The 50,807-nt window shown below is 61.6% G+C and carries 47 protein-coding genes; 36 read left to right on the top strand and 11 right to left on the bottom strand.

Going from position 1 to position 50,807, the window contains the following annotated elements; translation table 11 throughout:
* The 4 genes from glcE to CFII68_RS11370 all read left to right on the top strand — a co-directional run.
* Positions 1-754, top strand: a 754-nt coding sequence (gene glcE, locus CFII68_RS11355; protein WP_018608745.1) for a glycolate oxidase subunit GlcE, incomplete at its 5' end; no start/stop codon positions are given.
* Between the two features lies 1 nt (position 755).
* Complete coding sequence (glcF, locus tag CFII68_RS11360) at positions 756-1,949, top strand: glycolate oxidase subunit GlcF (protein ID WP_018608743.1); 1,194 nt, start codon at positions 756-758, stop codon at positions 1,947-1,949.
* A gap of 88 nt (positions 1,950-2,037) precedes the next feature.
* Positions 2,038-3,414, top strand: coding sequence for a VOC family protein (locus CFII68_RS11365; RefSeq protein ID WP_018608740.1), 1,377 nt, complete (start codon positions 2,038-2,040; stop codon positions 3,412-3,414).
* Between the two features lie 298 nt (positions 3,415-3,712).
* A complete protein-coding gene (locus CFII68_RS11370; RefSeq protein ID WP_018608738.1) occupies positions 3,713-4,231 on the top strand; it encodes an Hcp family type VI secretion system effector in 519 nt (172 codons plus the stop codon).
* Between the two features lie 514 nt (positions 4,232-4,745).
* On the opposite strand, the gene CFII68_RS27720 is transcribed toward CFII68_RS11370, so the two are convergent.
* The 9 genes from CFII68_RS27720 to CFII68_RS11410 all read right to left on the bottom strand — a co-directional run bounded on the left by CFII68_RS27720 (position 4,746) and on the right by CFII68_RS11410 (position 15,155).
* On the bottom strand, positions 4,746-4,919 hold the full coding sequence (locus CFII68_RS27720; RefSeq protein ID WP_018608736.1) for a hypothetical protein: 174 nt from the start codon (positions 4,917-4,919) through the stop codon (positions 4,746-4,748).
* A gap of 31 nt (positions 4,920-4,950) precedes the next feature.
* Positions 4,951-5,193, bottom strand: coding sequence for a hypothetical protein (locus tag CFII68_RS11375; protein ID WP_018608734.1), 243 nt, complete (start codon positions 5,191-5,193; stop codon positions 4,951-4,953).
* 65 nt (positions 5,194-5,258) lie between these two features.
* Positions 5,259-6,332 (bottom strand): lipocalin-like domain-containing protein, encoded by a 1,074-nt coding sequence (locus CFII68_RS11380; protein WP_018608731.1) that lies wholly within the window; start codon positions 6,330-6,332, stop codon positions 5,259-5,261.
* Positions 6,322-8,790, bottom strand: coding sequence for an ABC transporter permease (locus tag CFII68_RS11385; RefSeq protein WP_018608730.1), 2,469 nt, complete (start codon positions 8,788-8,790; stop codon positions 6,322-6,324). The genes CFII68_RS11380 and CFII68_RS11385 overlap by 11 nt, the downstream gene beginning before the upstream one ends.
* Entirely contained in the window at positions 8,790-9,458 is a 669-nt protein-coding gene (locus tag CFII68_RS11390; RefSeq protein ID WP_018608728.1) for an ABC transporter ATP-binding protein, read from the bottom strand. Before CFII68_RS11390 ends, CFII68_RS11385 begins: the two co-directional genes overlap by 1 nt.
* 638 nt (positions 9,459-10,096) lie before the next feature.
* On the bottom strand, positions 10,097-11,767 hold the full coding sequence (locus CFII68_RS11395; RefSeq protein ID WP_018608727.1) for a bifunctional protein-serine/threonine kinase/phosphatase: 1,671 nt from the start codon (positions 11,765-11,767) through the stop codon (positions 10,097-10,099).
* A 9-nt stretch (positions 11,768-11,776) separates the two neighbouring features.
* A complete protein-coding gene (locus CFII68_RS11400; protein ID WP_014337339.1) occupies positions 11,777-12,988 on the bottom strand; it encodes a NarK/NasA family nitrate transporter in 1,212 nt (403 codons plus the stop codon).
* A gap of 365 nt (positions 12,989-13,353) precedes the next feature.
* Positions 13,354-13,929, bottom strand: a complete 576-nt coding sequence (locus tag CFII68_RS11405) for an ANTAR domain-containing response regulator (protein ID WP_003199539.1) — start codon at positions 13,927-13,929, stop codon at positions 13,354-13,356.
* 14 nt (positions 13,930-13,943) lie between these two features.
* The gene (locus CFII68_RS11410) at positions 13,944-15,155 is read right to left on the bottom strand and encodes a CmpA/NrtA family ABC transporter substrate-binding protein (protein WP_018608725.1); all 1,212 of its coding nucleotides are present in this window, start codon (positions 15,153-15,155) and stop codon (positions 13,944-13,946) included.
* Positions 15,156-15,335: 180 nt separating this feature from the next.
* On the opposite strand from CFII68_RS11410, the gene CFII68_RS11415 reads away from it, so the two are divergent.
* The 30 genes from CFII68_RS11415 to CFII68_RS11540 all read left to right on the top strand — a co-directional run bounded on the left by CFII68_RS11415 (position 15,336) and on the right by CFII68_RS11540 (position 43,207).
* Complete coding sequence (locus CFII68_RS11415) at positions 15,336-16,073, top strand: helix-turn-helix domain-containing protein (protein ID WP_018608724.1); 738 nt, start codon at positions 15,336-15,338, stop codon at positions 16,071-16,073.
* A 58-nt stretch (positions 16,074-16,131) separates the two neighbouring features.
* Complete coding sequence (sctC, locus tag CFII68_RS11420; RefSeq protein ID WP_018608723.1) at positions 16,132-17,727, top strand: type III secretion system outer membrane ring subunit SctC; 1,596 nt, start codon at positions 16,132-16,134, stop codon at positions 17,725-17,727.
* Complete coding sequence (sctW, locus tag CFII68_RS11425) at positions 17,724-18,830, top strand: type III secretion system gatekeeper subunit SctW (protein WP_018608721.1); 1,107 nt, start codon at positions 17,724-17,726, stop codon at positions 18,828-18,830. Before sctC ends, sctW begins: the two co-directional genes overlap by 4 nt.
* 23 nt (positions 18,831-18,853) lie before the next feature.
* Entirely contained in the window at positions 18,854-20,905 is a 2,052-nt protein-coding gene (locus CFII68_RS11430) for an EscV/YscV/HrcV family type III secretion system export apparatus protein (RefSeq protein WP_018608719.1), read from the top strand.
* A gap of 14 nt (positions 20,906-20,919) precedes the next feature.
* Positions 20,920-21,327, top strand: a complete 408-nt coding sequence (locus CFII68_RS0126065; RefSeq protein WP_033062704.1) for an invasion protein B family — start codon at positions 20,920-20,922, stop codon at positions 21,325-21,327.
* Positions 21,324-22,610 (top strand): type III secretion system ATPase SctN, encoded by a 1,287-nt coding sequence (gene sctN / locus CFII68_RS11435; RefSeq protein WP_018608715.1) that lies wholly within the window; start codon positions 21,324-21,326, stop codon positions 22,608-22,610. Before CFII68_RS0126065 ends, sctN begins: the two co-directional genes overlap by 4 nt.
* The gene (locus tag CFII68_RS11440; protein WP_018608714.1) at positions 22,594-23,049 is read left to right on the top strand and encodes a hypothetical protein; all 456 of its coding nucleotides are present in this window, start codon (positions 22,594-22,596) and stop codon (positions 23,047-23,049) included. Before sctN ends, CFII68_RS11440 begins: the two co-directional genes overlap by 17 nt.
* Positions 23,046-23,942, top strand: coding sequence for a hypothetical protein (locus CFII68_RS11445; RefSeq protein WP_018608713.1), 897 nt, complete (start codon positions 23,046-23,048; stop codon positions 23,940-23,942). Before CFII68_RS11440 ends, CFII68_RS11445 begins: the two co-directional genes overlap by 4 nt.
* The gene (locus CFII68_RS11450; RefSeq protein ID WP_018608711.1) at positions 23,939-24,862 is read left to right on the top strand and encodes a FliM/FliN family flagellar motor switch protein; all 924 of its coding nucleotides are present in this window, start codon (positions 23,939-23,941) and stop codon (positions 24,860-24,862) included. Before CFII68_RS11445 ends, CFII68_RS11450 begins: the two co-directional genes overlap by 4 nt.
* Entirely contained in the window at positions 24,855-25,514 is a 660-nt protein-coding gene (locus CFII68_RS11455) for an EscR/YscR/HrcR family type III secretion system export apparatus protein (RefSeq protein ID WP_018608709.1), read from the top strand. The genes CFII68_RS11450 and CFII68_RS11455 overlap by 8 nt, the downstream gene beginning before the upstream one ends.
* 8 nt (positions 25,515-25,522) lie before the next feature.
* Complete coding sequence (locus CFII68_RS11460; RefSeq protein ID WP_014337351.1) at positions 25,523-25,777, top strand: EscS/YscS/HrcS family type III secretion system export apparatus protein; 255 nt, start codon at positions 25,523-25,525, stop codon at positions 25,775-25,777.
* A gap of 4 nt (positions 25,778-25,781) precedes the next feature.
* The gene (gene sctT, locus CFII68_RS11465) at positions 25,782-26,576 is read left to right on the top strand and encodes a type III secretion system export apparatus subunit SctT (RefSeq protein ID WP_018608706.1); all 795 of its coding nucleotides are present in this window, start codon (positions 25,782-25,784) and stop codon (positions 26,574-26,576) included.
* On the top strand, positions 26,551-27,585 hold the full coding sequence (locus CFII68_RS11470) for an EscU/YscU/HrcU family type III secretion system export apparatus switch protein (protein ID WP_018608704.1): 1,035 nt from the start codon (positions 26,551-26,553) through the stop codon (positions 27,583-27,585). Before sctT ends, CFII68_RS11470 begins: the two co-directional genes overlap by 26 nt.
* Before the next feature lie 491 nt (positions 27,586-28,076).
* Positions 28,077-28,559, top strand: a complete 483-nt coding sequence (gene sicA, locus CFII68_RS11475; RefSeq protein WP_018608702.1) for a type III secretion system translocator chaperone SicA — start codon at positions 28,077-28,079, stop codon at positions 28,557-28,559.
* A gap of 2 nt (positions 28,560-28,561) precedes the next feature.
* Complete coding sequence (sctE, locus tag CFII68_RS11480) at positions 28,562-30,331, top strand: type III secretion system translocon subunit SctE (protein ID WP_018608700.1); 1,770 nt, start codon at positions 28,562-28,564, stop codon at positions 30,329-30,331.
* 24 nt (positions 30,332-30,355) lie between these two features.
* A complete protein-coding gene (locus tag CFII68_RS11485; protein ID WP_018608698.1) occupies positions 30,356-31,462 on the top strand; it encodes an IpaC/SipC family type III secretion system effector in 1,107 nt (368 codons plus the stop codon).
* Between the two features lie 13 nt (positions 31,463-31,475).
* Positions 31,476-32,582: an IpaD/SipD/SspD family type III secretion system needle tip protein gene (locus CFII68_RS11490; RefSeq protein WP_018608696.1), complete on the top strand. Its 1,107-nt coding sequence runs from the start codon at positions 31,476-31,478 to the stop codon at positions 32,580-32,582.
* A 19-nt stretch (positions 32,583-32,601) separates the two neighbouring features.
* The gene (locus CFII68_RS26895; RefSeq protein ID WP_074849611.1) at positions 32,602-32,892 is read left to right on the top strand and encodes an acyl carrier protein; all 291 of its coding nucleotides are present in this window, start codon (positions 32,602-32,604) and stop codon (positions 32,890-32,892) included.
* Between the two features lie 98 nt (positions 32,893-32,990).
* Positions 32,991-34,304, top strand: coding sequence for a hypothetical protein (locus tag CFII68_RS27510; RefSeq protein WP_139213087.1), 1,314 nt, complete (start codon positions 32,991-32,993; stop codon positions 34,302-34,304).
* 347 nt (positions 34,305-34,651) lie between these two features.
* Positions 34,652-35,911: a winged helix-turn-helix domain-containing protein gene (locus CFII68_RS11495; RefSeq protein ID WP_033062701.1), complete on the top strand. Its 1,260-nt coding sequence runs from the start codon at positions 34,652-34,654 to the stop codon at positions 35,909-35,911.
* Positions 35,908-36,372, top strand: a complete 465-nt coding sequence (locus CFII68_RS0126055; protein WP_033062700.1) for a transglycosylase SLT domain-containing protein — start codon at positions 35,908-35,910, stop codon at positions 36,370-36,372. Before CFII68_RS11495 ends, CFII68_RS0126055 begins: the two co-directional genes overlap by 4 nt.
* Before the next feature lie 129 nt (positions 36,373-36,501).
* The gene (locus CFII68_RS11500; protein WP_018608686.1) at positions 36,502-37,674 is read left to right on the top strand and encodes a PrgH/EprH family type III secretion apparatus protein; all 1,173 of its coding nucleotides are present in this window, start codon (positions 36,502-36,504) and stop codon (positions 37,672-37,674) included.
* A gap of 7 nt (positions 37,675-37,681) precedes the next feature.
* On the top strand, positions 37,682-37,942 hold the full coding sequence (sctF, locus tag CFII68_RS11505) for a type III secretion system needle filament subunit SctF (protein ID WP_018608684.1): 261 nt from the start codon (positions 37,682-37,684) through the stop codon (positions 37,940-37,942).
* Between the two features lie 58 nt (positions 37,943-38,000).
* Positions 38,001-38,309 (top strand): type III secretion system inner rod subunit SctI, encoded by a 309-nt coding sequence (gene sctI / locus CFII68_RS11510; RefSeq protein WP_018608682.1) that lies wholly within the window; start codon positions 38,001-38,003, stop codon positions 38,307-38,309.
* The gene (locus CFII68_RS11515; RefSeq protein ID WP_018608680.1) at positions 38,306-39,028 is read left to right on the top strand and encodes an EscJ/YscJ/HrcJ family type III secretion inner membrane ring protein; all 723 of its coding nucleotides are present in this window, start codon (positions 38,306-38,308) and stop codon (positions 39,026-39,028) included. The genes sctI and CFII68_RS11515 overlap by 4 nt, the downstream gene beginning before the upstream one ends.
* Positions 39,015-39,581 (top strand): type III secretion apparatus, encoded by a 567-nt coding sequence (locus tag CFII68_RS11520; protein WP_018608679.1) that lies wholly within the window; start codon positions 39,015-39,017, stop codon positions 39,579-39,581. Before CFII68_RS11515 ends, CFII68_RS11520 begins: the two co-directional genes overlap by 14 nt.
* Positions 39,553-40,260: an oxygen-regulated invasion protein gene (locus CFII68_RS11525; RefSeq protein ID WP_018608678.1), complete on the top strand. Its 708-nt coding sequence runs from the start codon at positions 39,553-39,555 to the stop codon at positions 40,258-40,260. The genes CFII68_RS11520 and CFII68_RS11525 overlap by 29 nt, the downstream gene beginning before the upstream one ends.
* Positions 40,250-40,687: a hypothetical protein gene (locus CFII68_RS11530; RefSeq protein WP_235862389.1), complete on the top strand. Its 438-nt coding sequence runs from the start codon at positions 40,250-40,252 to the stop codon at positions 40,685-40,687. Before CFII68_RS11525 ends, CFII68_RS11530 begins: the two co-directional genes overlap by 11 nt.
* A 47-nt stretch (positions 40,688-40,734) precedes the next feature.
* Entirely contained in the window at positions 40,735-42,090 is a 1,356-nt protein-coding gene (locus CFII68_RS11535; RefSeq protein ID WP_018608674.1) for a hypothetical protein, read from the top strand.
* Between the two features lie 97 nt (positions 42,091-42,187).
* Positions 42,188-43,207, top strand: a complete 1,020-nt coding sequence (locus CFII68_RS11540; protein ID WP_018608672.1) for a quinone-dependent dihydroorotate dehydrogenase — start codon at positions 42,188-42,190, stop codon at positions 43,205-43,207.
* A 289-nt stretch (positions 43,208-43,496) separates the two neighbouring features.
* On the opposite strand, the gene rmf is transcribed toward CFII68_RS11540, so the two are convergent.
* Positions 43,497-43,712, bottom strand: coding sequence for a ribosome modulation factor (gene rmf / locus CFII68_RS26885; RefSeq protein WP_003223300.1), 216 nt, complete (start codon positions 43,710-43,712; stop codon positions 43,497-43,499).
* A gap of 531 nt (positions 43,713-44,243) precedes the next feature.
* Between rmf and rlmKL the strand changes: the two genes are divergently transcribed.
* Both rlmKL and CFII68_RS11550 read left to right on the top strand, forming a co-directional pair.
* Entirely contained in the window at positions 44,244-46,514 is a 2,271-nt protein-coding gene (gene rlmKL, locus CFII68_RS11545; RefSeq protein ID WP_018608655.1) for a bifunctional 23S rRNA (guanine(2069)-N(7))-methyltransferase RlmK/23S rRNA (guanine(2445)-N(2))-methyltransferase RlmL, read from the top strand.
* A gap of 143 nt (positions 46,515-46,657) precedes the next feature.
* Entirely contained in the window at positions 46,658-49,042 is a 2,385-nt protein-coding gene (locus CFII68_RS11550; RefSeq protein WP_018608654.1) for a diguanylate cyclase, read from the top strand.
* 261 nt (positions 49,043-49,303) lie between these two features.
* On the opposite strand, the gene dacB is transcribed toward CFII68_RS11550, so the two are convergent.
* The gene (dacB, locus tag CFII68_RS11555) at positions 49,304-50,770 is read right to left on the bottom strand and encodes a D-alanyl-D-alanine carboxypeptidase/D-alanyl-D-alanine-endopeptidase (RefSeq protein ID WP_018608653.1); all 1,467 of its coding nucleotides are present in this window, start codon (positions 50,768-50,770) and stop codon (positions 49,304-49,306) included.
* Positions 50,771-50,807 lie beyond the last annotated feature (37 nt).

Below are 50,807 nucleotides of genomic sequence, written 5' to 3'. Positions count from 1 at the left end.
CATGGTCGCCGCCGGGCTGTCGGGGCCGCGCCGCCCATGGGCCGGTTCGGTGCGCGACTTTGTCCTGGGCACACGCCTGATCAGTGGCCACGGCGCGTTGCTGCGTTTCGGCGGCGAGGTGATGAAAAACGTCGCCGGCTACGACCTGTCGCGCCTGTTGGCCGGCAGTTTCGGTTGCCTGGGGGTGATCACCGAAGTCTCCTTGAAGGTCCTGCCCAAACCCCGTCACAACCTGAGTATCCGCCTGGAACTGGACAGCGCCGAGGCCCTGGAAAAACTCGCCGAATGGGGTCGTCAGCCGCTGCCCATCAGCGCCGCCAGCCATGACGGTGACTGCCTGCACCTGCGCCTGGAGGGTGGCGAAGGCTCGGTCAGCGCCGCTCATCAGCGTTTTGGTGGCGAGGTGATCGACGATCAATACTGGACGGCACTCAATGAACATCAGCTGGCCTTCTTCGATGAAGGCTTGCCGCTGTGGCGTCTGTCGTTACCCAACCATACCGGGCCGCTCGCCCTGCCCGGGGCGCAGTTGATCGACTGGGCCGGCGCCCAACGCTGGTTGAAAACCGAGGCCGACACGGTGCAAGCCCTGGCCCATGAAGTCGGCGGCCATGCCACCTGCTATCGTCAGGGGGCCAGCGACACGCCGTTCCAGCCGCTGGCTCCGGCGCTGCTGCGCTATCACCGGCAACTCAAGGCCCAGCTCGATCCCCTGGGGCTGTTCAACCCCGGGCGGATGTACCCGGAGTTCTAGCATGCAGACTCGGTTCAGTGAGGAAAGCAAAAATCTGCCCCGCGCCGAAGAAGCCGAACGGATCCTGCGCAGTTGCGTGCATTGCGGTTTCTGCAACGCCACCTGCCCCACCTACCAATTGCTCGGCGATGAACTGGACGGCCCGCGCGGACGCATCTACCTGATCAAGCAGGTGCTTGAAGGCCAGCCGGCGACGGCCAGCACCCAACTGCACCTGGATCGCTGCCTGTCGTGTCGCAACTGCGAGACCACCTGCCCGTCCGGCGTGGATTACCACAACCTGCTGGACATTGGCCGGGCGGTGGTCGACCACGCCGTGCCGCGCCCCGCCGGCCAACGCGCGCTGCGCCTGGGGCTGCGAAGCCTGGCTTCCAGCCCCGAGCGGTTCACAGCCTTGCTGCGCCTTGGGACAGTGTTCCGTGCGCTGCTGCCAACAAACCTGACCGCGAAGTTGCCGCGCCCTTCCCCGCCTCACGGCGAGCGCCCGCCTCTCGAAGGTTGCGTGCAACCGGGCCTGTCGCCCAACACCAATGCCTCGGCAGCGCGGGTGCTGGATCGACTCGGCGTCAGCGTGATCCCTTGTGCGCAGGCCGGCTGCTGCGGTGCGCTGGATTATCACCTCGATGCCCAGGCCTCCGGGCTGGACCGCGCCCGACAGAACATCGACGCCTGGTGGCCGCACTTGGAAAACGGTGCTGAAGCCATCGTCCAGACGGCCAGCGGCTGCGGCGCGTTCATCAAGGACTACGGGCACCTGCTGGAACATGACCCCAACTATGCCGCCAAGGCCAGACAAGTAAGCGAACGGGCATTGGACCTGGTGCAAGTGCTCGGCAAGGAACCGCTGGAACAGATCTGCGCGGCCAGGAACCAGCGCATTGCCGTGCATTGCCCCTGCACCTTGCAGCACGCGCAGAAACTCGGCGGCAGCATCGAGGCGCTGCTGACGCGACTGGGTTTCAACCTCACCGAGGTGCCCGACGGCCATTTGTGTTGCGGCTCGGCCGGCACCTATTCGCTGACCCAGCCTGCCCTGGCTCGGCAATTGCGCGACAACCGCCTCAATGCGCTGGAAAGCGGCCAGCCGGAGCTGATCGTCACCGCCAACGTCGGCTGCCAGAACCACCTCGACGGCGCCGGTCGCACGCCCGTGCGGCACTGGATCGAGCTGGTGGATCAGTCCCTGGCAGAATGAAGTCCTGAAGATTCTTCGTTTGCCGGGGCCGGCGAAGGCTGCGATCTTTCGTCCAACTTTCCCACAGCCCTCGCCAGGAATTCTTACGATGAGCTTCGTCAGCCCCGACCTGATCCGCCAACGCTTCTCCAGAGCGATGTCCGACATGTACCGCGACGAGGTGCCGCTGTATGGCGCGCTGATGAAGCTGGTGGAACACACCAACGCCCAAGTGCTGGCCGAAGACCCGGTCCTGGCCGCACACCTGCGCAGCACCGGCGAACTCGAGCGCCTGGACCTGGAACGCCACGGCGCGATCCGCGTCGGCACCGCCGCCGAGCTGGCGACCCTGGGGCGTCTGTTCGCGGTCATGGGCATGCAGCCGGTGGGCTACTACGACCTCACGCCTGCCGGGGTGCCGGTGCATTCCACCGCCTTCCGCGCCGTGCACGAAAGCGCGTTGCAGGTCAGTCCGTTCCGGGTGTTTACCTCGCTGCTGCGCCTGGAACTGATCGAGAACGCCGAGCTTCGGGCCTTTGCCGAGTCGGTGTTGGCCAAACGGCAGATCTTCACCCCCAGGGCCCTTGAGCTCATTGAGCTGGCCGAACACCAGGGTGGCCTGAGCGAATCCCAGGCTGAGGACTTCGTCCTACAGGCTCTGGAAACCTTTCGCTGGCACCACAGCGCCACCGTCACCGCCGAACAGTACCGGCAACTGAGCGCCCAACATCGCCTGATCGCCGATGTGGTGGCGTTCAAGGGCCCGCACATCAATCACCTGACACCCCGTACCCTGGACATCGACATCGTCCAGGCCCGTATGCCCGTGCACGGCATTACCCCCAAGGCCGTGATCGAAGGCCCACCCCGTCGCCAATGCCCGATCCTGCTGCGCCAGACCAGTTTCAAGGCACTCGACGAACCCGTCGCCTTCACCGACCAGACCCAGACCCAAGGCAGCCACAGCGCCCGCTTCGGTGAAATCGAGCAACGTGGCGCGGCCCTCACGCCCAAGGGCCGCGCGCTCTACGATCAATTGCTGAACGCCGCGCGCGATGCGCTGGGGGAGTTTCCCAACGAAGCCAACGCCGAACGCTACAACCAACTGATGGCCGAACACTTTGTCGAATTCCCTGACAACCACGACGAACTGCGCCGACAGGCATTGGCGTACTTCCGCTATTTCGTCACCCCCAAGGGCCTCGCCGCCCAGGGCACCCTTGAGCAAGCGGCCTCCCTGGAGCACTTGCTCGAGCAGCAATACCTGCGCGCCGAACCCTTGGTGTACGAGGACTTCCTGCCCGTCAGCGCCGCCGGTATTTTCCAGTCGAACCTCGGCGATGCCGCCCAGAGTCATTTTGCCGGCCAGTCCAATCGCCAGGCCTTCGAAGAGGCGTTGGGACGAGCGACCATTGATGAGCTGGGTTTGTATGCGCAGACACAACAGCGCTCCATCGATGAGTGCAGGGCTGCATTGGGCGTGTAGGAATAAGCCGAAGGACAAAACGGCAAAAAACTGCCTGATAGGCGTGCGCGCGGCGCGCCTTTCTTGGCCTTCCGACCCGGGTATCGCGGTGCCTGGTCGAGCCGCGAGGCGCTGCAATGGGCCGGGCAAGCCTTTGAGCGCTTTCTCGCTTGTCCGCAGGGAGGCACTTGCCGATATCAGATCAACCTATTGATATATATAGGTTTTTAAAAGATGGCATAGCTCTTGATATCCGTGAGGCCACCTCGGGGCGACCCCCGTCCCAGGTCCTATCGTTATCCAGGAAGGAGAGCATCCAGTGGCAACTCCCGCGTACATGTCCGTTGAGGGCACCAAACAAGGTCTGATCACCGCCGGTGCGTTTACCGCCGATTCAGTGGGCAACACCTACCAAGAGGGTCATGAAGATCAGGTCATGGTGCAGGCTTTCGAGCACCAAGTGACCATCCCTCGCGATCCGCAGTCCGGCCAGCCAACCGGTCAGCGCATACACAAACCCCTGATCATCACCAAGGTATTCGACAAAGCTTCGCCACTGCTTCAGGTCGCCCTAACGAGCGGCGAACGGCTGAAGGAAGTCAAGATCCAGTGGTACCGCACTTCGGCCGCAGGCAGCCAAGAGCACTACTACACCACCACGTTGGAGGACGCGATCATCGTCGATATCAAGGACTACATGCTCAACTGCCAGAACCCAGAAAATTCACACTTCACCCATCTGGAGGACGTGCACTTCACATACCGCAAAATCACTTGGACCCACGAAGTCAGCGGCACCTCGGGCTCCGATGACTGGCGCTCGCCGGCCGCTGGTTGAATCGGAGGTAACCACTCACGCATCGGCCAATTCTGCGGGTCGATGTGCAGTTGAAAATAATCGATAGTTGTTGATTCAGGGTGGTGTTCGCCCAGTGCGATGGCCTCGGCAATCCATGCACTGGTAAAGAGCCTGACACTGGGCGAACGCGAATAATAATAATGGAACTTTCAGAATATGTCCGCGAGCCCGTTTAAATAATTGTTTAACATTGAAGCCTTTCATATTTCTGTAGGAGCTGGCGAAGCCTGCGATCTTTTGATCTTTCGCTTGGGACTCAAGTGCCTGGGGCAAGATCGCAGCCTCGTTGCACTCGACAGCTCCTACGCAGCGTACACATATCTTCTTCGCATCCAGCGGGACGCAAGCTCCACGCCACAGTGTTTGGATGGCAACTCCTGCGCTAGCGGCGTAAACCCTGATACAAAACATGGACAAATACAAAAACGTTATCCATGTAGGAAAATTAAACAGGCATTAAAAACTTTTTTAATGCCGGTCGACGTGACAAACCTCAGCCACGCCGACCGGTTTTCTGCGCATCGGTATCCCCTGCCTCAGGGTCGCCGTGCTGTTGTTTGCGCTTGGCCGGGTCATTGGGCCGCAAGGCATCGTTATCGCGCTCCACTTCACCGGGCAATGCAGGGGCGTCGGGGTTTTCCCGGGGTTGATCGGGGCGGTGCTGCATGGCGAACTCCTTGAATCTTTCAGGCCTGAGGTCAGGCGTCAGGGTCGGCGACTTCTTCAGCGACGTTGGCATCCGGAGAGCGCTGGTGCAGTTGCTCGGCCTTGGTCTTCAAGACCTGCCACTGCGCCAGGTCGATGGCGCCCTGGCCGAACAGGTCATTGGCCACCCGCATCAGCTCGGTGAAGTGGGCATCGGGGGACTGCTGCCAGTAGGCCTTGTCGTCGAACAATCGCTGCCAATCGGCCAGCGACGCAAGTTTGAGGTCATCGCTCATGACGGGCTCCTGCGAGACATTCATAAACTATGAGGGTCGACGTTCGCGGGGAGTTCCGGCGATTCTCAGTAGCCGGTCATTTCCAGGTAACCGGTGCCGCCCTGGTTGCCACGCAGTCCCACCGGTCCTTCCCAATAGGGAATGCGCAGGTTCATCCAGGCATTGGGATTGAGCGCGTGGAGGGTGATGTCGAGTTGTTTGCTGGGGATCTTGATCGCCCAGCCTATCGGCATCGAGCGCCCGGCGACCTTGGCGGTGTCCTGGGGCACGAGGCTGATTTCCCCGGCGTGCAGGGTTTGCGCTTGGCCCTGGGCGTCGATCCAGGTGCCGGTGAGATACGGCGCGCCCTCCTTATGGCGCATGCGGTAGAGCATCAGGTGCTCGCCGTTGTCCAGGTGCAGGGAAAACCAGTCCCAGCCGGTCTGGTTTGCGGTCAGGGGCTGGCTGCTCCATTCGCGGTCGAGCCAGGCCGGGCCGCTGACCGTGTAACGCTGGCCATCGATTTCCAATTCACCGCTGGCCTGGAAGAACGGCTGGCTGTAGTAGTACGACGCCTGCCCCTGTTCGGATTTCTGGCTGAAACCTTGCTCGCCCTGCAACACCAGCGGCCGGCTCGACGTCAGCCGCAACGCATAGCTGAAGCGCGGGTCGCGCGCCTTCAATTGCATGTCCGCCAACGGCTCGGCCCCTGAAGCCTGGGTACCGAATTGCCAATCGTCGATCCAGGCTTTGAAGGGCAGCGCCTGCACCCCAGCCTGCCCCACTCCGCCTCGGGCATAACGCTCGGCGGCATGGTGCACGGTGGCGGAGGTGACCGCCGCGTGGCCGAGCCAGATCGTCTGGTTGCGCCAGCCACCGGCCTGGGGCGCGGCATTCAAGGCGCTGCGAAACAACGTCCATTGCACGCCGAACTCATGCCCCTTGGCGTCCTTGAGATTGGCGGTGACGTACCACCACTCGATGCGAAAACCGTCATGAAGGCCATGGTCGGCGGGGAAACTGAACACCCGCCCAGGCACAACCGGCGTGAACGCGACAGCTTGGTCGCCGAGGCCGGCAAAGCCTTTTTGCACTGGCGCGGAGTCATCACAACCGCTGAGCAACGCCAGCAGTAACAACACGCCGACTCTAATCTTCATGGGCAAAGGTCCTCAGCAAATCCGCCGGCTGCGTGCGGTACAGCGCATACAGCGGCCAGGCCGATGCCAGTAGCGTGGCGAGCATCGCCAGGGCCAGCAACTGCACCAGTTGCAACGGGAACACCCGCAACGGCAGGCGCCAACCGAAGGCCTGCACGTTGATCACCGTGTCCAGGCACCAGGCCAGGGCGATGCCCAGCGGCAACGCCAGGACCAATGTCAGCAACGCCAGCAGCCAGGTCTGGCCGAGGTTGAGCAGCATCAACTGCCGACGCGTCACCCCCAGCGCCCACAGCGGCGCCAACTGACCGAGGCGACTCTGGCTCTGGGTCAGCAGGCTGATGAACAACGCCACGCCGGCCACCGCCAGGGTCAGGCTGTTGAGGGCGGCGGTGGCGGCGAAGGTGCGTTCGAACACCTGGGTCGACCAGCCCTTGAGCCGGGCCTGGTCGACGATGCGGCTGTCATCCAGGCTGAACCGGCCTTGCAACGCTGTCAGTAGCGCCGGGATTTCGGACGGTTCGATGCGCAGGTTGAAACGGTTCGGCGTCAGGTTCGGCCAGTGCGCCAGCAAGTGGTCGGCATTGACCAGCACATGGCCCTTGGGATTGCCGTAGTCGGCGTAGATGCCCACGATGCGCAGTGCCCATGGCCCCTGAGGTGTCGGCAGGGTCAACTGATCACCGATACTCATCTTGAGACGCCGTGCCAGTTGTTCGCTGAGCATGAGGGTGTCGGCGGCGGCCAGTTGCTCCCACGGCTTGTCGCCGGCCGATTCCAGCAGCGGCCAATGCTGTCGATAGTGGGGGTGATCGATGATGCCGTGGATGTCCGTCGGCCAGCCCTGCAACGGGACCGAGACTTGCCAGAGGGGAACGACGGCAGTGATCGCCGGTTGCTGCTTGAGCCAGGTGTGCAGTTCGTTTGCCTGGGCCGGGGTTTGCGGGTTGATGTACAACTCGGCGGTCAACCGTTGTTCGAGCCAATTGCTGAACGTCTGGCGAAAACCGGCGGTCATGCTGCCAGCGCCGATGTTCGCCGCCAGCGCCAGCAACAAGGCCATCAACGCCAGGCTCAGCGTCGGCAATTGCTGGCGGCAATCGGCAAGAAACCACTGCCCGAGCACCGAGCGGCTGCGGCTCAACAACCGCTTCAGCGCACTGTTGAGCAACACCGGCAAGGCCAGCGCCGCGCCCAGCAACAAGGCCGTCATCAGGACAAAACCGCTGGCCAGGCTGTCGCCCCAGATCAACGCCGATGCGCCAATCAACACCGCCACTGTCGCCACCCACCCCTGGCGTCGCAGCCAGCGGGCATGGGCCTGATGCCAGGCCTGGGGGTTGGCCAGCGCCAGCAAGGGCAGGCGCGCCGCGCGCAGCAGACTGTCAGCGCCGGCCAGCAGTGCACCGAGCAGGCTCAGGCCGACACCGCTGAACCACCACCACGGGCTGAGGTTCAAGTGCCCGGCCACTTCGGCGCCGTACAAACCCCGCAGGCTCGCCGCGACATCGGGCAACAACAGGCTCGCCAGCCAATAGCCGCTGAGCACCCCGGCGATCCCGCCCAGCAAGGCCAACGCGCCCAGTTCGATGGTCAGGCTGGTGACCAGCACCCGCGCACTGACGCCACAGGCGCGCAGGGTCCGCAACAGACTGCGGCGTTGTTCCAGGGCCAGGCCGATGGCCGCGTGAACGATGAACAGACCCACCACGAAGGATAAAAACCCCAAGGCATCGAGGTTCAGGTGAAAACTTTCGGTCAGGCGCGACAGGTTGTTTTCTTCATCAGCGTGCTTGAGTTGCAGGCGACCGTTGAACGCTTGCGGTAATGCGGCGCTGAACGTGGCGGGCAACAACAGTCGCGACAGTTGCTCCGGCAACCCGAGTAGCTGTTGGGCAAAACCGATGTCCATCAACAGCACGCCCGGCGCCATGTCCTCCTGGGCATGCAGCGGTGGCAGGGATTGCCCATCGACGCTCTGGGGTCGGTCACCCTCGGTCAGCCCCAGGGCTTGCAAGGTTTGCGGGGCGATCCAGGTGCGGCCGGGGTCGGTAAAGAACGCCACCACCTCGGTCATCTCCCGCGCCTGCCCCGCCAGCGCGGCACCGGGCGGCAGCGACACCGGGTCGATGCCCATCAGTTGCAGGCGCTGATCCTCGTGGTCCTTGAGCAGCACCCGAGCCTGCAACACTGGCGACACCGGCCAGCCCTGGCGCCGCAGCTCGACAAACCATTGCTGGGGAAAGGTGCCGCCACCGGGTGCACTGAGGCTGGCCTGGGGTTCACCGCCGATCAGTTGGCTGGCCCGGGCGTAGCTGTCCCGGGCCTGACTGTTCAGCGCTTGCACGCCGGTGAGCAGGCTGGTGGCCAACCACAGGCCAGTCAGCACGCTGAAGAATTGCACCGGGTGCTGGCGCCAATGGCTGAGCAGGGCCTTGAGGGTCTGGCGAAAAATCATCACCCCTGGGCCACCTGCGCCAACTGCCCGCCGTGCAACACCACGCGCTGGGCCAGGCGAGCCGCCACCCGTGGACTGTGGGTCACCATCAGCAGGCTGGTGGGGCTGCCCTCCAGCAGTTCCAGTAACAGTTGCAGGACTTCGTCGCTGGTGGCTTCGTCGAGGCTGCCGGTGGGTTCATCGGCCAGCAACAAGGGCGGTCGCGAGGCCAACGCCCGCCCCAGCGCCACCCGCTGTTGCTGGCCGCCGGACAGTTGCTCGGGATAACGCCGCAGCAGCGCTGAAAGCCCGAGCCGCTGCACCAGATGGGCTTGCCACGCTGCGTCATAACGGCCGCACAGACGCGCCTGGAACGCCAGGTTGTCCTCCACCGACAAGCTGCTGATGAGGTTGAACTGCTGGAACACCAGGCCGACTTCCGTGCGTCGCCAATTCGCCAACTGGCTTTCACTCATGCCATCGAGCCGATACTCGCCACTGCGAATGCTGCCGCGATCGACCTTGTCCAGCCCGGCGACCAGGTGCAGCAGGGTGCTCTTGCCGCTGCCTGACTCTCCCATCAGCGCCAGGCTGCTGCCGGGCATCAGCGTCAGGTCGATGCCTTGCAGCACCGGTAATGGGCCTTGGGGCGTGGGGTAGCTTTTGAAAACATCGCGGACTTCAAGCATGAAAAGGCTCGATGGATGAACGTGGGGGTCAGGATAGCGGAGTTGAGGGGCTGGCCCCATCGGCCAATACTGCTGTGCGTCCCCCATGCCGCTGGCGAGCCTTGGTATTTGCTCGTCGGGTGGGGGTGTATATCCGTTGCTGCGGTAACGGCGACTTATGGTTCCGCCCTGACGGCGGGTCACTTTCGAAAAGCGCGGAAGCCGGCCCAGTCGAAAGTAACCAAAGCGCTTCTGCCCCACCACTCGGTGCCTCGCCTAGGCTCGGCATGCCCTCACTCCGGCATTGCTCCGTGGGCCCGCCGCGAAGGGCCATCCATGGCCCAGCGCGGCTATCCCGGCATCCATGCCGGGATGCCCACTGCACAATGCCTGCGTTCGGCCAGCGTGGTTAACGGGGCGCCGAGATCAACGTCCACCGCGAGGCGGCCTTATAGCCGACCTGGTTCTTGGTGGGACCGCGTTTCTACTGTGGGAGCGGGCTTGCTCGCGATGAGGCCGGCACATTCAACCTCTTCATTGGCAATGGAGCCGCCTTCGCGAGCAAGCCCGCTCCCACACTGGATCAAGCAGGCACAAAATCCATGTGCACCCAGTCCCCTGTGGGAGCAAAGCTTGCTCGCGATGGGCGCGACCGGATCTCAGCTATGAAACACCAGAAACAGCAGCACCAGATTCACCACCAACGACACCAGCGCCAACGTCCGCCAGACCTTCAGCGGCTCTCTTTCCAGCAACGGCCTGGGCCTGACGCTCAAGCTGCGGCGCTCGCCCTGTTCCAGCAGCAACAACCATTCCTCGGCCGTCTCAAAACGCTGCTCCGGATCCGCCGCGACGGCGCGGTCCAGGCTTTGCCCGAGCCATTCGGGCAGGTCCGGCCGATAGCGGCTGGCACTGACCGGCACGCCAAAGCGCGGGCGTTGGAAGGCTTCGATTTCGCCGTAGGGATAGTGCCCGGTCAGCAGGAAATACAAGGTCACGCCGACGGCATACAAATCCTGCTGCGCCGTGGGTGCGGTGCCGCCGAAAGCTTCCGGGGCAATGTAGCTGGGCGTACCGGGCAAGACGTTGGCCTGGTCCTCGGACAGGCCTGGGCAGTACGCCAGGCCGAAATCCAGCAGGCGCAATTCGCCGTCGTCGCCCAGGTGCAGGTTGTCCGGCTTGATGTCGCGGTGGTAGATCTGCCTTCGATGCAACAGGCCTACCGCCCGTACCAGCCGTTGCGCCAAGTCCAACCACTGGGCCAGGGGTAGCGGCCCGGCCTGGTTGAACAGCTCGGCCAGGGTTGCCCCTGGATATTCCCGCATCACGTAGTACAAATGCTGGCGCTGGGGAACACCATGGACCTCGGGAAACTGCCGCCCGGCGACGCGCTTGAGAAACCACTCCTCCGAGAGCAAGGCCTGCCCAGCGCGGCTATCGTCCCGTAGCTGCACGGGCAAGGTTTTCAGCAGCCAGGGTTGGCCCTGGCCGTCGCGTACCCGGTAGAGCAACGATTGCTGACTCTGGCCGAGCAGGCTTTCGATCTGCCAGCCCTCGAACACCTGACCCGGTTTCAGCGCAGGCGGCAGGGGCCATTGCTGCAACTGGATCAGGGCATCGCCAATGCTGGCTTCGCCCACGGCATCGACCCGCACCAACAAGGCACTGGCGTTGTCCTGGCTACCGGCCAGGTGCGCGGCGTTGACCAGCGTCTGGGCCGCAAGGTCCAGGTCCGGTTGGTCGCGCAGGATGCCGGCGATGGCCGTGTCCCCCAGGACGGCCCAGACGCCATCGCTGAGCAATACGAAGGTTTCGTCGGTGCGCAGTTCACCGTCGAGGAAGTCGAGGATCAGGTGTTGATCCAGTCCCAGGGCGCGCTTGAGCACATGTTGCATGCCTTGCTGTTCCCAGACGTGATCTTCACTGACCCGTTGCAGATGATCGGCGTGCCAGCGGTAGACCCGGCAATCACCGACATGCGCGAGGGTGAAACGCCGGCCCCGCAGGACCAGGGCGCTGACGGTGGTGAGCAGCGGTTGCCCGCCACCGTTGGCTTGCAGCCAGCGGTTCTGGGCCAGCAACAGCCGGTCCAGCGCCTGGGCCACGCCCCAGGTTTGCGGCGTGGAATAGTAGTCCAGGGCCAGCGCCTGCAAGGTCGAACGGGCGGCCAATCCGCCATCGGCGCATTGGCTCACGCCGTCGGCGATGGCGAACAGGTAACCCTTGCTGGCGGCCAGGGCCGGGGCGGGGGTGACCAGGCGCAGGGCGTCCTGGTTTTCCTCCCGCGGGCCGATGGCGCTGGCCTCGGCGAAACTCAATTGCAGGCTCATGGTTGCAGGTTATACCCGAGCAGCGGTGACAGCTGCCGAACCCCAAGTGGTTCTCCAGCGACGCTTGACGCCGTACAGGCCGAACCAGGCCAGGACACCGAGGCTGGCAAACAACCACAGGGCCAGTTGATAGCTGCCGGTGCTCTGCTTGATCGCACCCATGCCCGCCGCCAGGGCGAAGCCGCCGATACCGCCGGCCATACCGATCAGCCCGGTCATCACGCCGATTTCGCGACGGAAGCGTTGTGGCACCAGTTGGAACACCGCGCCATTGCCTGCACCCAAACCGAGCATGGTGCAGACGAACAGGGCCAGGGCGGCGTAGGAGCTCGGCAGGTTGAAGCCCACTGCGGCGATGCAGACGGCCGCTACGGTGTACATGCCCAGCAAGGTGCGGATGCCGCCGAAACGGTCCGCCAGGGCGCCGCCCAGGGGACGCATCAGGCTGCCACCGAAGACGCAGGCGGCGGTGTAGTAACCAGCGGTGACCGGGCTCAGCCCATATTGGTCGTTGAAATAGCCGGGCAGGGCGCTGGCCAGGCCGATGAAGCCGCCGAAGGTCACGCTGTAGAAGAACATGAACCACCAGCTGTCACGGTCGCCCAGGGCCTTGAGGTAGTCGGCCATGGATTTGGCTTTCGGCCGCTCGGGGGCGTTCTTGGCCAACCAGGCGAAAAGGACCAGGGTCAGCACCAGTGGGATCAGCGCGAAGCCGAACACGTTGCTCCAACCGAAGGCTACCGCCATCACCGGTGCGATCAGCGCCGCGAGCACGGTGCCCGAGTTACCGGCACCGGCGATGCCCATGGCCTTGCCCTGATGCTGTGGCGGATACCACTGGGAGGCCAGCGGCAGGGCCACGGCGAACGAAGCGCCGGCCACGCCCAGGAACAGGCCGAGCAGCAGGGCTTGTTCGTAGCTGTGGATGCCCAGTTTCCAGGCGCAGAACAGCGCACCGATCACGATCACCTGGCCGACCATGCCGGCGGTTTTTGGCGAGATCCGGTCGGCCAGCAGGCCCATGAACAAACGCAGCACGGCGCCAGCCAGGATCGGTGTGGCGACCATCAGGCCGCGTTGCTGGGTGGTCAGGTGCAGGTCGGCAGAGATCTGTACCGCCAGTGGACCGAGCAGGTACCAGACCATGAAGCTCAGGTCGAAGTAGAGGAAGGCCGCGAACAGGGTCGGGGTATGGCCGGATTTCCAGAAGCTTGAATTCATCGCGCACCTCAGCTGTAAAAGTCTCGAGAAATGAGTCAGTGCTTTGAGCAGTGCGCCGTCTGTGGTCGCACCACCGGTCCCGAAGGACCAAAACAAAAAAACGCCGCAACCCGGATCGCCAGAGAGGCAAGGAGGGTGTGCGACGTCTTTGTCGTAGGTGGGGCAACCGCCGTTGGTTACCTGTGGGTTTGCTTAAGCGAGATCTGTGCCAACCCGGGAGATTCATGATCGTTCCTACGCTCTGCGTGGGAATGCATCTCGTGACGCTCTGCGTCACCTTGTGAAGCGGAACGCGGAGCGTCCCTGGCGGCATTCCCACGCAGAGCGTGGGAACGATCATTAGTAGGGCAGGCGCTGCAAGGCTTTCAGCCGAGCAGCTCATTCATGGCAATGATCTGCTCTGCAACCTGGATCAGTTTCTGCTGGCGGCTCATGGCCTGGCGGCGCATCAGGGTGTAGGCCTGTTCCTCGTTGCATTCCTTCATCTTCATCAGCATGCCCTTGGCCAGTTCGATGCGCTTGCGCTCAGCCAATTGCTGGTCCCGGGCCAGGAGTTGGGCGCGCAGGGCCTGGTCGCTTTCGAAGCGGGCCATGGCCACGTCGAGGATCGGTTGCAGGCGCGCGGCGTGGATGCCTTCGACGATGTAGGCGCTGACGCCCGACTTGATCGCCTGGCGCATCACATTGGGGTCGTGCTCGTCGGTAAACATGACGATCGGTCGTGGCTGGTCGCGACTGACCAGCACCACTTGCTCCATCACATCGCGCCCGGGTGACTCGGTATCGATCAGGATCACGTCCGGACGCACCGTTTCGACGCGCGCTGGCAGGTCGATGGTCAGGCCGGATTCGTCAATGACTTCGAACCCGGCCTCAATCAGGGCAGCCTTGAGGCGGCCGACTTTTTTCGCGGTGTCGTTGATCAGCAGGATACGCAGCATGGTCGTGGCTCCTGTCAGCGGCTGGCGAGAAGGGGAGCCGCATCGCTCAAGGCGTGCAGTTTGAAGCTGCGGGCGTACCCGGCCGGGTCCGAGCCGTCCCAGGTGGTGCCGTCGATCAGTTGGCTGCTGCGCATGTCCTGGCGCGGGGACGCGATGTCCAGCGCCGCGCAGGCTTCGCGGTACAGCTTGAGTTGCTGGACGCCCTGGGCCACGGCCAGGTAATCCGGGTCTTCGCGCAGTAGGCCCCAGCGGCGGAACTGGGTCATGAACCACATGCCGTCCGATAGGTACGGCAGGTTCACCTCGCCATTGCCATGAAAGCGCATGGCGTGGGGGTCCTGCCAGCTGTTGCCCAAACCGTCGGCATAAATCCCCAGCAGGCGCGGCTCGATGCAGTCCAGCGGGGCGTCGAGGTATTCGGGCGCACTTAACAGTTGCGCGGTGCTGCGACGGTTTTCGCTGCTTTGTTCGATGAAGCGGCTGGCTTCGAGGATCGCCATCACCAGGGCCCGGGCGGTATTGGGGTATTGCTCGACGAACGCGCGGGTACAACCCAGGACTTTTTCCGGGTGATCGGGCCAGATGGTCTGGGTAGTCGCCAGGGTAAAACCGAGGTTCTGCTTCACCGCGCTGGCGCACCAGGGCTCGCCGACGCAAAACCCGTCGATACGCCCGGCTTGCAGGTGCGCGATCATTTGCGGCGGAGGCACGACCACGCTGTCGACATCCGACAACGGGTGGATGCCCTGGGCGGCGAGCCAGTAATAGAGCCACATGGCGTGGGTGCCGGTGGGGAAAGTCTGGGCGAAGGTCAGTTTCGGGCGAGTTTGGTGCACGTGCCGTTCCAGTGCTTCAGGACTGGTCACGCCTTGGGCCTGCAAGCCATGGGACAGGTTGATGCTCTGGCCGTTCTGGTTCAGCCCCATCAGCACGGCCATGTCGCTCGCCGCGACCCCGCCGATGCCCAGGTGCACCGCGTAGATCAGGCCATACAGGCTGTGGGCGGCATCGATTTCACCGCTGACCAGCTTGTCGCGCAGGTTGGCCCAGGACGCCTGGCGCTTGAGGTTCAGGGTCAGGCCGTAGGGCTGGGCGAAGCCCTGGGTGGCGGCCACGACGACCGGGGCGCAGTCGCTCAACGCCATGAACCCGAGGTTGACCGCGCTCTTTTCCGGGGCATCGCTGCCGTTGACCCAGGCCAGGGGGTTGGCTGGAACTTCATTCATCGTGCATCACCTTCCACTTAATCAGTCTGGCACTCATTTGGCCTTTGGCACCGGCGCCGATGAGCAGTAATGGTGCAAGGCATATGCCAGCCGAGCCCTCATCACCTTCCCATCAAGATTCCAGGCGTCGTGTCTTTCATCCTGTCGGTCCTTCCAACGCCAGGCAGCAAAGGGGACCGTATGCAGGACACAACAATTCGCGCCACGGCATTGCCCGATCTGGGTGAACGCGTGCTGCACCTGCGCGTGGCCCGGGCCCCGGTTCAACTGAGCACCGGGCGGTTGGGCCGCAGCCACTGCCTGCCCGTCGGTTGGGAGGGGTTGGTGGTGCAGAGCGATTCGCTGCGCTTGAGTGGCGGCGAGTTGCATGTCACGCCGGTTTGCGAAGCGACGCTGGTCAAGCTGCAGGCGTTCCTGGACATGAGCGATGCCCTGGTGGATGCCGGGCAACGACTGCACGCGGAGCCATGGGCCCTGTTGCCGGTGGCGGGGGAAACCGTCCGCTCGCCGCAACGGCTTGAACGCTGGTACATCGGCCAAGCGATGAGCGGCACGCCGGCCTATCACGCGGTCGCCCACCTGCTGCGTCATCACGAGAGCTACGGGCTCGTGCGTTTCCTTCTGGAGCAAGGCACCCACAGCGAAAAACTGAACACGCTGGCGCAACGCTACGGCGTATCGGTTTCGCACTTTCGCAGGCTCTGTCGCCAAGCCCTGGGCTCTGCCGCCAAACCGGCCTTGCGTGGCTGGCGCACGGCCCAGGCGCTGTTGAACATGAGTCTTCAGGACGGCTCGTTGACCGATGTCGCGCTGGAGTTCGGCTTTGCTTCGTCGTCACATTTTTCCAAGGAGATCCGCGAACTGGTGGGTTTCGCACCCAGCAGCCTGGCGGATATCACCTACCTTCCAGGCAAGTGAGCCGATGAGCCGCCAACCGTTATCCCCATCCCTTTTATTCGTCTGCCTTAGCGCTGTGATGCTGCTCGCATCCGGTGCCGCAAGGGCCGATGTCTATACCTTCGAGGCTCGCGAACAGAGCGCGCGGACCTTTTTCAGCGAGCTGTCCGGGTCATTGGGCAAGCCGGTGATCGTCAGCAAGGCCGCGGCGGCCAAGCGCATTGGCGGTACGTTCGACCTGCGCACGCCGCAACGGACCTTCGAGCGAGTCAGCGTGCAGATGGGGTTGATCTGGTACAGCGATGGCCAGGCGATCTATTTGTATGACGCCTCGGAAATCAAGAGCGCGATGATGTCGCTGCAGACCCTGACCGTCGCCAAGCTCCAGGCGTTCCTGGGGCGTTCGGGCTTGCACGATGCGCGTTATCCGCTGCGTCACGACGGTTTGCGGACCTTCCATGTGTCGGGCCCGCCGATGTATGTCGACCTGGTGGTGCAAGCGGCCGGGTTGATGGACAACCAGCGCTCGGAACTGTTGCTGGGCAAGCAGCAGATTGGCGTCATCCATGTGCGCAACACCTTCGTCAGCGACCGTAAATATGAGCTGCGTGACGACAAGGTGACCATCCCCGGGCTGGCTACCGTGATCGAAGCGCTGTTGCGCGGCGAGAAGCAGCAGGTCGAGCCAACGGTGGCCCAACCTTCCACCCAGCAGCCACGAGGCGCGATGCCGGTGTTTCCCCTCGAAGGCCTGGCGAACAGCTCTTCGGACCAGGACCCGACGGCACCGCGAATCATTGCGCGCGAGGTGGCCGCCGGCAACATTCGGGTGGTCGCCTACCCGGACACCAACAGCCTGTTGGTCAAGGGGCTGCCCGAGCAGGTGCGCTTTATCGAGAACCTGGTCAATGCCCTGGACACGCCGAAACGCCATGTCGAGCTGTCGCTGTGGATCATCGATCTGCACAAGGATGAACTCAATCAGTTGGGTATCAACTGGCAAGGCGCGGTGAAGTCCGGCGGGCAATTCAGCGCCTCGCTCAACGCCGGTTCGGCCACCACCCTCGACGGCGCCTCGTTCGTGACCCAGGTCATGGCGCTGGAGCGCACCCACCGGGCGAACGTGGTCTCGCGACCGGTGATCCTGACGCAAGAGAACGTCCCGGCGATCTTCGACAACAACCGCACGTTCTACGCCCCGCTGGTGGGGGAGCGCAGCGTTGACCTGCAGCACATCACCTACGGCACGCTGGTCAGCGTACTGCCGCGTTTCGCCCAGGCGGACGAGATCGAGATGTCGCTCAATATCGAGGACGGCAACGAAGTCGAGAACCCCGGCCGGGGTGAGCAACAGAGTGCGTTGCCGACGGTCGGACGCACGCGCATCAGTACCGTGGCGCGGGTGCCCCAGGGCAAGAGCCTGCTGGTGGGCGGTTTCACCCGTGATGACCATGGCGAGCAGATCGGACGCGTGCCAGTGTTGGGATCGATTCCGTGGATCGGCCGCTTGTTCAGCTATCGCCAGAACCGCTCGGCCAACACGGTGCGGGTGTTCCTGATCCAGCCCAAGGAAATCCGCGACGCCCTTGAACCCGTGGAGACGGGCATGCCGTTGCTGACTCCCGAGCAGCACGAACGTGTGCGTCGAATGTACTTCCGGATGTCAGAGCGATGATCCTGCCAACGGTTTCCAGCGGTGGCCGGGTTGCCCAGGCGCGGCTGAACGCCGAGAAGGCCGCCGAACATCCACAACCGCAAGTCGACGCCGAGGCGGGGCTGGACGACAGCGCAACGGCGGCGGTGGCGCAGCGCATCGTGCAGATCAGCGACGAGCTGTCGGCGGCGCTGACGCAGTTCCGTGGCCGGCGCTTGTTCGAACTCAAGTCCGAGACGCTGACCGACACCTTCGAACGCGTGCTCGAGGACGACACCGTACCCAAGGCACGACAGGTGCTGAGCTTGGCGCGGCTGGCGGACAAGCCCGTGGCCTGGTTGCTGCAAATGGCGCGCAGCCTGTTCCCCGACGACAGCGACCTGGCGCTGGTGCTGCGGGCGTTGTTGCGCCGTCGGAACCTGGAAACCCGCACCCGCCAGCGGCTCGAAACGCTGTTGCAGACGGTGGTTGCCCAAAGCTCGCCCAAGCGCATGAACGCCGGGATCAACGCGGCGCTCAAGGCCAGGATGTTTGGCGGGAGCATGGCGGTGCGGGCCGGCCTGCTGCGCGAGACCTACCGGGATTTCCTCGAGTCCGACGAAGGCCCGCTCAGTTGCTACCAGGACTGGATTGCCCTGTACGGCCCGGCACAGCGCACGAATGTGCTGGCCTTCATCGAAGCCGCGCTGCTTACCGACATCAGCGCCCAGGACCCCAGTTGCTCGCGCATCGAGTTCGGCCAACTGTTGACCCGGGTCACCGACCTCAAGCGCCTGCGCTCGGCCGATGCGCTGTTTATCGGCGCTGTGCTCGGCGATGCACTGCTCTGCCGGCACAACCCCCACGAGGCCGACTGGCTGGTGTTCATGTTCGGCGTGTTGACCTACCCCGATGACCTCGACCAGCTGTTGCTCGGGGCGTTGGGGGAGGGGGTGCTGCTCAGTGCCCACCGGGAGCGTTCGACGGTGTTGCAGGCCGTGCGTCGGCTCAGCCTGCAATTGCCGACGCCGCTGTTTGCCGATGAAGAGGCGCCACAACGCCTGGCCATCCAGTTCACTCGCCTGGCCGACGTCGCCTATGCCCACGAACTCATCGAGCAGCGACTGCCCGGTGGCGGCCCATGATCTTGTCCCGGAGCCAGGCCTGAATGCTCAACGTGTTCCTGCGCAATGTCGGCGCGCGCCCGGAGCTGCTGATCCTCACCTTGATGGTGATGATCATCGCCATGCTGATCATCCCCTTGCCAACGGTGCTGGTGGATTTTCTTATCGGCCTGAACATCGTCATCTCGTTGTTGGTGTTCATGGGCTCGTTCTACATCGAACGGATCCTCAGCTATTCGACGTTCCCAGCGCTGCTGCTGTTGACGACCTTGTTCCGCTTGGCGCTGTCGATCAGCACCAGCCGGCTGATTCTCAGCCAGGCCGATGCCGGCGAGATCATCGCGTCGTTCGGCGACTTCGTGATCGGCGAAAGCCTGGTGGTGGGTTTCGTGATTTTTTCCATCGTCACCATTGTCCAGTTCATCGTGATCACCAAAGGCTCGGAACGGGTCGCCGAAGTGGCGGCGCGCTTCTCCCTGGACGGCATGCCCGGCAAGCAGATGAGCATCGACGGCGACCTCAAGGCCGGTGCCATCGACGCGGCCCAGGCGCGGGAAAAACGCAGCGTGCTGGAGCGTGAAAGCCAGTTGTACGGTTCTTTCGACGGGGCGATGAAATTCATCAAGGGCGATGCCATCGCCGGCATCATCATTATCTTCGTCAATTTCATCGGCGGCATGGCCATCGGCGTCGGGCAATTGGGCATGGACATGTCCACGGCCTTGTCCACCTACACGCTGTTGACCATTGGCGATGGCCTGGTCGCGCAGATCCCCGCGCTGCTGATTGCCATCGGCGCCGGCTTCATTGTCACCCGGGTCAACGGTGATGACAGCAACCTGGGGCGCAACATGCTTGCCCAGATGCTGGGCAACCCGTTCGTGCTCGGTGTCACCGCGTTGCTGGCGGTGGGCGTGGGCCTGTTGCCCGGTTTTCCGCTGCTGACCTTCCTCTCGATTGCCAGTGTGCTCGGGCTGGTGGTGTTTGTGCGCCACCGCAAGTCCTTGCGCCAGGCCAGCCCGGGCGAAAGCCGTAGCGAACCTGCCGAGCCAGGCGCGGCGCAGGGTGAATCGGGATTGCTCGACGACGTCGACAACGTTGCCACTGAAACCATCGCCCTGATGCTGCTGGTGCCCCCAGCGCGCCTGCAAGCGTTGGAGAAGGAGCGTTGGGCGGCGCGCTTTCGCAGCCAGTTCTTCGTCGATTACGGGCTGCGCATTCCCGAACCGCGGCTACGGGCCAGCGAGGCGTTGCCAGCCCATCAAGTGGCAGTGCTGATCAATGAAGTGCGCGCCGAGCAGTTCGATATTCATTTCGATCACTGGCGCCTGCTGGACTATTCGCCGGAGCTGGAGCCGTTGGGCTTTGCCCTGGTGCGTGGCAACGACAGCAATCGCCTCGGTGGTGTCTGGCTCACCGCCGCCGACCGCGAGCGCGTGCAGCAGTTGGGCTATCACCTGCGACCTGCCGACGAAGAATGCTATCGCTGCCTGGTCACGCTGCTGGCGCGCAACATCCAGGAGTTTTTCGGCGTGCAGGAAACCAAGCAGCTGCTCGACGAAATGGAAACGCGCTACCCCGACCTGCTCAAGGAAGTCTATCGCCACGTCACGGTGCAGAAGATCGCCGAGGTGCTGCAGCGCTTGATCGGCGAGCGCATCTCCGTGCGCAACATGAAGCTGATCCTCGAAACCCTCGCCCATTGGGCCTCCCGGGAAAAGGATGTGCTGGCGCTGGTCGAGCACGTTCGTGGCGCCATGGCCCGCTACATCAGCAACAAGTTTGCCCAGGGCAACGACCTGCGCGTGCTGCTGTTGTCGGCGGAGTTCGAAGACGTGGTGCGCCGGGGCATCCGGCAAACCTCGGGCGGCAGTTTCCTCAACCTGGAACCGGCCGAATCGGAAGAACTGATGGACCGCCTCAGTGTCGGCCTGGACAGCGTGCACATCGCCCACAAGGACATGGTGCTGCTGTGTTCGGTCGATGTGCGGCGCTACATCAAGAAATTGATCGAGGGGCGTTTTCGGGAGCTGGACGTGATGTCGTTCGGCGAGGTTTCCGAGACGGTCTCGGTCAATGTCATCAAGACGCTATAAAGGAAATTTTACCAATGGTACCAACGGATATCGCCGGGCTATTACGCGAAGCGCTGCGACACAGCGGCTGCGTAGACAGTCAAATAGGGCATTTCGACAGCCACAGCACGATAGAAATGCAGATGAAAAATCTGCCGGATATCAGTGTGGCTGAGGTGGAAGGTGATGTGTGGGTCTGGGCGGCGGTCGCCGAAGCGACGCCATCGTCATTGAATTATTGTGCTTTCGATCTGCTGCAGTTCCTGCTCGAAGGCAACCCGTTTTCCCGTACCGGGCAATTGCACTTGTGCGAAGTCGAAGGGCGGCTGGAGTTGCGTTTTATGGCCAGCGCCTATGCCTTGAACGCTGCCGAGCACTTGGCCCAAGCGCTGGATTCCTTCGTGCAAGCCATTGAACGGCTGTTGGAAATCCTGCGTCGATGAGCATCCACCTGGAAAGACGGGCGGCCCATCCCTTGCGTTTGAGCGGCCCATTGATCGAAGCGGCGCTGCGGGAGGTGGTGGTCGGCGAAATCTGTGAAGTGCGCCGGCATTGGCGTTCGCACCAGGTTGCCGCCCGGGCGCAGGTCATCGGCTTCAAGCCTGGTGCGGTGCTGCTCAGTTTGCTGGGCGAGGCGAAAGGCTTGTCCCGGGAGTCGATGATCGTGCCCACTGGTTCGACCCTGCAACTGACCTGCAGTGACGCCTTGCTCGGCAGTGTGGTCGATCCCCGGGGCGTTATCGTCGAGCGCCTGGTGCCGTCGACAGCGGTGGCCCAGCGCGACTGTGCGGTGGATGCCGACCCACCGTCGTACCAGCAACGGCGGCCGGTGGTGGAGCCGTTGCGCACCGGCATTCGGGTCATCGATGGCTTGCTGACCTGCGGTGTCGGCCAGCGCATCGGCATTTTTGCCGCCGCCGGCTCCGGCAAAACCACCTTGATCAACATGCTGATCGAACACACGGACGCGGATGTTTTCGTGATCGGCCTGATTGGCGAGCGCGGGCGCGAAGTGACCGAGTTCATCGAGCATTTGCGCCAGTCGCCCCAGCATTCCCGTTGCGTGGTGGTGTACGCCACGTCGGATTTTTCCTCGGTGGATCGCTGCAACTCGGCGCTGCAGGCCACCACCATCGCCGAGTATTTTCGCGACCAGGGCCGGCGCGTGGTGCTGTTGCTGGACTCGTTGACGCGCTACGCCCGCGCTCGTCGCGACCTGGCCTTGGCGGCCGGTGAAGCACCGGCGCGGCGCGGCTATCCGGCCTCGGTGTTCGATGCCTTGCCGCGCTTGCTCGAACGTCCGGGTGTGACCGCGTCGGGCAGCATCACCGCCTGGTACACGGTGCTGCTGGAAAGTGACGACGAGCCGGACCCGATCGCCGAGGAGATTCGCTCCATTCTCGACGGCCACGTCTACCTCAGCCGGGCCCTGGCCGCCAAGGGGCACTACCCGGCCATCGATGTCTTGCGCAGCGTCAGCCGGGTGGCGACGCAAGTCACCTCGCCACAGGTCCGGCAACTGGCGGCCGCGACCCGGGACACCCTGGCGCGTCTGGAACAACTGCAGGTGTTTCTCGACATGGGCGAGTACAGCCCGGGCGTGGACGCGGCCAATGACCACGCGCTGCAACGTCGCGAAGCCCTCGGCCACTGGCTGCGCCAGCCGACGGATCAATCCAGCGAACCAGATGAAACCCTGCGGAGCCTGCATGAAATCGTTGCTTGATCAACGACGCCTGCTGGCCTTCAGTCAGTTTCGTCGGCAACGCGGCGAGCAGGCGCTGTTGCGCGTCCAGCGTCAGTTGCAGCCGCTGTTGCAGGAACAGTCCGGTTTCGAGGAACAGGAGGCTGCGCTGCAACGTTTGTTGAGCAGCCATCGGGCCAATGACTGTGTGCTGGATCACGGGCAGTTGTTGGCGCTGTTGCGCACCCAGGCGGTCATCCGTCGGCGCATCGATCTGCTGCGCGTCGAGCGTGGCCGCGTGGATCAGCAGCGCCGACAGGTCGAGCAACAGCTGCAGGTGCAGCGCGAACAACTGCGCGGGCTGCAACGCAAACAGGACAAGTATGAGCGCGCTGTCCAGCAGCTGTTGCGTGGGCAACGGTTGGAGGCGGTGCGCCGCGAAGAACGAGAGCTGGAAGAGTTGATTGGAGTTCGGCGATGAAAGAGGTCTGTGTGCCGCCAACCCGTCTGGTCCACGCCTTGGAACCGGTCGACGAAGACCCGCTGGATGAGCTGCAAGATCTGCTCATCCCGGTGCCGGAGGATGAGCTGCCGCAAGGCGTGCTGGACCTTGTGGTTGCGCTGGTTCGGCAGCAGCGGCCCCCGATGGAAACCGCCCGTGTGCCGGCCTGGCAGGCGATGAGCGTGGGGCAGGAAACGCAGGCGCTCGATCGTGATGAAACGCAACCGATTGCCCGGGAAACGCGGGCGGTTGAACCCGATGGCAGACGATTCCCCGCCCGGGAAACAATCGCTGTTCCACAAGCAGGTCCATTGTTCAGCGAGCCCACGCAACGTCCGTCACCGCAACGCCTGCAGCCTGTTGTTGCTGTCATCGATAAAGCCACAGTGCCGAGGGATGGGGTGTCGACCGAGCCGCTACCAATGGCCCCTGTCATTGTTCCCCGTGTACGGTCGGCCCCCCGTATCGACGAACAGTTGCCTCAAGCGCCGTTGAGTTTTCAGGGCGCGCGCCATGGGTCATCGGTTGCACCGGTGGCGCTGCCCGCACCAGCGCTACCGCCAGCGTTGCCGCCAGCACTTGAGGTCATGGTCGAGGCCTTGCCGGACACGGGCCGGGGCTTGCTGCAAATACCGTTCAGTCGAGGGGCCGCCAGTGGACAGATCACGATCAGCCGGCTGCCTGAAGAGCCCACTCGGAACCTGACGCTCAGCCCAAGCAATGCCCTGGTGCTCGAGCAGCTCAAGGCACCTTTCGAGCTGGCCCGGGAGCCAGCCTGGCGCTTGGCTGACAGTGGCGGTGAGCAGCCGCGCCAGGGCTCGCATCAGGCGCCGGATGAGGATCAGGACGAACAGGGCGAGCGTCCGGCATGAGCGCGTTGCAGTTACGGCGGGTCGACCCTCTGGCGCATGCCCAGGCCCAGGCGATTCAACGCTGGCGGCGTGCCGGGCGCGACGCGGGGTTGGGCAAGGTGCCAGAGCGCTCGGGCTATTTGCGGTTTTGCGCCCAGGGTGACGGCGGCGAGTGGCAGGGGCTGATCGTGGCCCATGATTGGCTGCATCGCGCGCTTCCACAGTTGCGGTCTTTGCTGACGAGCGAAACGTCGTGGACGAATGTCCTCGGATTGTTTCGCGCCGCGCCGCACCCCTTGCTGCTGGAGGTGGATGAGCTGCACTACCGGGCGTTGTCCGACATCGAAGGCGTCGCCCCGGTGCGATTGCCAACCCGCGACCTGCCATGGCTCGACACCCCTCGGGGACGGGTTTGGTTGCTGCAACTGCCGCCGGCACGTTTTGCCAGCGAGCGCTTGGACGCCGACCCATGGCTGGATGAATTGCCGTTGCACCTGGAACTGATTCTCGGCGTCAGCCACCTGAGTCTTGCCAGTCGCAGACGCCTGGGTGAGGGCGATGTCCTGCGCGTCGTCCAGCGCACTCAACGGTGCTGTCTGGCCAACCGTTGCCTCGGCACTTTTACCTTTACCCAAGAGGGGCTACACATGCAACCGACTGTGACCGATACCGATCCAGAGCAGCCGCCGGAGTCTGGCGCGGCCATCGACCTGGGCGCGCTGCCGGTGCGCCTGGAGTTCCTGCTCGCCACCCATCAAACCGACCTGGCGACGCTGTCGCGCATCATCGAGGGACAACTGATCCCGTTGGCCGAAGATGCCGCGCGGCACATCGAGGTGCGCGCCAACGGCAAGCCGGTGGCCCAGGGGGAACTGGTGCAGTTGGACGGCCAGTTGGGGGTCGAGTTGTTCAAGGTCTATCGAGCGGGCGCCGATGAATGACGTCTCGCTGATCGCGCTGCTGGCGTTCGCTTCGCTGCTGCCGTTCCTGGCGGCGGCGGGCACCTGCTACCTCAAGTTCTCCATCGTCTTCGTCATCGTGCGCAACGCGTTGGGCCTGCAGCAGGTGCCATCGAACATGGCGCTCAATGCGATTGCCCTGATGCTGGCGATTTTCGTCATGACGCCGGTCATGAAGCAGGGCCATGACTACTACAAGCGCGAGGCGGTGACCTTTACCGACATTGCGTCGGTGGTGGACTTCGCCGAGAACGGCCTGGGCAGCTACAAGAATTACCTGCGCAAGTACACCGACCCGGAGCTGGCGCAGTTCTTCGAGCGGGCCCAGGCGTTCCAGGCTGAAACCGACGCGGGCCTGCCTGCCGATGAAGAGGTTGAGACCTCGCTGTTTTCGCTGCTGCCGGCCTATGCGCTGAGTGAAATCAAAAGTGCTTTCAAGATTGGCTTCTATCTGTACCTGCCCTTCGTGATCGTCGACCTGGTGATCTCCAGCATCCTGCTGGCACTGGGCATGATGATGATGAGCCCGGTGATCATTTCCGTGCCGATCAAACTGGTGTTGTTTGTCGCACTGGACGGCTGGGCGTTGCTGTCGACCGGGCTGGTCAAGCAATACCTGACCTTGCTGGCCTAGGTGCACCGATGAACGATCTGGTCTATGCCGGCAACAAAACCTTGTACTTGATCCTGCTGATGGTGGCCTGGCCGATCATCGTCGCCACGGTGGTCGGCCTGGTGGTCGGGTTGATCCAGACCGTGACGCAGTTGCAGGAGCAGACGCTGCCGTTTGGCTTCAAGCTGTTGGCGGTGGCGGCGTGCCTGTTCCTGCTTTCGGGCTGGTACGGCGAAACCTTGCTGGATTTCAGTCGTGAAGTCATTCGCCTGGCGTTGAGTTAGGCCGATGTCTGTGGCGTTGTTTTTCGAGCTATACGCCTGGTTCGCTGCGGCGGTGTTGGGTGTGGCGCGCCTGGCGCCGATTTTCTTCATGTTGCCGTTTCTCAATAGCAGCGTGCTGACCGGTGTCACGCGCCAGGCGGTGATCGTGCTGGTGGCGCTGGGCTTCTGGCGCTACGTCGGCGTGCCTACGCCAGCCCTCGACAGCGTGGCGTTCCTCGGTCTGGTGCTGCGTGAGGCGGGTATTGGTGTGCTGCTGGGCGTGCTGCTGGGCTGGCCGTTCTGGGTGCTGCATGCCATGGGCAACCTGATCGACAACCAGCGCGGGGCCATGCTCAGTAGCACGGTGGACCCGGCCAATGGTGTCGACACCTCGGAGTTGGCGAATTTTCTCCAGTTGTTTGCCGCGGCGGTTTATCTCGAAGGTGGCGGCCTGTTGTTGATGCTCGAAACCGTCGGCCACAGTTATCGCCTTTGCGCGCCAGCGAGCAGTTGTGAGCTGCACCTGCCTGCACTCTATTCATTGCTCGATGCACTGGTGAGCAAGACCCTGGTCATCAGTGCGCCGGTGGTGGCGACCTTGCTGGTCAGCGAGGCGCTGCTTGGGTTGCTCTCGCGGTATGCGCCGCAAATGAATGCTTTTTCGGTGTCGCTGACGGTCAAGAGCCTGGTGGCGCTGGTGGTCTTGATGCTGTATTTCGGCGTGCATCTGCCGGACGAAGTTCTGCGCATGGGCATGCTGTCCGACGGCTTGGCGCAGTATCTGGAGGGCGGAGATGTCATCCAGCGCCTCGAAGACTGAAAAGCCCACCGCCAAGCGCCTCAGGGATGCCGCGCGCAAAGGACAGACGTTCAAGGCCAAGGACCTGGTCATCACCTGCCTGACCCTGTGTGGCATCACCTACATGGTCTTCAACAGCTCGTTGATCGAGATCATGGAGGTCTACCGGCGCATCATCGCCAGCGATTTCGACGCCGACCTGCAAGCCTACTCGGCGATGCTGGTGCTGGTCGGCCTCAAGGCATTGCTGCCATTGTTGCTGGTGTGCGTGCTGACCAGTGCCTTGCCGGCCTTGCTGCAAAGCGGTTTTGCCTTGGCCAGCGAAGCCTTGAAACTGAATCTGGGCGCCTTGAACCCGGTCAATGGCTTCAAGAAGCTGTTCAGCCTGCGCACCGTCAAGGACACCTTCAAGGCGCTGTTGTACCTGGGCAGTTTCGCCATGGCGCTGTGGATTGTCTGGCTTACCCAGCGGCAATTGCTGTTCGCCCAACTGTTCGCCCAGGCGCCAGCGTTGTTCGCGATCTGGGGGCGTTTGCTGCTGGTGTTGGTGCTGGCATTCCTGGCCTGCGTCCTGTTGATCGTCGTACTCGATGCCCTCAGCGAATACTGGTTGTTCATGAAAGACCAGATGATGGACAAGGATTCGGTCAAGCGTGAACACAAGGAGCAGGACGGCAACCCGCAGATCAAGGGCCGTCGCCGCGACTTGCACATGGAGCTGTTGTCGGAGCAGGTCAAATCCGATGTGCGCAGCTCGCGCATGATCATCGCCAACCCCACCCACATTGCCATCGGCGTGTATTTCCGCCCGGAGATCACGTTGCTGCCGTTTATCTCCCTGATGGAAACCAACCAGCGCGCCCTGGCGGTTCGAGCGTACGCCAAGGAAGTGGGGGTGCCGGTAATCAATGACATCGCCTTGGCCCGCCGCATCTTCAAGACCCACCAGCGCTACAGCTTCCTCCAGGTGCAGGAAATCGAGGAGGTGCTGCGGCTGCTGATCTGGCTTGAGCAGGTTGAGCAGGCGTGAGGCCAGGCACAGCCAGGCACAGTCCTTTGTGGTGGGAACCTGTGGGAGCAAGGCTTGCCCGCGATGCAGCCGCCTCGTACTTGCCCAGACCGCATCAACTTTATCGCGGGCAAGCCTTGCTCCCACAGATGAATCCATCCGCCACAAAAGCAACCTTGCTGGGCTGGAGGATTGTGCGATGCAGCTCGATTGGAGAGCCCCTGTCACTCGTGCTCTGCACATAACCGTGTGGCGAGGGGATTTATCCCCGCTGGGCTGCGTAGCAGACCCAAGGCAGTGAACTCAATCTGTCTGGCACACCGAGTTTTCAGTTTTGGGGCCGCTGCGCAGCCCAGCGGGGATAAATCCCCTCGCCACAAAAGCACTCTCATCAGGCAGGAGGTTCGTGTGCGTTTCAACGGCGGCATGAGCGCAATTTGGCAGCGTGCTTGCCGGCGTTTTGGCTCAATGCATCGGTCAGCGACGCTGGCGTTTTTTCAGGAGTGTGGCTGATGAGTCGCGATAACAAACAAGACGAGCAGGTGGCCCTGGACGTCGTCGATGCAGTGCTCGGTGGTGCGGCGTTGAAAGACGTGCAAGGCATCAGCGACGAGCACATGGGCAGTCTCTATGCCTTCGCCTTCCAGTTCTATGAACAGGGGCGATTGGACGATGCCGAGAAGTTCTTTCACTTCCTGTGCATCTACGACTTCTACAACAGCCATTACTGGATGGGACTGGCTGCGGTGCACCAACTCAAGCAAAACCACCAAAAAGCAATCGACCTGTACGCGATCGCCTTTGCCCAGGGCAAGAACGACTATCGGCCAATGTTGTACACCGGCCAATGTCACTTAGCCCTGGGTAAGGTCGGCAAGGCCCGGTTGTGTTTCGAATACGTGCTCGAGCAAGCCACGGAAGACGATCTGCGCGAGCAGGCCAAGGTGTATCTCGACACCCTGGCCCACATGGAACAGCACTGTTCGGAGGACTGAACATGAGTGAAATCAGAAACACCCCAAACCCCGCATTCCAGGGCGCAATGAGCCGCAGCGAGGCCTTTGAAAAATACGGCGCGGCGGCCAGCAAGGCCGCCAGGACCGCGGATTTTCAGGAGGCCGGCCAGAAAGCGCTGGCGGACCTGATGTCAGTGAAATACGAAGGCCACGACGGCCCGTCCGCCGCCAGTACCGGTCGGCCCGCATTACACCCGCCTGCGCCGCGCGCCGATGGCAATAAACAGGAAACCAGCGGCGATCTGTTCACGTTATTGATGGCGATGATCAGCGAGCTGATCGGCGAGGTCGACGTCAAGAAACTGAAAAATCGCCTGGCGATGCTGCAGAGCATGGCTGGCGCCAAGCAACAGGCCCATGAAAACCTCTCGGCTGAATACACCGCTGCCGTCGAGGCCATGACGGCGGCCGAGGGCAATGTCGGCAGCAGCCAGGAACACCTCGAACAACTGCGCGATCGGGTCTTGCACTTCCAGGGACTGCTGGATGAAAGCGAGGCGCGGCTGGCGCAACTGGACCCTCAGTCGCCTGAATATGCACAGGAGCTGGCCCGTCGCGACCAGCTCAAAGGCGAAGTGGCGAACCATACCCAAGCCTTCAACGTGGCGACCGATGCGCATCTGACGCTGATTGAGATCGCCACCGCCTGCGCCAAGGCTGTGGGCACGGTATTCGCGAAAGTGGTCTCATCCAGCGTGAACAGCTCGACCCCCAAGCCGACCGATGAAAAGGCCCTCAGCAGCAGTGCGCTGGCGTTGTTGAACCGCTTGAAAATCATCGAACTGCTCGGCGAGTCGGCGCAGAACAAGGAGGAGCTTAGCCAAGAGCTGTTCCAGGAACTGCAGGCCAGGCTCCAGGCGCACATGGAGCGTGAATCGGAAAAATACCTGGAGGAAGTGCGCAAGGCCGAGGCCTTGCAAAAAACCATGGGCTGCATCGGCAAGATCGTCGGGGCGATCCTGACGGTCGCGACCATCGCCGCCGGGGTCCTGACCGCTAACCCGGTGCTCATCGCCGTGGGCGTGGTCGGCGCGGCCGTGATGATTGCCGACTCGGTGATCCAGGACAAAACCGGCGTGTCGTTCATGGCTGAAGCCATGAAGCCGCTGACCATTGTCATGCAGGAAGCCATCAAGCTGTTCACCGAGATCTACACCAAGTTGCTGAGCGGCCTGGGCGTTGATGAAGACACGGCCAAGAAAATCGCGCAGATCGCCGGCATGATCCAGGGCATCGCTTCTACCTTGGCGGCTGTCGCGTTGGTGGCCGTGGTCGGGGTGCAGGTGATCGGGCCGATGGTCAGTGCCATCGCTTCGAAACTGGCCTCGGTGGTCGCCCAGGCCACGCCTGCCGCGATGCAAGCGATGAAGCAAGTGGCAACTTCGGTCGGTAACACCTTGACCCAGATGCTCACCCAGTTGCGCGGGTTCATCACCAATGGTGCTGATCCGGTATTGCTGGCGCGTTACGCCGCCAACCTGGAGATCGCCCAGGCCGTTACCGAATTCGGCAATGTCGCGGTGCAGGGCGGGCTGCAAATGGAGAGCAGTCGGCTCCAGGCCTGGGCCTCCGTGCACCTGGCCGATGTGCGGGTAGGCATGGCCATCAGCGAGGAAGTCAGCGCCTACCTGACCCAGGTGGTCGAGAACTATGGGCAGGCGATGCAGGAGCGAACCCGGCAAATAGAGCATGTGTTTGCCGATATGCAACGCAGCCATTCCGTCAGCCTGCAAATGGTTCGACATGTCTAACATCATTCTCGAAAGGTATTTCTGATGATTGCTATCGGCGCTACGAACAGAGGCGTACCCACTGTCGTTGAACATGATCCGAGCAACGACACTGCGCTGATTGAGTCAGTCGGCCAAGACCAGGTTTTGAAGAAGCTCAAAAGCGAGGCTCTTTTCGGCTCTTCCGCACTCGACAAAATCACCGCAGAGCAAGTGCTCCGCAACGACAACTTCACCGTGCCTTCGCCTGCGGAACTCGAACGTGCAATCGATGCGTATCAACCCACGGAATCGGATTGGGAGGATTTCGGCGTGGCGTTGCTGATGGTCAGCGACGAAGTGCGCAACGAGCTGGCCTTCGATCCAGGCGCCTGGGAGAAACACGCCAACGTACTGGTGGCCGCGATCATCGCCCTGAACATCGCACGAGTCGCCAATGCGCAACTGCGCGGCCATTTCAGTGTCATGGCTTCCGAGGCGGCGAAGTCCCAGGGCGCGGCCATCATCGAGTCCGGCAAGGCGGCGCTGAACAGCGCCATTACCGCCGCGGTGGTGTCCGGCGCCATCGCCGGGTTCGCCATGGTCAAGACCTTCCAGGGCCAGGCGATGAAGCATGCGGACATCGACCTGCATCGCCGCAACGCCATGGACGCGGGCAACCTCGAACGCGACCTCAAGCTGGAGCGCAATCGCAATGAGTGGAGCCCGGACACCACTTACAAGATCAAGACCCTCGATGATTTTGCCCGCCCGACCACCGTCGACTTCAAACCCAAGGGCTCGACACTGACGAACCAGGAACAGGCCTGGTTCGACGGGGAAATCCTCAAGGCCCAGAAGGTTGGTCAAACGTCCGACTGGCTGAGCCAGATGGGCAGCAAGGGCATCGAAAAGAAACTGGAAATCGGCCGCGCGCTCAATGCCATGTCGATGAGCATGAGCCAGGTGGTGGCGAAGATTGTAGGTCTGGATGAGTTCAAGGCGCGTGCAAAAGGAGAGCTGATGCAAAGCGTGCAAAACACCCAGAAGAGCCTGAGTGACGGGATTGGCCAGAAAGACGCGGCCGAGGCGGCGTTGGTGCAGAAGCTGATGGAGATGGTGATGCAGCTGTTTCAATCGCGCAGTGATGTTATCCGTGCCGTGACGGCGTGAAGGAGAGAGGTCTATGGAAATTACCCAATCGATTCGTTCGCCTATCGTATTGCTGCCGAACGTAGAGGCCATCACGGATACCGCGTCGCCTGTGGACGTACCCGCTGAGATTCAAACGGTCAGTTCCCTGACGAATCTACTCGATCGGTCCATGAACGCAATGAATCGCAGCCTGGGCCATTTGCTCAAGTGCCCGTCAATCATCGCCAAGCCTCTGGAAGGCACGGCGGCCGAGACCACAGCACAACACCTCGTCGCGGAGTTTGTCGAACAGATCCACTTCAAGCGTGACCGAGCGCAAATGTGGGCCGTGCAGGTGCGCCAGTGCTGTGCGGTGATGACCCACAGCCAGAAAACTGGGCTCTTGGATGAAAGTCAGCGCCAGCCGCTCAATGACGAGCAAAGCAGGATCCTTCGCGCCCTCCAGGAACATCTGGAAGAGCAGAAGCCCCGTGAGATCGCGGAGGCTTTGGATGCGACGATCAACTCATCGAATGACTTCTTTGAAAAACTGCTTGAACTGATCGACCTGATCAAGAACGGCTACCTCGCCGGCTATGAGCACATCATTGCGGCTTATTCGGACTTCTTTTCCGACTTCAACAGCGAAATCACCGCGATGATGAAGGATTGGATCGAAGGGGCGAACGACGGCAAGGAGGTCAAGTTGAATGTGGGCGCGTTGCGCAATGCATTGGATAGACTGATCGCAAAATATTCCCTACCCAACTCCGCTGCCATCCTCTTTCCAAAACCACCTGAAACAGGCGCAACTAAGGAAGAGGCGGAAAACTGGCTCAAGGCACTGGGCCTACCTGCGAGTTGCCTCAAGCAAAATCCCGCCCCGAACGGTCCTTGGTGTGTCGTCATCGACACCGGGCCACTGACAACGATGAAAAGTAGTCTGCCGTCGGGCGGCGGCACGGTGACCTGGGATACCGCCAAATTCAACGCCTGGCAAACCGGCTTCAACGCCCAGGAGGAACGCATGAAAAACGTGCTGCAGTCGTTTACGCAGAAGTATTCGAATGCTAATTCTTATCATGACAATTTCAATAAGACGTTGTCGGCGCATTTGAATCAGTTTGCGGATATGTTGCGGGCGATATTGAATTTTTAATCTTGCGATGGGGTGATGGATGAATCAACCAAGTGCTGGAGTGTGTATTGATTCTGAAGTGATGAAATTACTATCTGACTATTTTTCTTTGGCTTCGCGGAAGTTAGGCAGAAGCTCACGGTTAATAGAAGACTTAAGTGCCGATTCTGTGGATGTAATAGAAATTATTATGATTATTGATGAGGTGTTCGGTGTGGAGCTTTCGTCGGAACAGATAATTGAATGGCGGACTGTAGCAGATGTTGTTTATTCGGTTGCAGAGGCAGCTGGTATTGAAGTGGAGCTGGGAAGTGTAGGCGAGCAAAGCTGAAATTCAGCTAGTGTCTGTTGTGCAATTGCAAAAAGAAGGTTGTGAGAGCTAGTGGGTTGTGTTTTTTTTCTTGGGTTTAATTATTTGATAGGTGGTTTATGAGGGTTGAATGTTTTGAAGTCGCTCCGAGACTGATGGTTGGGTCATGTAATGTGCCAGCACTTGGTCAAGAGGTGGTTAAGGTTAGCAATGGCTCGGCAGTGTTGTCTCCTGTTAGCAAGGTGTCTTTCGATCTAAAGGAAGGCGCTTTAGGAGTAGGCGGTAACTCTCAGGGTGGCGGGGTGAATGAAGCTAATGCTAAAAGTGTTCTGGCGGATTTGAAGCGGTTGCCAAAGTCAGAAAACACTTTTCAAGAACGTTTGGCGTGTTTGTTGGCTGATCCTTCACTAGAAACATGGCAGGCATTTACTTATCCGTCAAATGAAGAGCTGGTTGCGCAGAAAGCGAGTGGTGACGTCGGGTTTAGAGAGTTTTTAAGGGGGGGTGGTGTTTGGTTACCGGAAGTTGAGAATGTGAATCACAATATAATAAATAATCTGCTTGTCAGGGCTGCTGATAAGTACGCGGAATCGTTCGTAGATCTTATGCTAGGAGATGGAAAGGTAGAAGTAAGTGATTTAGTTATCGCACGAGGAGCTCCTGGTGTCGGAAAAAGCCACTATTTGGCAAATCAATACGCTTTGGCTGTCGATGATGCCAAGGCTATGATCCAACATCGGATACAGGGACTAACAAGTGCTCAGGTTCATTTGCAAGGAAAGATAATAATTCAACGTTTTGAACATGCCCTGATGGAAAGGTTCTCATTGGTACTTACTTTGGATGCTTTGTATCTTACGATGGATGCTGTTAAGAATAAGCTTGATGCAATGATTGAGAGTGGTAAGGATCAGAAGGTGTCTGTGCGGGATATTCAGGTGGACTTGATTACTTTGTGTTGTCGAGTTTTAAAGAGAAGTGTTTTTCAACCACGTCTGACGTTTGCCGCAGTAAGTGATTATGCTAAAAGTTCATTGCAGAATAGGCAGGCATTTATTGAGCTCTTGGAGCAAAAGCAGGCGCTCGTTAAGGACTATTCACTTTTGGTCTGGGAAGCAGGTAAGTACATTGAAGCTGCTCGTTTTTGTCCGGAAGAAGGCAGGGTAGTTGCTGTTGATGACGCTTTGTTCGATAAGTGTAAGTCTTTTGAAGGTGTCGATGCTGAAATCGAAGAAGTCCGCCGTATGGTGATTGATGAGCTTTTTATGAAGACTGTTGTGAAGGACCTTGATAACGTAGAGGCTCAACGCTTTGTGAAGGCTTTAAAGGTGTATGAGGGGCGGACATTGGAAGAGGCTATGTTTATTCATTCCCGTGATACAAGTTTAGAGGGGGGCGTAGGGGAGAGGGTATTAAAAGGGGTGTTGTTTTGAAAGTGCGATAGTGATTAACAGATTGAGCCTGCAGGCGGATGAATTTCAGTCGCTGCGAGTCATTGCGGTGGTAATCAAGAATTTAAAAATCTAATTCTTGTAGGCGGTCAGTTTTAATGCATCGCTCGTGGAGTTGGCCCTAGGTACATGTCTATAGGCGTGGACTTGTAAGGTTCGCTGGGTGACGGCCTACTCAATATGTTGTGGTTTCCTACGCAAATGAGGCTTTTAGTCCTACGGAATCCCCCCACACATCTTCCTATAGTCACGCAGCTCGTCATCCCGAGCCTGTGCCTGCCACAGGCTCAATCGCGCTTCAGTAACTTTCTATAGAGAAGTCTCAGTGTATGGACAGTGCAACTGATCAAACCCCAGTCAAGTCATTCGTTTTTGACCACTGGCTACTGCAAAGCGATGGAACGCTGATGCGAGATGGACAAGGAGTTCATGTTCCACCCAAAGAGCTGCACGTGCTGCGCCTGTTGTTGAGGTCGGCGGGTACGGTCGTGAGTAAGGATTATCTGCTTGATCATGTCTGGCCGCGGATGGATGCGGCGGAAGAGTCGTTGACCCGGTGTATCTATGCCTTGCGCAAGTTGTTCAAGGAGCACAAGGGTTACATTGCGACGGTTTACGGCCAGGGTTATCGGTTCACCGGTTCCGTGGTCGAGCTCGATGTGACGAGCCAGGCGAGGGCGGTGGCGCCGTCGTTGGCGGTGTTGCCTTTGCGCAATCTGGACGAGATCGCCGCGCTGGATCTGCAGGATCTGATGATCCGCCAATTGACCACAGCATTCGGTGAGGCGTTGCATGTCATCCCCTCGGGGCTGATCGCGGCCAGCGGTGTATCGGACGATGTGCGGGCGTTGGCCGGGCGGTTGCCGGCGGATTACTGCTTGAGCGGGCGTTTTATCGGCGCGGGCGGGCTGCAACACTGGTCGGTCGAGTTGATTCGTGGCTGCGATCAGTCTCTGCTGCATGGGCAGACGCTGGATGCCTGTGATCTTGGGGAGGCGCTTGGCGTGTTGACCAGCCTGGTGGCCCAGTGTGTACCCGGGTTGCGTCCGGTCGGTGATCGCTGCGGGTCCTATTCGGCGGCGGTGGCGTATCTCAACGGGTTGTGCAGCGTGCAGCAGCACACGGTGCAAAGCCTCGGCGATGCCCTCGTGCTGTTCAGGCAGTGCGTGAAGCTCGACGCCGGGTACGCACCACCCTGGTGTGGCTTGGCGGATGTGTGGCTGGGGCGGGCGATGATGGGCCTGGGTGATCCGGCTCGCGCCATCGAGGAGGCGCATTCGGTGGTCTCCCGTGCGTTGGCACTGGACCCCGCCAGCCTCCCGGCGTTGACGCGCCTGGCGTTGCTCACCAGTTTGCGCGGTTGCGAGCAGGCGGCCCAGGTGTTGTTCCGGCGCTGCCTGTTGTCGGCCGATCAGGCGGACGTGCTGTACTTTCACGCCTGGCATCACTGGTTCTGGCGGCGCAACGAGCAAGCGGCGCAGATGGTCGACCAGTGCCTGGCGCATGATCCGGACTGTGTCCGGGCGCAGATCCTGCGGGTGCGCATTCACGAACAGCTGACGTGGATCGGCGAGAGGCGCCTGGCATGAAGCGGCGCCGGAAAACCTGGTTATGCGTGCCGGTGTGTCTTGGCCTGGGTCTTGGCACGCCCCAGGCACAGGCCTGGTGTTGGAGCAGGGCGGGGCAGTTGCACGCCATCGAGCCCGAGCTGCTCCAAGCGATTGCCGAAGTCGAATCAGGTCTGCGCTCGGACGCCATCAACCACAACCGCAACGGCACTCGCGATATCGGGCTGATGCAGATCAACAGCATTCATCTATCGCGCTTGAGTGCCCAGGGCATCACCGAGCAACGCCTGTTGGATGAGCCTTGCCTGTCGGTAGAGGTCGGTGCCTCGGTGCTGGCCGGGTTTATCGCCCGTTACGGTTACAACTGGACGGCGGTCGGCGCCTACAACGCCGGCAATGCCCCGGATCGCCAAGCGGCGCGGCTGCGTTATGCGCGCAAAGTCTGGCAACGTTACCAAGTGATCACCCAGGCCGGGGACTGACGGCGTCACGAACGGGCCCCGCGCAGGATTCTGATCCTTTGCAGCACGCATTCGGCAGAATCGGATCAGGAATCCTGCGAACGCCTTTCCTAACCTACCTGCTCATTCGACCTTCCTGGAGTTTGGACGGTGACAGTCCCTACGGCCCCCACGCTACAGCCCTGCATCCTGCGGATCCTCAACGGTCCGTTGCAGGGCTGCGAATTCCCGCTCGGCGAGGGCACGACCCTGTTCGTCGTCGGGGCCGTGGAGGTGTTGGGGGACGGCGCACGTGTTGCCAGCGTGCCGGCGGATGCGATCTTCGTTCCCCTGGAGGAGGGTGGCTGCAATTTCGAGGTACTGGCCGACCAGGCCACGCCGGACGGTGTGCCGGTGCGCTTGCTCGGTGATTCGATCGAAGTACGTCACTGCGTCTTCCAGGCCCGTATGCAACTCGGCGGGTTGCAAGTGGCCTTGCGTCCAGCAGATCAATCCTGGGCGCCCGAGTGTCTTGGTCCGGCAGATAGCCCGTGCAATGCCGCCGTGTTCAGCGGATGGCGTGCCCATTGGCCCCGCGGGATTGCCGGTGCTCTGGCGTTGGCTGCGTTGGTCGCCGTGGTCAGCCTCTGGTCGATGCCGGGGCCGTCGCCTGAAACCGATATTCGTGGGTTGATCGCCGGCGCCAGTGCGCCGGTCCAGGTGCTGCGCGGTCGTGATGAGGCGGTTTATGTCTTCGTGTCTTCCGAGCGCGATGCCGGTTGGAGCCGGCAGGTGCTGACGCGCCACGCCCGCCTGAACAGCGAGGTACTGCTGCTGGACCAGGAGCGTCGCCGGCTGGAGCAACTGCTGGTCGACCATGATCCGCAACTGGCGTGGCACTTCCTGGACCTCAAGGATCCGTCGGTGCCGCGCCTGTTGCTCAGCGCACAACGCAACCTGCTCACGCCCGACAAGCAGGCCAAGCTGCTCGATACCGTGCTCGCGGCGGCGCCGTATGCCCACGATGTCGTGCTGCAGATGCAGGATGACGTGCTGCTCGCTGACCTTGCGCAGGGCGGCTTGCAACGCCTGGCATTGACCTTCAACCGGGTCGAACACGCAGATGGGGTCTCGTTCGCCATCGAGGGCAATCTGCAAGACGGCGAGCTGGCCGCTGCGCGCCAGTACGTCGACGATTTCTACCGGCAGTGGGGTGATCGCTACGTGCACTTCATGGTCGAGCTCAAGGACGACGCGCTCAAGGGCAAGTCGTTCCAAACCGGCCCGCAGGGCTACGTCAAGACGAGTCCTTCGTCTTGGTATTTTTCCAAACAGATACCGTAGGTGAGCAATGGCTGATATCGGTTTACCCATCAAATTTCCCGACGACTTCCTCGGCGACCAAGCCTCCGCGTTCGAGGAAGGGGCAAAGCTACTCAAAGTAGCTTTGGACGAAGCGCTTACAAAGCTGCAAGGCGATGCCTCTGATCCCGGATTGTTGGCGGCCTACCAGACCGCATTTTCCTCCTACACGGTGTTCCGCAACGCCCAGACCAACACGATCAAGGGCTTCAAGGATATCGACATGGCGATCATCCAGGCGGCCCGCTGACGCTTTCCCTTTCGACTGGCCATCGCTCGTGACGATGGCCATTTAATGAGTGCATCGTATGTCCACCCAGAGTTTTGCCCCGTCGCTTATCGCACAGTCAGCCTTCGTTGAATTGCGTGCTCCGCAGGAAGGTCCGATCGTTTCCCTGGAATCGCGCTTGATCGAAATGTTTGCCGGTTCCGCCGTCGACAGCGCGCAAGAGGTCTCGGCGATCAATCAGCTGCTGCAACGTCCGGATATCACCGACCCTGAAGTATTGACCCAGTTGCTGGAGCTGACAGGGCAATACAACGTGGAGATCAACTTGCTCAACGTGCTGGTGCGCAAAGCCGTGGGCACGGCAGAAACCCTGTTGCGTGCCTCATGAAGACCGGCGTGCTGGTGGTGCTGTTGTGCCTGGCGCTGGTGGGGTGTCGCCAGCCGAACCTGCTGGAAGGGCTGGATCAGCAGCAGGCCAACGAAGTGCTGTCGGTGCTGCAACGCAACAACATCGCGGCGGTGAAAGTCGACACCGGCAAAACCGGGTATGCGGTGAAAATCGACGCCCGTGATTTTTCCGCCGCCGTTGATCTGCTCAACCTCTATTCGCTGCCTTCCCGGCCACGCCTGCAAGTGGCCGAGATGTTTCCGTCCGATTCCCTGGTGGCCTCGCCCCGCGCGGAAAAGGCCCGCTTGTATTCGGCGCTGGAGCAGCGCATCGAACAGTCGCTGAGTGTGCTCGAGGGCGTGGTGTCGGCGCGAGTCCATGTCAGTTACGACCTGGATGCCGGCGAGGGCGGGCGCAAGTCGCCGCCTATTCATCTCGCGGCGGTGGTGCTGCATGAGCGTGATGTCGAACCGCAATTGTTGATCACCGACATCAAGCGTTTTCTCAAGAACAGTTTTGCGGCGGTGGAGTACGAGAACGTCTCGGTGGTGCTGTCCAAGCGCTCACCGACCCAGCATGTCGCGCCGTCGGTGGCTGTGACGCGGGGGCATTCGCCGTGGCCGTGGTGGTTGGCGGCGATCAGCGCGGTGTTAGTGGCCGGTGGCGGCGCTTGGGTCTATCGCCAGTCAAGCGCAGGGCGGCGTGATGTCGGAGCTTGAGTGCCTGGAACAGATCCTCGCCGAGCCTTTGGCGTATCTGCACCCCCAGCGTCTGGTTGTACCGGCGGGATTCGAAGGCGTCGAGGCACGCACGTTGCTCAACCGGATCGTGCTCGAAGGGTTGGGGCTGCACGGCCCGTGGCCTTCGATGCCGTTGTCCGGCGTGGCGAAGCAATGGGTTCGCCATTGGCGACAATTGCCCTATATCGCCTTGCTGATGGGTGCCTATCGCTTGATGCCTGACCTGGCGCGCGGCGCGGCGCTGCAGTGCTTGCCCGTGTCGGTTCGTCGGTTTGCCAGCTTCAATCTGGGGGCTCGTGGCGGCCTGCCGGTGGAGTGCGTGCCGGTTTCAATGGCGCGGGTCGAAGCGGCCGGCCTCAATGCGTTGTGGAGCTGGAACGAGCACGTTCCTCATCTATTGCTCGAGCGCCTGAGCTTGCAGTTCTGCGAGCCGGTCGTTCGCTTGCATCGGCAATGGCCCGTGACGAAACCTGATCCAACCCTGTTCTTTTTGGCGGTGCAGCATGCTCGACTCCATCCGACTCCTGACTGACCTGCCCGCATGCGAAGACGTGCGCCTGGCTCGCGAAGACATCACTGCCGCGCGCCGTCGTCAGCGCTTACAGCTGGAGGCCCAACGCCGCGCGCGGGAGTGTCTCGAGCAAGCGCACCGTGATGTCGAGGCGGTGCATGCACAGGCGTTCCAGCAGGGCTATGCCGAAGGCGTCCTGCGTGCGAGCGAACATCTGGCTGAAGGCCTGCTGAATTCGCAAACCCTGGGATTGCAATTGCGCAACGATCTGGCCCGGGCCGCTGGTGATCTGCTCGGGCAAGCCTTGAGTCGCCCCGAGTGGCTGGATGAAATGCTGGAACGTTGGCTGGCCGGGCAGGCGGGCGACTCGGGCGCGGTCCTGCACCTGTTGTTGCCAATGCATTGCCGTCCGCGCGGCCAAGCGCTGCGTGAGAGCGTGGGCAGGCGATGGAACGGCGAGCTGATCCTGGAATATCACCCGCAAGACCGCTATGTGCTGCGCCTGGCGGATCAACTGCTGGAGTTCGATGTCGAGGCGACCCGGGAACGGCTGGTGCCCCGGTTACTGGCGAGCCTCGCCAACCTGCCGGAGACGGTGCGCTTGTTGGATCAGGCCTCAAGGCAGGCGCTGGCGGATGTGTGCGCAAGCTTCACCGATTTCGCGCCAACCGACACTGCCGAGGCTCGCCATGAAGATTGAATCCATGACGGTTTCCAGCCTGCTCGATCACGACGCGAATGAGTCGGTCCAGACCCTGGAATCGCGGCTGCTGGCGGCCCGCGAGCAAGCACCTGACAGCAAACGCCCCAATCCCGAGTTCGAGCACTTGTATCAATTGCTACTGGCGATGGAGGGGCAGGGGGAAAAGGCGATTCATGAATTCCTCCGTACGTTGCGCGGGCCGGATGGCATGGCGGCGGCGTACCCCACCGCCCAGGCGTTGATGGCGATCACGCTGCAGGTTTTGGTGCGATTGAAGGACGATGGGTTGGAAAAGTCGCAGATCTATAAGGAGGTCAGCGGCGCCAATGGGTTGGCGTTCGCGATGGACCTGTTTACCAAAAGCTTTATGCGGGACGTGTTCCAGCCCATGGGGGATGAGGCTTGGGAGAAGAGTGAGTGGTGAGAGACGCTCAAGGATAACGCCTATAAAAATAACAAGGAGAAACAAATATGCGAGTTGATACTTCATTTACCCCTTCAATAGCTTCCACGGCGTCCGGCAGCGTTTCATCCTTAGAATCTACGATCAGTCCACTTGATGCTTCGAAGTTGGAGATTGGGGATTTTAGCGTGAAGTCGCTAGGAACAGATCGAGAAATTACAGCCGGTTTCGAGCTTATGGACCGCGCGACAAATCCATACGTTGAGGAATTAAAGACTGGCTTGGGGGAGTCGGACATGGATGCGGTGGTGCAAATTGAGCGATACGTCTACAACGGTGACATACCCGAAGGAGATGAAAAAAACGGGATTTTTGCCACCTTAAATGTAGGAGCCACAGGCACCGAAACCCAAGAGGGTCGACTGAAGGCTGTGCTTGAGGCAGGGTTGGGATTACTCGAAGCCGCCAAGGGGCCAGGGCTCAATGCGCTGAATATCGCCATGCACACAGGGACAATCATTGTGCTGGCTACCCTTTTGCGCGAGTACATTGCCTCTCTGGTTGTGGATGCTATTGGCGAAGGTGATACACCTGAGGCCTCTCAGGCGTGGGCGGCTGTTGCGCTGGCGATGACGGGCCCTGCGCTAATGTTGGCGGGAAAAATCGGCGAGTGGTACGCAACTGGGGCGCGACCGACCGCGCTTTCGATAGTGTCGTGTCTCTGCATGGCAAGCGCGGTGATGGGAAGTACGATCGCGGCAGGTGTGACGGGCACGGCCTCGAAGCTACTCCCCTCAGTCGGCGGCCTTGCCTATAACGGGGCCAGGGCTGCGGCTGAACTCGTCAGTCTTTTGAAAGTTGACAACGCAGGACTTCCGAATTTGAAGTCAAACGTGGCTACAGCTGCGTTTCATGGAGTGGTCTTCGGTGCGTTGAGGGAAGTGGTTAGCCTTATGCCGTTGAGCGGTCCTGCCAGGGCGGCCGCGCAGTTGAGTTACGATTTCGGTGCGGATGCTATTCAGGCTGGGCTGAACGGTTTCGCAATGATAGGCGATAAGGCCTTCTCGATTTTCTCCAGATGTTTGCTATCCCCCTCGCGAGGACTGGACTCGGTATTTTCTGATCCGGAGTCTTTGCAACAAATGAAATTGAAGGTGCGCGCTGGCCTCCGGCTGCCCACTGGAACCCATTTGGCGGATGCGGCGACCCTTGGGGGGCTACGTCTCTCGTTTGGTCACGCTGTCAACCTGGTCGGAGGCGCAGTAGCGTTATGGCTAAGTGGAACCGAGATCAGCGACGATAACCAAGGCCATATTGTCAACGGTTGTCTTGCTGCGACGATGATGCTTCTTTACGTCTTTCTCAGCTATGGCACCTCAAAAGACACTAGCAACACTTATGCCCTGGATACGCCCCTTCCTTGACCGAAACCGAGGAGCCGACAACCATCGGTTGCTCGCTCCCATCCCTCCACCCCGCTATAATCCGCGCCTCATTTCTTCGAACGAGTCAAACCCACCCATGTACACCCTGGCCCGTGAGCTGCTGTTCAAACTTTCCCCGGAAACCTCCCACGACTTGTCCCTGGACCTGATCGGTGCGGGCGGACGTTTGGGCCTCAATGGGTTGCTGTGCAAGGCCCCGGCGAAATTGCCGGTGACGGTCATGGGCCTGGAGTTTCCCAACCCGGTCGGGTTGGCGGCGGGCCTGGACAAGAATGGCGCGGCCATCGACGGTTTTGCCCAGTTGGGTTTCGGTTTCGTGGAAATCGGCACCGTCACCCCCCGACCGCAGCCGGGCAACCCCAAGCCACGGCTTTTCCGCCTGCCGCAAGCCGAGGCGATCATCAACCGCATGGGGTTCAACAACCTGGGCGTCGATCATCTGCTGACTCGCGTGGCCGCGGCCAAATACAAGGGCGTGCTGGGTATCAACATCGGCAAGAATTTCGATACGCCGGTGGAGCGCGCCGTCGACGACTACCTGATCTGCCTGGACAAGGTCTACGCCCACGCCAGCTACGTGACCGTCAACGTCAGCTCCCCCAACACCCCGGGGCTGCGCAGCCTGCAATTCGGTGATTCGCTCAAGCAACTGCTGGCCGACCTGGCCCGTCGTCGCGCAGAACTGGCGTTGATTCACGGCCGGCACGTGCCGCTGGCGATCAAGATCGCCCCGGACATGACCGACGAAGAGACCACCCAGGTGGCCCAGGCCCTGATCGAGACGGGCATGGACGCAGTAATCGCCACCAACACGACCCTGGGGCGCGAAGGTGTCGAAGGGCTGGAACACGGTGACGAGGCGGGCGGTTTGTCTGGCGCGCCCGTGCGTGACAAGAGCACCCACACCGTGAAGGTGCTGGCCGCTGAATTGGCGGGGCGCTTGCCGATCATCGCAGCGGGGGGGATTACCGAAGGCCGCCACGCCGCCGAGAAGATCACCGCAGGGGCGAGCCTGGTGCAGGTTTACTCGGGCTTCATCTATAAGGGGCCGGCGTTGATTCGTGAATCGGTGGATGCCATTGCGGCGTTGGGTTGATTCAGGAACGGTCGGCATCTATTGATGCGAGCAAGTTGTGGGAGCAAAGCTTGCTCGCGATGCAGGCGCCTCGGTTCCAGTTAGACCGCGTCGTCTTCATCGCGGGCACGCCTTGCTCCCACAGGGTGTCGCCACAACAGTGTTTGCAGCTCAACCTCTTGAAACCCAGGCATTAAAAAGGGCTCCTCGAAGGAGCCCCCTGGGCCGTAGCCCGCCGTCCGGATGGGACGTGCGTGGTTAAATCGATATGGGTGTCAAATTGTCGAGTTCTTGAGTATTAAGCCCTGTGTCAGCCGACGGCGTGAAGTTCGTTGAGTCTGTGGATACCCGCAGTGCCGGTCATACCGTCCCAGTTGTCGCCGCGTCCTTCTCGCCAGCCATTGATCCAGGCTTGACGTACCGACGGTAGAGTAAAGGGGCAAAGCTCACGGGATTTACCACCAACGCCATATTGGTAACCACGTAAAAATGCTCTTTCCAACGGATCACGCTTAAGTCTTCTCATAGGGTGTTGCCCTCACTTGTTGACTGTTACTTAGCGTCGACCTCTATCGAGGCCGGGGCAGAATCATTCTGCCGTTGGTGGCTCGTTGCCGGCGTGACGAGCCGAGGTGTTGACGCCGTTGCGACGTCAACCTGTGTTGAGTTCTAACCAAAGCGTCACATGGATGGAATGATCGTTTTGTCATAAGCACGTAACAATAAAGATGTTAGGGCGATAAGTAACTTGATGTTCGTTGACCGCTTTTGAGCAAGACCCCTGTATGATCGGCCCTGCGCCAAAGAGGATGGCCTTTCCTCGAATGAGAATGTCCCCCTGTTGCACTCGGGTACTATTCGACGAAAGGGTCGAGTTTTCACAATTTGTTGCACAGAATTTTTTTTCTGCCTTCGCATCTAAGCTCTTTTAACCTGAGCGGCGAGGGTGGCACGGCACACTTTCGTGCCACGCGGGTGCTCTTGAGAAAAGCACCTGATTGAACCCGGCCCGGCAATGCGTTGCCCGGTCCACTTAGCCAAAGGCTCTGGAAATCCCATGTCCGATCGTTTCGAACTCTTCCTCACTTGCCCCAAGGGCCTCGAAGGCCTGCTCATCGAGGAAGCCGTCGGGCTTGGCCTTGAAGAGGCGCGCGAGCACACCTCGGCCGTGCGCGGCATGGCCGACATGGAAACGGCGTATCGCCTGTGCCTGTGGTCGCGCCTGGCCAACCGCGTGTTGCTGGTGCTCAAGCGCTTCCCGATGAAGGACGCCGAAGACCTCTACCACGGCGTGCTGGATGTCGACTGGCAAGACCACATGCTGGCCGATGGCACCCTGGCGGTGGAGTTCAGTGGCCACGGCTCGGGCATCGACAACACCCATTTCGGCGCCTTGAAGGTCAAGGACGCCATCGTCGACAAGCTGCGCACGCCGTCGGGCGAGCGACCGTCCATCGACAAGCTCAACCCGGACCTGCGCATCCACCTGCGCCTGGACCGCGGCGAAGCGATCCTCTCCCTCGACCTCTCCGGCCACAGCCTGCACCAGCGCGGTTATCGCCTGCAGCAAGGCGCCGCGCCGCTGAAGGAAAACCTCGCCGCCGCGATCCTGATCCGCGCCGGTTGGCCGCGCATTGCCGCTGAAGGCGGCGCGCTAGCCGACCCAATGTGCGGTGTCGGCACGTTCCTGGTGGAAGCCGGCATGATCGCCGCCGACATGGCGCCGAACCTGCGCCGCCAGCAGTGGGGTTTCACCGCCTGGCTCGGCCACGTGCCGGCGTTGTGGAAGAAACTCCACGAAGAAGCCACTGAGCGCGCCGCTGCCGGCCTGGCCAAGCCACCGTTGTGGATTCGCGGCTACGAAGCCGACCCACGGCTGATCCAACCGGGCCGTAACAACGTCGAACGTGCCGGCCTGAGCGAGTGGATCAAGATCTATCAGGGCGAAGTCGCCACCTTCGAACCGCGTCCAGACCAGAACCAGAAGGGCCTGGTGATCTGCAACCCGCCGTACGGCGAGCGGCTGGGCGATGAAGCCAGCCTGCTTTACCTCTACCAGAACCTCGGCGAACGCCTGCGCCAGGCCTGCTTGAACTGGGAGGCGGCGGTATTTACCGGCGCGCCGGACCTTGGCAAGCGCATGGGCATTCGCAGCCACAAGCAGTATTCGTTCTGGAACGGCGCCTTGCCGTGCAAGTTGCTGCTGATCAAGGTGTTGCCGGACCAGTTCGTCACTGGCGAACGTCGCACCCCGGAACAGCGTCAGGCCGAGCGTGAGCAGGCCGCCTACGATCAGGCCCCGGAAGTACCGCAAGAGCGCCAGTACAACAAGAACGGCAACCCGATCAAGCCAGCACCGGCGCCGGCCCCTGTGGTCGAGCAGGCACGGTTGAGCGAAGGCGGGCAGATGTTCGCCAATCGCCTGCAAAAGAACCTCAAGTTGCTGAGTAAGTGGGCCAAGCGTGAAGGCGTGGACTGCTACCGGGTCTACGATGCCGACATGCCGGAATATTCCATGGCCATCGACCTGTACCACGACTGGGTGCACGTCCAGGAATACGTCGCGCCGAAGTCCATCGATCCGGAAAAAGCCTCGGCCCGGCTGTTCGACGCCCTGGCGGCGATTCCCCAGGCGCTGAACGTGGACAAGAGCCGCGTGGTGATCAAGCGTCGCGAGCGCCAGAGCGGCACCAAGCAGTACGAGCGCCAGAGCGCCCAGGGTAAGTTCACCGAGGTCAACGAAGGTGGCGTGAAGCTGCTGGTCAACCTCACCGACTACCTCGACACCGGGCTGTTTCTCGACCATCGGCCGATGCGCCTGCGGATCCAGAAAGAGGCGGCCGGCAAGCGTTTCCTCAACCTGTTCTGCTACACCGCGACCGCCAGCGTCCACGCTGCCAAGGGTGGTGCCCGGAGCACCACCAGCGTCGACCTGTCGAAAACCTACCTGGACTGGGCACGGCGTAACCTGTCGCTCAATGGTTTTTCCGACAAGAACCGCCTGGAGCAGGGCGACGTGATGGCCTGGCTGGAAGCCAGCCGTGACGAGTACGACCTGATCTTCATCGACCCGCCGACCTTCTCCAACTCCAAGCGCATGGAAGGCGTGTTCGACGTGCAGCGCGACCATGTGCAGTTGCTGGACCTGGCCATGGCACGCCTGGCCCCGGGCGGCGTGCTGTACTTCTCCAACAATTTCCGCAAGTTCCAACTCGAGGACAACCTCGGCGAGCGCTACGCTGTGGAAGAGATCACGGCCAAGACCATTGATCCGGATTTTGCCCGCAACGGCAAGATCCACCGTGCCTGGAAGATCATGGCCCGTTGATCCGGGCCTGATTGGATCCACGAAGCCTTGTAATCCAAGGCTTCCGGCCTCGTTCTGGGGCTGGTCAAAGTGATGGCGAATAGCTATAACTTAGGCTGTGTCCAGGGTTGTACTTATGCCTGGTACCTTCGCGAGTTGTATTTATGGCATTGCATCAGGTGCGCCCCAGAATCCTGGGTTTTATCAGCGAAGACGTGTCGGCCTGGCTGGTGGCTTCGCTGGTGCTGCTGGCCGGTGCCTTCCTGACTGGCGTGCTGACCTGGGCGATGATGAACCTGGTCAATCAACAACTGCGCCAGCGTTTCGAGATGCATGTCGAGGAGCGTTTCAGCCGCATTGAGGAACAGTTCCAGGACGAGGAGCAAATCCTCGGCAGCCTCGGACGCTTTTTTGCCAACTCCGAAGGGGTCTCCAACAGCGAATTCCGTGGCTACGCCGTCGCGCTGTTGCGCCGTACCCGGGCCTTCGCTTGGGTGCCCAGGGTGTTGCGCGACGAACGGCACGCGTTCGAACAGCGGGCGCAGGCAGAAGGGGCCACTCAATTTACGATCCGCGAGGCGGACGGCCACGGAGGCCTGCGACTGGCCGCCGAACGGGACGAATACGCACCGCTGCTCTACATCCAGAGCCAGGCGTCCTACGGGACACCGCTGGGCCTGGACCTGCTTTCCGAACCCGTGCGCCGCGCCACCCTCGAGCGGGCCCGCCAGCAAGGCGGGTTGGTGGCCTCGCAACCCGTGGACTTGATGGGCGCCGACCCGGTATTTTCCCGCGGGCTACTGCTGGTCGCGCCGGTGATCAGGGCGTCGGCCAGCGAACCGCTCGGGTATGTGGTGGCGGTCATCAGCATGCGGCAACTGGCGGGCGACGGGCTGCCGGCGTCCGGTCACGACAATCTGTCGATGCGGGTCATGGACCCGTCTACCAAAAACGGCGAGGAGGCATTGTTCGAGTCCCGCAACCCGCCGGGCCAGAGCGATTTGGCGGCGACCCGCCTGTTGCGTCTGGCTGATCGCGATTACCGGGTGGAATTGCGACCCAGCCGGGTGTTTCTGTCGACCAATCATTCTTCGGTCACGACCATGGTGATACTCGGCGGCTTGCTCAGCCTGCTGCTCAGCGCCTTGCTCTATGTGTTGGTCAGCCAGCGGCAGCGGGCCTTGAAACTGGTGGAGCAGCGCACCCGTGAACTGCGCGCCCGGGAGCAGGAGCTGCGCGGTACCCATGGCCAGTTGCGCGGTGTGCTGGATGCCGCGACCCAGGTCGCGATCATCGCCACTGACCTGCGTGGCGTCATCACCACCTTCAACGTCGGTGCCGAACAGATGCTCGGTTACCAGAGCTGCGAGGTCCTGCAGAGCATGACCCTGGAAAGCCTGCATGTACCGCGCGAACTCCAGGCCCGCGCCGCCCAACTCGGCGCGCGCTTCGGCAAGCCGATTCCGACGTGCCACGCGATGCTGCTCGAGGGCGGCGAGCAGGGCGGGCAACAGGCGCGGGAGTGGACCCTGGTGCGCCGCGATGGCAGCCACTTGACCGTGAACATGCTTGCCACACCGATGCTCGATGACCAGGGGCTGTGGGTCGGGCACCTGGCGATCTGCATCGATATCACTGAACGCAAGCGTGTCCACGAAGCGTTGGCTGCCCGTGACTTGTTGCTGAAAAAGCTCAGTGCCCACGTGCCCGGTGGCATCTACCAGTTCAAAATGGATTTCAACGGTCGCTTCAGCGTGATCTATGCCAGCGACGGCATTCGCGACATCTATGAAATGGAACCCGATGTGCTGGTGCAGAACGCCGAGGCGGTTTTCTCGCGGATCCACCCGTTGGACAGCACGCGCGTCCGCGCTTCGATTCGTGCTTCGGCCCATACCTTGAGCCCGTGGCGGGAAGAGTATCGGGTGCAATTGCCCTTGCGCGGGCTGCGCTGGGTACGCGGTGAGGCCACGCCGGAGGAACTGCCCGGCGGTGGAGTGTTGTGGCATGGCTATGTCTCGGATATTTCCGACCTCAAACGGGTGGAAGAAGAGTTGCGGGCCTTGTCCGTCACCGATGCCTTGACCGGCATTCGCAACCGCCGCTATTTCCAGGATCGCCTGACTTCGGAGATGGCTCGGGTCGAGCGTGGTTCCGGGGGGCTGGCGGTCATCATGCTCGACATTGACCACTTCAAGCGCATCAACGACCAGCATGGCCACGCAGTGGGCGACCGGGTGTTGCAGGCGGTCTGCCAACGCGTCGCCCAGCGGTTGCGGCGCACCGATGTGTTTTGCCGGCTGGGTGGGGAAGAGTTCGTCGTGCTGTGCCCGGACACTGACAGCGAAAATGCCTACATCTTGGCATTGGAGCTGTGGGAAGGCTTGCGGGCGGCGCCCATCGAGGATGTGGGGTTTGTCACCGCCAGCTTCGGTATCGCCACCTGGCGCGCCGGGGAGGGCGCCGATGCGTTGCTGCTAAGGGCTGACTCGGGCGTGTATGCGGCCAAGCAGGCCGGGCGGGATCGGGTCGAGACGCAGTTGGGTTAGCCACTTTTAGGTCTAGGGGGGCAAAGTGTGGGAGCGGGCTTGCTCGCGAAGGCGGCGTGTCAGCCAACGCAATGCTTGAATGTTATACCGCATTCGCGAGCAAGCCCGCTCCCACACTTGATCTTCAGTGGGCACAACCTTCGTGTGTGACACAAATCCCCTGTGGGAGCGAGCTTGCTCGCGATAGCGCCAGGTCAGTCACATCCATACCAACTGACCGACTGAATCGCGAGCAGGCTCCCACATTGGGTTTGTGCTGTGTCAGAGCACCGAAGCCGTCTGCGGCAGTTTCGGCTGGCGGTACAGGTCCAGCAGCACCTGGTCCAGCACCGACGAGGCGCCCCATGGTTTTGGATCGTTGAGAATCGCCACCACCGCCCAGGTATTGCCATTGATGTCGCGGCTGTAGCCGGCGATGGCGCGGACGGTGTTCAGGGTCCCGGTCTTGACGTGGGCCTCGCCCGCCATCGCGGTGGTCTTCAGGCGTTTGCGCATGGTGCCGTCGGTGCCGGCAATCGGCATCGAACTGATGAACTCGGCCGAGTACGGGCTGCGCCAGGCGGCTTGCAGCATGGCCGCCATTTCCCGGGCGCTGACCCGTTCGGCGCGGGACAGACCGGAACCATTCTCCATCACCAGGTGCGGTGCGGTGATGCCTTTCTTGGCCAACCACTGGCGTACCACCCGCTGCGCCGCCTTGGCGTCATCACCGTCGGCTTCGTTACGGAACTGCGCGCCGAGGCTCAGGAACAGTTGCTGGGCCATGGTGTTGTTACTGTATTTGTTGATGTCGCGGATGATCTCCGCCAAGTCCGGGGAGAACGCCCGGGCCAGGACCTTGGCGCTGCTCGGGGTCGCTGCCAGGCGGTCCTGGCCCTGGATGCTGCCACCCAACTCTTTCCAGATCGCTCGCACCGCACCGGCAGTGTAGGTGGCGTGATCCAGCAACGACAGGTAGGTCTGGGAGCTGCAACCGTCCCCGAGCTGGCCGCCGACGGTCACTGTCACGCTGCCGTCTGCTTGCGGTACCGGGTTGTAGCGCACGCCGCCGGCGCATTGCTTGGAATTGACGGCCTTGACCTGGTTGTCGATGCGAATGCTCGCAATCGGCGGCTCCACCGACACCAGCACCCGGCCGCCGTCGTTACGGGCGACGAAGCGCAGGGCCTTGAGGTTGACCAGCAGCGAGTCGGGCTTGACCAGGAATGGTTTGTTTTCGTCGTTGCCGTCGTCGTTGAACTCGGGCAGTTGCGGTTGGATGAAGAATCCACGGTCCAGCACCAGGTCGCCGGTGACCTGCTGCACGCCGTTGGCCCGCAGATCGCGCATCAGCAGCCAGAGTTTTTCCATGTTCAGCTTGGGATCGCCGCCGCCCTTGAGATACAGGTTGCCGTTGAGGATCCCGCCGTTGAGAGTGCCGTCGGTGTAGAACTCGGTTTTCCACTGGTGATTGGGGCCGAGCATTTCCAGGGCCGCGTAGGTGGTCACCAGCTTCATGGTGGACGCCGGGTTCACCGAGACGTCGGCGTTGTACAGGGTCGGAGTGCCGGGGCCGTTGAGTGGCACCATCACCAGGGACAGCGCGTCGTTCTGCAGCTTGCTGTTCTTGAGGGCCTTTTGCACGTTGGGCGACAGGGCGGTGTTGATGGTGGCGGCGTAGGTGGTGACAGGGAGGGCCAGGGGAAGAAGAAGGCTGGCCAGAAGCAGTGGACGCAAAGATTTGATCATTTGAAATAAAACCCTACGGGCGAGGGGGAAATAACGA

It is taken from the genome of Pseudomonas sp. CFII68, from assembly GCF_000416195.1.
Classification (GTDB): domain Bacteria; phylum Pseudomonadota; class Gammaproteobacteria; order Pseudomonadales; family Pseudomonadaceae; genus Aquipseudomonas; species Aquipseudomonas kilonensis.
Note: the sequence above shows the minus strand (reverse complement) of the source record. Positions and strands in the feature narration are given on the sequence as shown.

What these genes read in the sequence shown, in the direction of transcription:
- glcF (WP_018608743.1), top strand. Translation starts at nt 756, where the DNA reads ATGCAGACTCGGTTCAGTGAGGAAAGCAAAAATCTGCCCCGCGCCGAA.
- CFII68_RS11365 (WP_018608740.1), top strand. Translation starts at nt 2,038, where the DNA reads ATGAGCTTCGTCAGCCCCGACCTGATCCGCCAACGCTTCTCCAGAGCG.
- CFII68_RS27720 (WP_018608736.1), bottom strand. Translation starts at nt 4,919, where the DNA reads ATGCAGCACCGCCCCGATCAACCCCGGGAAAACCCCGACGCCCCTGCA.
- CFII68_RS11375 (WP_018608734.1), bottom strand. Translation starts at nt 5,193, where the DNA reads ATGAGCGATGACCTCAAACTTGCGTCGCTGGCCGATTGGCAGCGATTG.
- CFII68_RS11380 (WP_018608731.1), bottom strand. Translation starts at nt 6,332, where the DNA reads ATGAAGATTAGAGTCGGCGTGTTGTTACTGCTGGCGTTGCTCAGCGGT.
- CFII68_RS11385 (WP_018608730.1), bottom strand. Translation starts at nt 8,790, where the DNA reads ATGATTTTTCGCCAGACCCTCAAGGCCCTGCTCAGCCATTGGCGCCAG.
- CFII68_RS11390 (WP_018608728.1), bottom strand. Translation starts at nt 9,458, where the DNA reads ATGCTTGAAGTCCGCGATGTTTTCAAAAGCTACCCCACGCCCCAAGGC.
- CFII68_RS11395 (WP_018608727.1), bottom strand. Translation starts at nt 11,767, where the DNA reads ATGAGCCTGCAATTGAGTTTCGCCGAGGCCAGCGCCATCGGCCCGCGG.
- CFII68_RS11400 (WP_014337339.1), bottom strand. Translation starts at nt 12,988, where the DNA reads ATGAATTCAAGCTTCTGGAAATCCGGCCATACCCCGACCCTGTTCGCG.
- CFII68_RS11405 (WP_003199539.1), bottom strand. Translation starts at nt 13,929, where the DNA reads ATGCTGCGTATCCTGCTGATCAACGACACCGCGAAAAAAGTCGGCCGC.
- CFII68_RS11410 (WP_018608725.1), bottom strand. Translation starts at nt 15,155, where the DNA reads ATGAATGAAGTTCCAGCCAACCCCCTGGCCTGGGTCAACGGCAGCGAT.
- CFII68_RS11415 (WP_018608724.1), top strand. Translation starts at nt 15,336, where the DNA reads ATGCAGGACACAACAATTCGCGCCACGGCATTGCCCGATCTGGGTGAA.
- sctC (WP_018608723.1), top strand. Translation starts at nt 16,132, where the DNA reads ATGCTGCTCGCATCCGGTGCCGCAAGGGCCGATGTCTATACCTTCGAG.
- sctW (WP_018608721.1), top strand. Translation starts at nt 17,724, where the DNA reads ATGATCCTGCCAACGGTTTCCAGCGGTGGCCGGGTTGCCCAGGCGCGG.
- CFII68_RS11430 (WP_018608719.1), top strand. Translation starts at nt 18,854, where the DNA reads ATGCTCAACGTGTTCCTGCGCAATGTCGGCGCGCGCCCGGAGCTGCTG.
- CFII68_RS0126065 (WP_033062704.1), top strand. Translation starts at nt 20,920, where the DNA reads ATGGTACCAACGGATATCGCCGGGCTATTACGCGAAGCGCTGCGACAC.
- sctN (WP_018608715.1), top strand. Translation starts at nt 21,324, where the DNA reads ATGAGCATCCACCTGGAAAGACGGGCGGCCCATCCCTTGCGTTTGAGC.
- CFII68_RS11440 (WP_018608714.1), top strand. Translation starts at nt 22,594, where the DNA reads ATGAAATCGTTGCTTGATCAACGACGCCTGCTGGCCTTCAGTCAGTTT.
- CFII68_RS11445 (WP_018608713.1), top strand. Translation starts at nt 23,046, where the DNA reads ATGAAAGAGGTCTGTGTGCCGCCAACCCGTCTGGTCCACGCCTTGGAA.
- CFII68_RS11450 (WP_018608711.1), top strand. Translation starts at nt 23,939, where the DNA reads ATGAGCGCGTTGCAGTTACGGCGGGTCGACCCTCTGGCGCATGCCCAG.
- CFII68_RS11455 (WP_018608709.1), top strand. Translation starts at nt 24,855, where the DNA reads ATGAATGACGTCTCGCTGATCGCGCTGCTGGCGTTCGCTTCGCTGCTG.
- CFII68_RS11460 (WP_014337351.1), top strand. Translation starts at nt 25,523, where the DNA reads ATGAACGATCTGGTCTATGCCGGCAACAAAACCTTGTACTTGATCCTG.
- sctT (WP_018608706.1), top strand. Translation starts at nt 25,782, where the DNA reads ATGTCTGTGGCGTTGTTTTTCGAGCTATACGCCTGGTTCGCTGCGGCG.
- CFII68_RS11470 (WP_018608704.1), top strand. Translation starts at nt 26,551, where the DNA reads ATGTCATCCAGCGCCTCGAAGACTGAAAAGCCCACCGCCAAGCGCCTC.
- sicA (WP_018608702.1), top strand. Translation starts at nt 28,077, where the DNA reads ATGAGTCGCGATAACAAACAAGACGAGCAGGTGGCCCTGGACGTCGTC.
- sctE (WP_018608700.1), top strand. Translation starts at nt 28,562, where the DNA reads ATGAGTGAAATCAGAAACACCCCAAACCCCGCATTCCAGGGCGCAATG.
- CFII68_RS11485 (WP_018608698.1), top strand. Translation starts at nt 30,356, where the DNA reads ATGATTGCTATCGGCGCTACGAACAGAGGCGTACCCACTGTCGTTGAA.
- CFII68_RS11490 (WP_018608696.1), top strand. Translation starts at nt 31,476, where the DNA reads ATGGAAATTACCCAATCGATTCGTTCGCCTATCGTATTGCTGCCGAAC.
- CFII68_RS26895 (WP_074849611.1), top strand. Translation starts at nt 32,602, where the DNA reads ATGAATCAACCAAGTGCTGGAGTGTGTATTGATTCTGAAGTGATGAAA.
- CFII68_RS27510 (WP_139213087.1), top strand. Translation starts at nt 32,991, where the DNA reads ATGAGGGTTGAATGTTTTGAAGTCGCTCCGAGACTGATGGTTGGGTCA.
- CFII68_RS11495 (WP_033062701.1), top strand. Translation starts at nt 34,652, where the DNA reads ATGGACAGTGCAACTGATCAAACCCCAGTCAAGTCATTCGTTTTTGAC.
- CFII68_RS0126055 (WP_033062700.1), top strand. Translation starts at nt 35,908, where the DNA reads ATGAAGCGGCGCCGGAAAACCTGGTTATGCGTGCCGGTGTGTCTTGGC.
- sctF (WP_018608684.1), top strand. Translation starts at nt 37,682, where the DNA reads ATGGCTGATATCGGTTTACCCATCAAATTTCCCGACGACTTCCTCGGC.
- sctI (WP_018608682.1), top strand. Translation starts at nt 38,001, where the DNA reads ATGTCCACCCAGAGTTTTGCCCCGTCGCTTATCGCACAGTCAGCCTTC.
- CFII68_RS11515 (WP_018608680.1), top strand. Translation starts at nt 38,306, where the DNA reads ATGAAGACCGGCGTGCTGGTGGTGCTGTTGTGCCTGGCGCTGGTGGGG.
- CFII68_RS11520 (WP_018608679.1), top strand. Translation starts at nt 39,015, where the DNA reads ATGTCGGAGCTTGAGTGCCTGGAACAGATCCTCGCCGAGCCTTTGGCG.
- CFII68_RS11525 (WP_018608678.1), top strand. Translation starts at nt 39,553, where the DNA reads ATGCTCGACTCCATCCGACTCCTGACTGACCTGCCCGCATGCGAAGAC.
- CFII68_RS11530 (WP_235862389.1), top strand. Translation starts at nt 40,250, where the DNA reads ATGAAGATTGAATCCATGACGGTTTCCAGCCTGCTCGATCACGACGCG.
- CFII68_RS11535 (WP_018608674.1), top strand. Translation starts at nt 40,735, where the DNA reads ATGCGAGTTGATACTTCATTTACCCCTTCAATAGCTTCCACGGCGTCC.
- CFII68_RS11540 (WP_018608672.1), top strand. Translation starts at nt 42,188, where the DNA reads ATGTACACCCTGGCCCGTGAGCTGCTGTTCAAACTTTCCCCGGAAACC.
- rmf (WP_003223300.1), bottom strand. Translation starts at nt 43,712, where the DNA reads ATGAGAAGACTTAAGCGTGATCCGTTGGAAAGAGCATTTTTACGTGGT.
- rlmKL (WP_018608655.1), top strand. Translation starts at nt 44,244, where the DNA reads ATGTCCGATCGTTTCGAACTCTTCCTCACTTGCCCCAAGGGCCTCGAA.
- CFII68_RS11550 (WP_018608654.1), top strand. Translation starts at nt 46,658, where the DNA reads ATGGCATTGCATCAGGTGCGCCCCAGAATCCTGGGTTTTATCAGCGAA.
- dacB (WP_018608653.1), bottom strand. Translation starts at nt 50,770, where the DNA reads ATGATCAAATCTTTGCGTCCACTGCTTCTGGCCAGCCTTCTTCTTCCC.